Source organism: Rhizobium sp. P38BS-XIX, assembly GCF_012641435.1.
GTDB lineage: Bacteria > Pseudomonadota > Alphaproteobacteria > Rhizobiales > Rhizobiaceae > Rhizobium.
Genome location: NZ_JABAIJ010000003.1, coordinates 171,285 through 227,886, shown reverse-complemented (window position 1 = coordinate 227,886; position 56,602 = coordinate 171,285). Strand labels below are relative to the sequence as shown.

54 protein-coding genes and 2 pseudogenes (2 of these 56 only partly in view) are annotated in these 56,602 nt (G+C 59.8%); 30 read left to right on the top strand and 26 right to left on the bottom strand.

All coding sequences use genetic code 11. The features are described 5' to 3' along the window. Positions 1-704 carry the 3' portion of a D-mannonate dehydratase ManD gene (gene manD, locus HGP17_RS13105; RefSeq protein ID WP_168809541.1) on the top strand. It extends 499 nt beyond the left edge of the window, so 704 of the gene's 1,203 nt are visible here — the last part of the coding sequence; its start codon lies beyond the left edge, outside the window; the stop codon is at positions 702-704. A 42-nt stretch (positions 705-746) separates the two neighbouring features. On the opposite strand, the gene HGP17_RS13100 is transcribed toward manD, so the two are convergent. Then, the gene (locus HGP17_RS13100; protein WP_168809540.1) at positions 747-1,790 is read right to left on the bottom strand and encodes an FUSC family protein; all 1,044 of its coding nucleotides are present in this window, start codon (positions 1,788-1,790) and stop codon (positions 747-749) included. Positions 1,791-2,059: 269 nt separating this feature from the next. After that, positions 2,060-2,350: a hypothetical protein gene (locus tag HGP17_RS13095; RefSeq protein WP_168809537.1), complete on the bottom strand. Its 291-nt coding sequence runs from the start codon at positions 2,348-2,350 to the stop codon at positions 2,060-2,062. Positions 2,351-2,667: 317 nt separating this feature from the next. Between HGP17_RS13095 and HGP17_RS13090 the strand changes: the two genes are divergently transcribed. After that, positions 2,668-2,943: a hypothetical protein gene (locus tag HGP17_RS13090; RefSeq protein ID WP_246704079.1), complete on the top strand. Its 276-nt coding sequence runs from the start codon at positions 2,668-2,670 to the stop codon at positions 2,941-2,943. A 62-nt stretch (positions 2,944-3,005) separates the two neighbouring features. Next, the gene (locus HGP17_RS13085; protein WP_168809535.1) at positions 3,006-3,485 is read left to right on the top strand and encodes a pyridoxamine 5'-phosphate oxidase family protein; all 480 of its coding nucleotides are present in this window, start codon (positions 3,006-3,008) and stop codon (positions 3,483-3,485) included. A gap of 57 nt (positions 3,486-3,542) precedes the next feature. Here the strand turns inward: HGP17_RS13085 and HGP17_RS33695 are convergent. The 4 genes and pseudogenes from HGP17_RS33695 to HGP17_RS13065 form a co-directional block, all read right to left on the bottom strand. Beyond that, positions 3,543-3,762, bottom strand: a pseudogene (locus HGP17_RS33695) (hypothetical protein). Then, entirely contained in the window at positions 3,722-4,825 is a 1,104-nt protein-coding gene (sfnG, locus tag HGP17_RS13075; protein WP_168809533.1) for a dimethylsulfone monooxygenase SfnG, read from the bottom strand. Before sfnG ends, HGP17_RS33695 begins: the two are co-directional and overlap by 41 nt. A 228-nt stretch (positions 4,826-5,053) precedes the next feature. Beyond that, complete coding sequence (locus HGP17_RS13070; RefSeq protein ID WP_168809531.1) at positions 5,054-5,221, bottom strand: hypothetical protein; 168 nt, start codon at positions 5,219-5,221, stop codon at positions 5,054-5,056. A gap of 108 nt (positions 5,222-5,329) precedes the next feature. Beyond that, a complete protein-coding gene (locus HGP17_RS13065; RefSeq protein WP_168809529.1) occupies positions 5,330-6,259 on the bottom strand; it encodes a phytanoyl-CoA dioxygenase family protein in 930 nt (309 codons plus the stop codon). Positions 6,260-6,356: 97 nt separating this feature from the next. On the opposite strand from HGP17_RS13065, the gene HGP17_RS13060 reads away from it, so the two are divergent. Then, positions 6,357-7,181, top strand: a complete 825-nt coding sequence (locus HGP17_RS13060) for an AraC family transcriptional regulator (protein WP_168809528.1) — start codon at positions 6,357-6,359, stop codon at positions 7,179-7,181. Between the two features lie 43 nt (positions 7,182-7,224). Here HGP17_RS13060 and HGP17_RS13055 read toward each other — a convergent pair whose 3' ends face one another. Continuing rightward, positions 7,225-8,118, bottom strand: coding sequence for a helix-turn-helix domain-containing protein (locus HGP17_RS13055; RefSeq protein ID WP_168809527.1), 894 nt, complete (start codon positions 8,116-8,118; stop codon positions 7,225-7,227). A gap of 95 nt (positions 8,119-8,213) precedes the next feature. Between HGP17_RS13055 and HGP17_RS13050 the strand changes: the two genes are divergently transcribed. Then, entirely contained in the window at positions 8,214-9,776 is a 1,563-nt protein-coding gene (locus HGP17_RS13050) for a 4-hydroxyphenylacetate 3-hydroxylase N-terminal domain-containing protein (protein WP_168809526.1), read from the top strand. 9 nt (positions 9,777-9,785) lie between these two features. Further along, positions 9,786-10,298 carry a flavin reductase gene (locus HGP17_RS13045; RefSeq protein WP_168809525.1) on the top strand — a complete coding sequence of 171 codons (513 nt, stop codon included), beginning with the start codon at positions 9,786-9,788 and terminating at the stop codon, positions 10,296-10,298. An 87-nt stretch (positions 10,299-10,385) separates the two neighbouring features. Here the strand turns inward: HGP17_RS13045 and HGP17_RS13040 are convergent, their stop codons facing one another. Together HGP17_RS13040 and HGP17_RS13035 are read right to left on the bottom strand one after the other, a co-directional pair. Beyond that, the gene (locus HGP17_RS13040; protein WP_168809524.1) at positions 10,386-11,864 is read right to left on the bottom strand and encodes an aldehyde dehydrogenase; all 1,479 of its coding nucleotides are present in this window, start codon (positions 11,862-11,864) and stop codon (positions 10,386-10,388) included. 56 nt (positions 11,865-11,920) lie between these two features. After that, a complete protein-coding gene (locus HGP17_RS13035) occupies positions 11,921-13,375 on the bottom strand; it encodes an APC family permease (protein WP_168809523.1) in 1,455 nt (484 codons plus the stop codon). 316 nt (positions 13,376-13,691) lie between these two features. On the opposite strand from HGP17_RS13035, the gene HGP17_RS13030 reads away from it, so the two are divergent. The 16 genes from HGP17_RS13030 to HGP17_RS12955 all read left to right on the top strand — a co-directional run bounded on the left by HGP17_RS13030 (position 13,692) and on the right by HGP17_RS12955 (position 29,271). Beyond that, positions 13,692-14,477: an IclR family transcriptional regulator gene (locus HGP17_RS13030; RefSeq protein WP_168809522.1), complete on the top strand. Its 786-nt coding sequence runs from the start codon at positions 13,692-13,694 to the stop codon at positions 14,475-14,477. Next, positions 14,477-15,730, top strand: coding sequence for a Tm-1-like ATP-binding domain-containing protein (locus tag HGP17_RS13025; RefSeq protein ID WP_168809521.1), 1,254 nt, complete (start codon positions 14,477-14,479; stop codon positions 15,728-15,730). Before HGP17_RS13030 ends, HGP17_RS13025 begins: the two co-directional genes overlap by 1 nt. Then, positions 15,727-16,377 (top strand): HAD-IA family hydrolase, encoded by a 651-nt coding sequence (locus tag HGP17_RS13020; protein ID WP_168809519.1) that lies wholly within the window; start codon positions 15,727-15,729, stop codon positions 16,375-16,377. The genes HGP17_RS13025 and HGP17_RS13020 overlap by 4 nt, the downstream gene beginning before the upstream one ends. A gap of 17 nt (positions 16,378-16,394) precedes the next feature. Further along, a complete protein-coding gene (locus tag HGP17_RS13015) occupies positions 16,395-17,750 on the top strand; it encodes an aspartate aminotransferase family protein (protein WP_168809517.1) in 1,356 nt (451 codons plus the stop codon). Between the two features lie 2 nt (positions 17,751-17,752). Further along, a complete protein-coding gene (locus HGP17_RS13010; protein WP_168809515.1) occupies positions 17,753-19,036 on the top strand; it encodes an aspartate aminotransferase family protein in 1,284 nt (427 codons plus the stop codon). Between the two features lie 6 nt (positions 19,037-19,042). Further along, positions 19,043-20,062, top strand: a complete 1,020-nt coding sequence (locus tag HGP17_RS13005; RefSeq protein WP_168809513.1) for a phosphotransferase — start codon at positions 19,043-19,045, stop codon at positions 20,060-20,062. Positions 20,063-20,115: 53 nt separating this feature from the next. Beyond that, positions 20,116-20,502 carry a 5-carboxymethyl-2-hydroxymuconate Delta-isomerase gene (locus HGP17_RS13000; RefSeq protein WP_168809511.1) on the top strand — a complete coding sequence of 129 codons (387 nt, stop codon included), beginning with the start codon at positions 20,116-20,118 and terminating at the stop codon, positions 20,500-20,502. A gap of 43 nt (positions 20,503-20,545) precedes the next feature. Next, positions 20,546-22,063, top strand: a complete 1,518-nt coding sequence (gene hpaE / locus HGP17_RS12995; protein ID WP_168809509.1) for a 5-carboxymethyl-2-hydroxymuconate semialdehyde dehydrogenase — start codon at positions 20,546-20,548, stop codon at positions 22,061-22,063. Between the two features lie 40 nt (positions 22,064-22,103). Continuing rightward, positions 22,104-23,084, top strand: coding sequence for a 3,4-dihydroxyphenylacetate 2,3-dioxygenase (gene hpaD / locus HGP17_RS12990; protein WP_092707806.1), 981 nt, complete (start codon positions 22,104-22,106; stop codon positions 23,082-23,084). Positions 23,085-23,153: 69 nt separating this feature from the next. After that, the gene (gene gabD, locus HGP17_RS12985) at positions 23,154-24,608 is read left to right on the top strand and encodes an NADP-dependent succinate-semialdehyde dehydrogenase (protein ID WP_168809507.1); all 1,455 of its coding nucleotides are present in this window, start codon (positions 23,154-23,156) and stop codon (positions 24,606-24,608) included. 23 nt (positions 24,609-24,631) lie between these two features. Next, on the top strand, positions 24,632-25,504 hold the full coding sequence (locus HGP17_RS12980) for a fumarylacetoacetate hydrolase family protein (RefSeq protein WP_168809505.1): 873 nt from the start codon (positions 24,632-24,634) through the stop codon (positions 25,502-25,504). Next, entirely contained in the window at positions 25,504-26,307 is an 804-nt protein-coding gene (hpaH, locus tag HGP17_RS12975) for a 2-oxo-hept-4-ene-1,7-dioate hydratase (protein ID WP_168809503.1), read from the top strand. The genes HGP17_RS12980 and hpaH overlap by 1 nt, the downstream gene beginning before the upstream one ends. 11 nt (positions 26,308-26,318) lie before the next feature. Next, complete coding sequence (gene hpaI, locus HGP17_RS12970) at positions 26,319-27,125, top strand: 4-hydroxy-2-oxoheptanedioate aldolase (protein WP_168809501.1); 807 nt, start codon at positions 26,319-26,321, stop codon at positions 27,123-27,125. A 165-nt stretch (positions 27,126-27,290) separates the two neighbouring features. Then, positions 27,291-28,079 (top strand): SDR family oxidoreductase, encoded by a 789-nt coding sequence (locus HGP17_RS12965; protein ID WP_168809499.1) that lies wholly within the window; start codon positions 27,291-27,293, stop codon positions 28,077-28,079. Positions 28,080-28,094: 15 nt separating this feature from the next. Next, on the top strand, positions 28,095-28,874 hold the full coding sequence (locus HGP17_RS12960) for a MoaF C-terminal domain-containing protein (protein WP_168809497.1): 780 nt from the start codon (positions 28,095-28,097) through the stop codon (positions 28,872-28,874). A gap of 7 nt (positions 28,875-28,881) precedes the next feature. Next, positions 28,882-29,271, top strand: coding sequence for a nuclear transport factor 2 family protein (locus HGP17_RS12955; protein ID WP_168809495.1), 390 nt, complete (start codon positions 28,882-28,884; stop codon positions 29,269-29,271). A gap of 42 nt (positions 29,272-29,313) precedes the next feature. On the opposite strand, the gene HGP17_RS12950 is transcribed toward HGP17_RS12955, so the two are convergent. The 11 genes from HGP17_RS12950 to hpaR all read right to left on the bottom strand — a co-directional run bounded on the left by HGP17_RS12950 (position 29,314) and on the right by hpaR (position 40,509). Then, entirely contained in the window at positions 29,314-30,258 is a 945-nt protein-coding gene (locus HGP17_RS12950) for a helix-turn-helix domain-containing protein (protein WP_168809493.1), read from the bottom strand. 11 nt (positions 30,259-30,269) lie between these two features. Further along, on the bottom strand, positions 30,270-30,986 hold the full coding sequence (locus HGP17_RS12945; protein WP_168809491.1) for an SDR family oxidoreductase: 717 nt from the start codon (positions 30,984-30,986) through the stop codon (positions 30,270-30,272). 15 nt (positions 30,987-31,001) lie between these two features. Further along, the gene (locus HGP17_RS12940; protein WP_168809489.1) at positions 31,002-31,718 is read right to left on the bottom strand and encodes an ABC transporter ATP-binding protein; all 717 of its coding nucleotides are present in this window, start codon (positions 31,716-31,718) and stop codon (positions 31,002-31,004) included. A gap of 1 nt (position 31,719) precedes the next feature. Then, positions 31,720-32,424: an ATP-binding cassette domain-containing protein gene (locus HGP17_RS12935; protein ID WP_168809487.1), complete on the bottom strand. Its 705-nt coding sequence runs from the start codon at positions 32,422-32,424 to the stop codon at positions 31,720-31,722. Then, the gene (locus HGP17_RS12930; protein ID WP_168809485.1) at positions 32,421-33,458 is read right to left on the bottom strand and encodes a branched-chain amino acid ABC transporter permease; all 1,038 of its coding nucleotides are present in this window, start codon (positions 33,456-33,458) and stop codon (positions 32,421-32,423) included. The genes HGP17_RS12935 and HGP17_RS12930 overlap by 4 nt, the downstream gene beginning before the upstream one ends. Continuing rightward, positions 33,455-34,321: a branched-chain amino acid ABC transporter permease gene (locus HGP17_RS12925; RefSeq protein WP_168809483.1), complete on the bottom strand. Its 867-nt coding sequence runs from the start codon at positions 34,319-34,321 to the stop codon at positions 33,455-33,457. The genes HGP17_RS12930 and HGP17_RS12925 overlap by 4 nt, the downstream gene beginning before the upstream one ends. 167 nt (positions 34,322-34,488) lie before the next feature. Further along, on the bottom strand, positions 34,489-35,742 hold the full coding sequence (locus tag HGP17_RS12920) for an ABC transporter substrate-binding protein (protein ID WP_168809481.1): 1,254 nt from the start codon (positions 35,740-35,742) through the stop codon (positions 34,489-34,491). 60 nt (positions 35,743-35,802) lie between these two features. Then, positions 35,803-37,398, bottom strand: a complete 1,596-nt coding sequence (locus HGP17_RS12915) for a GMC family oxidoreductase N-terminal domain-containing protein (protein WP_168809479.1) — start codon at positions 37,396-37,398, stop codon at positions 35,803-35,805. Positions 37,399-37,400: 2 nt separating this feature from the next. Continuing rightward, entirely contained in the window at positions 37,401-38,807 is a 1,407-nt protein-coding gene (locus HGP17_RS12910; RefSeq protein WP_168809477.1) for an aldehyde dehydrogenase family protein, read from the bottom strand. A 102-nt stretch (positions 38,808-38,909) separates the two neighbouring features. Next, complete coding sequence (locus tag HGP17_RS12905) at positions 38,910-39,896, bottom strand: helix-turn-helix domain-containing protein (protein WP_168809475.1); 987 nt, start codon at positions 39,894-39,896, stop codon at positions 38,910-38,912. A gap of 97 nt (positions 39,897-39,993) precedes the next feature. Beyond that, positions 39,994-40,509: a homoprotocatechuate degradation operon regulator HpaR gene (hpaR, locus tag HGP17_RS12900; protein WP_168809473.1), complete on the bottom strand. Its 516-nt coding sequence runs from the start codon at positions 40,507-40,509 to the stop codon at positions 39,994-39,996. Positions 40,510-40,917: 408 nt separating this feature from the next. Here hpaR and HGP17_RS12895 point away from each other — a divergent pair, with 408 nt between their 5' ends. The 3 genes from HGP17_RS12895 to HGP17_RS12885 all read left to right on the top strand — a co-directional run bounded on the left by HGP17_RS12895 (position 40,918) and on the right by HGP17_RS12885 (position 43,297). Then, positions 40,918-41,388 carry a MucR family transcriptional regulator gene (locus HGP17_RS12895; RefSeq protein WP_168809471.1) on the top strand — a complete coding sequence of 157 codons (471 nt, stop codon included), beginning with the start codon at positions 40,918-40,920 and terminating at the stop codon, positions 41,386-41,388. Positions 41,389-41,600: 212 nt separating this feature from the next. Further along, a complete protein-coding gene (locus HGP17_RS12890) occupies positions 41,601-42,071 on the top strand; it encodes a MarR family transcriptional regulator (protein WP_168809469.1) in 471 nt (156 codons plus the stop codon). Beyond that, complete coding sequence (locus tag HGP17_RS12885; RefSeq protein ID WP_168809467.1) at positions 42,068-43,297, top strand: multidrug effflux MFS transporter; 1,230 nt, start codon at positions 42,068-42,070, stop codon at positions 43,295-43,297. The genes HGP17_RS12890 and HGP17_RS12885 overlap by 4 nt, the downstream gene beginning before the upstream one ends. Before the next feature lie 53 nt (positions 43,298-43,350). Here HGP17_RS12885 and HGP17_RS12880 read toward each other — a convergent pair whose 3' ends face one another. The 5 genes and pseudogenes from HGP17_RS12880 to HGP17_RS12860 all read right to left on the bottom strand — a co-directional run bounded on the left by HGP17_RS12880 (position 43,351) and on the right by HGP17_RS12860 (position 48,879). Beyond that, positions 43,351-44,622 (bottom strand): MFS transporter, encoded by a 1,272-nt coding sequence (locus HGP17_RS12880; RefSeq protein ID WP_168809465.1) that lies wholly within the window; start codon positions 44,620-44,622, stop codon positions 43,351-43,353. Continuing rightward, positions 44,619-45,296 carry a FadR/GntR family transcriptional regulator gene (locus HGP17_RS12875; RefSeq protein ID WP_168809463.1) on the bottom strand — a complete coding sequence of 226 codons (678 nt, stop codon included), beginning with the start codon at positions 45,294-45,296 and terminating at the stop codon, positions 44,619-44,621. The genes HGP17_RS12880 and HGP17_RS12875 overlap by 4 nt, the downstream gene beginning before the upstream one ends. Positions 45,297-45,402: 106 nt before the next feature. Next, positions 45,403-46,606: pseudogene (locus HGP17_RS12870) on the bottom strand (MFS transporter). Between the two features lie 115 nt (positions 46,607-46,721). After that, complete coding sequence (locus tag HGP17_RS12865) at positions 46,722-47,945, bottom strand: MFS transporter (protein WP_246704078.1); 1,224 nt, start codon at positions 47,943-47,945, stop codon at positions 46,722-46,724. Between the two features lie 241 nt (positions 47,946-48,186). Next, on the bottom strand, positions 48,187-48,879 hold the full coding sequence (locus tag HGP17_RS12860; RefSeq protein WP_168809459.1) for a GntR family transcriptional regulator: 693 nt from the start codon (positions 48,877-48,879) through the stop codon (positions 48,187-48,189). Between the two features lie 446 nt (positions 48,880-49,325). Between HGP17_RS12860 and HGP17_RS12855 the strand changes: the two genes are divergently transcribed. The 5 genes from HGP17_RS12855 to HGP17_RS12835 all read left to right on the top strand — a co-directional run bounded on the left by HGP17_RS12855 (position 49,326) and on the right by HGP17_RS12835 (position 56,311). Continuing rightward, complete coding sequence (locus tag HGP17_RS12855) at positions 49,326-51,152, top strand: ABC transporter ATP-binding protein (RefSeq protein WP_168809457.1); 1,827 nt, start codon at positions 49,326-49,328, stop codon at positions 51,150-51,152. Between the two features lie 44 nt (positions 51,153-51,196). Beyond that, on the top strand, positions 51,197-52,732 hold the full coding sequence (locus HGP17_RS12850; protein ID WP_168809455.1) for an ABC transporter substrate-binding protein: 1,536 nt from the start codon (positions 51,197-51,199) through the stop codon (positions 52,730-52,732). 63 nt (positions 52,733-52,795) lie between these two features. After that, complete coding sequence (locus HGP17_RS12845; protein WP_168809453.1) at positions 52,796-53,719, top strand: ABC transporter permease; 924 nt, start codon at positions 52,796-52,798, stop codon at positions 53,717-53,719. Positions 53,720-53,724: 5 nt separating this feature from the next. Further along, positions 53,725-54,573, top strand: coding sequence for an ABC transporter permease (locus HGP17_RS12840; RefSeq protein WP_168809451.1), 849 nt, complete (start codon positions 53,725-53,727; stop codon positions 54,571-54,573). 7 nt (positions 54,574-54,580) lie between these two features. Next, positions 54,581-56,311 carry a M14 family metallopeptidase gene (locus HGP17_RS12835; protein WP_168809449.1) on the top strand — a complete coding sequence of 577 codons (1,731 nt, stop codon included), beginning with the start codon at positions 54,581-54,583 and terminating at the stop codon, positions 56,309-56,311. Here the strand turns inward: HGP17_RS12835 and HGP17_RS12830 are convergent. Then, a protein-coding gene (locus tag HGP17_RS12830) for a LysR family transcriptional regulator (RefSeq protein WP_168809447.1) crosses the window boundary here: on the bottom strand, positions 56,295-56,602 show its final stretch. 580 nt of this gene lie beyond the right edge of the window; 308 of the gene's 888 nt are visible here — the last part of the coding sequence; the start codon falls outside the window, past its right edge; it ends in the stop codon at positions 56,295-56,297. The two genes, HGP17_RS12835 and HGP17_RS12830, sit on opposite strands and share 17 nt — an antisense overlap.

Below are 56,602 nucleotides of genomic sequence, written 5' to 3'. Positions count from 1 at the left end.
TCGCCCAGGCCGAAGACAAGCCGCGGGAAACGCTCTGGGATACGCCGACCTATCTGCGCTTCCTGCCGAAGCTTCTCGATCATCTGCGCGATCGCTTCGGCTATGAGCTCCATCTCCTCCACGACGTCCACCACCGCCTGACGCCGCAGGAAGCAGCAGGGCTTGCGAAGGAGGTAGAGCGTCACAAGCTCTTCTGGCTCGAAGACGCCGTTCCGGCCGAAAACCAGGAATCCTTCCGCCTCATCCGCCAGCATTCGACCACGCCGCTGGCGCTCGGCGAAGTTTTCAACTCGATCCATGATTGCCGACAGCTGATACAGGAACAGCTGATCGACTATATCCGCACGACGCCACTGCATGCCGGCGGCATCACGCATGTACGGCGCATCGCCGATCTTGCCGGGCTCTATCACATTCGCACCGCCTGCCATGGCGCAGCCGACATGTCGCCCATCACAATGGGCGCGGCTCTACATTTCGATCGCTGGGTGCCGAACTTCGGCATTCAGGAATATGCCTTCCATCCGGACGAGGCGAAGAATGTCTTTCCGCACGAATGGCATCTGAAGGACGGCTATCTCTACAGCGGGGAAAAGCCCGGCCACGGCGTCGATATCGACGAGAAGGCGGCGAAAAAATACCCCTATCGACAGGCCTATCTTGACGTTGCAAGGCTTACCGACGGCACCATGTGGAGCTGGTAATATCTGAACAATCGGCCGGCCTTATCCGCCGGCCGATTGGTGTTAGCGTGCGTGGCTCTCCTGGATACGATCTGCGAGATCGAGAAAATTCTGCCGCATGCGGCGCAGGGTGAAATCGACGCCAAACAGACGGCCGGTATCGCTAAATCCGATAGACTGCGCTGCATCAGAATGCTGGAAAGCATCGAAGGCCTCCTGAAGACTGTTGTCGGCGTTCGACAGGAGCTCGGAATCGATCTGGCCGCCAGCACGAAGTACCTTGCCGCACGCTTCGGCAAAACCCGCCTGCGCGCGCAGAACCGACGCCACCTGTGGCCCCAACGCGTCAACGACCACAGACGGGAACGGGGTTTCCACAAGGTGGCTGACATAGGTCATGTCATTGCGGATACGCCAGAGAGAGCGCGGAATGGCGTCGGATATTCCCTGCCGCGCCAGCCACAAGGCGCGTTCGCGCTGCGCGTCGATCAACAGCGCCTCGGCCGCGATCAAGGATTGCCGCAGGCCTATATTGGCTTCGACGGCAGACACAGGTTCTCCCTTTTCCGCAGCCGCTGCCAGGGTGCGCAATATCTGCGCCATGACCTCAAGCGCCGATGCGAACCGATCCAGCACCACTGTTCGTGAGCGGGTCGGCAGGATGAAGAGGCTAGAAAGCACCCCGATGACGCCGCCGAGCGTAATCTCGGCAATACGATCGATGACGAAGATTTCGACCGGCACAGACTGAGAATGGGTGAGCATCACGATCGCGGCGGTGAGCCCTGCGTTGCGCAGGCGCGGGGCGCGGGCGGACACGAAGCTGGCAAAACCAACAACGCAGATGAGGGCGACGCCGATTGCGACGGGTTGGTGCGGCGTAACGAGCACCGCGAGCCCTCCGAGGACGGCGCCGGCAACGGTCGCGACCAGCCGATCGACAGCCATACCGGCGGTGGCACCCACCGACGCCTGCATGACGATCAGCACCGTGAAGACGGCCCAATAGCCCTGCTGTAGGTTGAGAAGCTGCGAGATCGCGTATGTTACCGTGCAGGCGATCATCACCCGCAGCGCCTGTATCGCCGCCCGCTTGGTCTGTGCCAATGCAGCTTTCGGGGGAGAAGGCGGACCACTTTGACGAGTTTCCCGCTCGGTCATCCCACAGCTTTCCAAATGGGACTATTGATTGACAATGCCGTTCGGATCTTGCCCCTCCGCTCTCTCCTGAAACAGCCGCTATCGACCATGCTCCGCGCTCGACAATGGCAGGTTTCCCCGAGACATGAAAGAAGGGCGGCACGCGCAGAGGCGATGCCACCCTTTGTGACCTTCAGGGCCCGGGCGTCGTGGCAGGAATTAGGGCAGCAAAGCGATTAGTGAACCGCAGTGCTGATCATTGGGTAAGGATGGGTCGCTTTGAACTGCGAGATGACTTCAGCCGCCTGCTGCAGAACCTGATCGGCGCTTTCAAGATCCTCGCGCGCCAGCTCGTCTGCATTGATGCGGATCGCCTCGGCCATATTGATTGAGAATGCCGCAAATTTCTGGTCGCCCTCGACCATCGCTTCCTGTGCCGCACCTTCCAAGGTCCGGGCCGCGTCGATAAGAATTTCCTCGCGTTCGGCAACGCTCAGGTTTTCGATATTTCTCGTCTTGTCTTCCATTTTGATCACTCACTCCGAATAGACGTGATTGCAACCGAGCTTCTGAAGCCTCGGTCTCTATGGAACTAAGAAGAGCGGCACGCGGATTCAAGGCCTTGAAAAATCGGCAGGAATACACGTCTGGACGCTTTTGACAGAAACATGGCAGGCGCCGCAGAACGCACCTTTGAACGGAGCATTCGACGAAGAGACGTGTGCGTCAGCTGGGAACATTGAGGTCGGCGAGCGGTTTCACCTCCATGTCTGCCGCTCGTCAATGCAAAGACGAACTCACAGAAAGAACTGCGGCAGCCGCTTTCGGAAATCGAACCGATAGGATGACCAAGGTGATGGACAACCGACAGCAAAGCAGCAATTCAACGCCGCATCGAGCCACGACCGCCGACACCACGAAGCGTGAAAAATCGCCTCCTCTGAGAGGCAAGATCGATGCGGAAATGGAGCATTCCACCGAACTGGCTCCGGATGACCAGCCCAATCTTAAGGCAGAAAGAGAAGCGGCACGCCAGCATGGCGATGCATTCATCGTCTCGACGGACCTGGAAGACGCCGATCAGCGAGAAGCTTCACCAGGTACACGCGAGCAAAAATAACCGGTTCGCGGCCACAGCCCCAAGCGGCCTTTGCAGCAATCATTGAAAACAAGGAGATGGTAATGACTGACCTTGACGACAATGCACGCGTCTGGGAGCTGATCGACAAGATCGGCTTCTGCATGCTCACGACACAGACCTCAGGCAGCCTTCGGGCGCGTCCCATGGCGGCGCACGCCGAACCGGTCGAAAACGCGATCTATTTTCTGACGGATGTGGCAGGACATAAAGACGATGAGATCGCGCGCTGGCCGGATGTTTGCCTCGCCTTTGCCGATACGAAATCGCAAAAATATGTTTCCATTTCGGGCACGGCTGAAGTGCAGAACGATCGGGAGCGCATTGAGGATCTCTGGTCCACGCCGGCAAAAGCCTGGTGGCACGACGCGAAAGATCCGTCCATTCGCGTCTTGAAAATTACGCCATCTTCAGCGGAATATTGGGATAGCCCCGGCACCGTCATCAGCTACATCAAAATGGCCGCTGCTGCGATCTCCAACACGAAGCCCAATATGGGAGACAACGTGAAAGTGGAGCTTTAGAGGGAAGCCCTAAACATCGCCGCGGCCGTTATCCAGTGACCGCGGCCCAGCATCTCTCTATTCTTCCCACTCTTCCTCATCCGTAGAAAGCAGATCGACCGGCGATGCAACCGTGCCCGCCGGCGAATGTCGGCCGTCGCCGATAAGTGCATCGTCGCTATTGATCCAAGCCCATGCCTCCAGCCAATTCGGAAGTCGTTGCGCCGGTGGCGACAATTGACGCCGACAGCCGGGGCCTATTCCGCCGCCACGGCGACAGTGTCCTCGGCAGACTCAAGTGCCCTCACCAGCGGAATGACGTGCTTTCCAAAATACTCGACCTCCTCCTGGAAGTGCAGGAAACCGAGCAGGATCAGATCGGCGCCCGCCCGTTTCAGACGGAGGATGCGCTCGGCCACCTGTTGCGGCGTGCCGATCAGATTGGAGCGGAAACCGTCATTATATTGAACAAGGTCCTCGAAGCTGGATTTCGCCCAATTGCCCTCGCCTTCAGGCGAAGCCTTGCCGGCATTCTTCACTTCGTGACCGAATGCCTTAACGGCATCCGGATTGGCTTTTTCGACAATTTCGTCGAGCACCGCTTTCGCCTCCGCCTCGCTATCTCGCACGATTGCAAAGGCGTTGACGCCGACGCGGACATGATGCCCGTTTTCCGTGGCCTTGGATTGAATGTCGTCTACCTGTTTGGCAATCTCCTCGGGCGTATTGCCATTGGTGAAATACCAGTCGGAGACGCGCGAGGCCATGTCTCTCGCTGCGCGGGAAGAGCCACCCTGGAAGATTTCCGGTTGCGGATCGATCGGCTTGGGTTTCAGCGAATAATCGGTGAAACGATAGAAATCACCGCGAAACGTGAAACTATCCTCGGTCCAGATGCCGCGCAGGGCACGAATGAACTCTTCTGAGCGGCGATAACGCTCGTCATGATCGAGCCAAGGTTCGCCGATGGCGTGGAATTCCCCGCGAAACCACCCGCTGACGACGTTGACGGCGACGCGGCCGTTGGTGAGATGATTGATCGTGGCAATCTGCTTGGCCGCCAACGCAGGAGCCCATGGACCGGGCAGAATAGCGGCGATCACTTTCAGCTTCGTTGTCGCCTCCAGAAGCGAATGGCTGAAGGCAACCGATTCATGCTGATATTCCGCGCCGTAGCCGGCAGTGAAGCGGATCTGGCTCAACGCATAGTCAAAGCCGCTCGCCTCAGCGATTTGTGCCAGCTTGCGATTGTAGTCGATCGTCCAGCTCGTCCTTTGCTCGATATTCGAGATGACAAGTCCGCCCGAAACGTTTGGAACCCAGTAGGCGAATTTCAACGGCTCTCTTTTCACATCGCTCATTGCAATCTCCTGACGTGATTTGCCTCAACCCTCCATAAATATACTCTATAGATTTTATGGTTTATCGAAGAAATTCATACCAAGTTTTGGCAGTTTCGGGAAAAACTGCTGCGCCGAGCAAGATCGCATGCAGTCAGGGTGCTGCGTGCGCATGGGACTAGACAGGGTCCGCAAAGGACCAACGCGCAGCTCGGAGGCTGATGTCGAGCACCGACCGCATGAAAAAGCCTAGAAAGGCCGGCCGGTAGCACCACCCGTCAGAGAAAAATACACGAAGGCGGCGACAAAGAACGCAACGATGATGACGACCGCCAGCAGACGTTTGAGCCAGGGCGGCGTGTGCCTTGGCGGCTTCGGCTTGGGGCGGCGTTCGAACTTGATGATGTTATCGGACATAACAATCGATTAGCGAAGATCGGGCGCTTTGCCAATCCGCCTCGACGGTCTCCAACGCAACATCGCGGCCGTGATGCGTGCTTTCCGACCGGCAATCTGTCGGCTGTCCTACAGCATGTCGCCGAGCGTCCAATGGTTGTTCCATCTGGCGTCGATTTCGTCTTCGACGTTCTGATATCGGATGTCCGTTGACAAACGCAGTCTTTGCCCTTGGTCCTGGTTTGTCGTCGAAGCGTGAATCATGAAAGGCGAATGGATCATGACGTCGCCTGCCTCGTAATCCGCTACCAGCCAGCGCGTGTTAAATCGCTCCGCCATGTCAGGCAGATCCTTTGAGACCCAGCCACCCTCCGTCATGTTGCGATTGAAGGCGCTGACGCGCTCCTCGGGACTGAGATCCTCGTTCTTCTCGTTGAACTCACGTTCCATCCCAACACCGATCGCATGCGAGCCTTCCAGATAGGTGAGCCCACCCATCTCAATCGGGATATCGCCGATCGGTATCCATGCGGTCACGATGCGGCTGGTGCCGCCACGCAGATAGACCAGATCATAATGCGCAGGCGTCACCGTCATCGTTCCCGGCCGCACATGGCGCATGATCTTGCGTTTGTGCAGATAGGAAATGCCCGACAGGAATTCGTCCATAAAACGCGAGATGCGCGGTTGCGCGCAAAAGCCCTCATAGGCAACGGAACGCACAAGCGACATCAAGCAACGATCGACGTCCCTGCCCTCCGGGGCCGCAGCGGATGCGATCCCGTCCCTGGGATCGGTTCCTTCCGCAATCAGCCCTGTCTTTGCCAAGTGGCCGAAGACCCAGCCACGAAAATCGATCACCTCCTTGCGTGGCAGGAACCCTTTCAGCCACACATATCCATTCTCTTCATAAAGACGTCGGATTGCTCCCACGCCAATACCCGGGTCCGTGGGTGTGAGATAGCCGAGCCGATTGGGCGCGCCGGAAAGAAGCTTCCCGTTGGCCACGAGACTAAACGCGCGTTCGTCAGAGGGCATCGCTTGCATGGAAATCGACATTTCACTCGCCTATCATTCGATCCGATTGTCAGTTGAAACTAGCTACAGATGATGTTTCACTCCATGGAGGGAAACCATACTGGACTTTTCGCTCACCATGAAAGTGACTGAAGCCGTCTATCGATCGCCGCTCGCAGCAGCCGGAGGACTGACAGTGACCGGCAGCGGCAGCCAGCGTGCCATGCATTCCGTCGAGGCGCGAAAACTGCCAAGCTATGCAGTGGTTCTCGTCGAGGATGGTCGAGGTTTTCTCGACGCCGAGACCAGCGGGCGACAGGATGTGAGAGGCCCAATGCTGTTCTGGCTTTTTCCAAACCGCAAACACTCGTACGGCCCCGATGGTGAAGGTTGGAGCGAGCGATGGGCGCTGTTCGAAGGCTCTCTTGTACGGGACTTTTTGCGGCTGCGTCTTATCAGCGAACAGCATCCACTCGTTGAGCTTCGCAATCTGGACCGTATCCAACGTCTTTTTGCCGGCATCCATGCCGATCTGCTCGAAGATACGAATCTCGCAAGAGCCTCAGCCGCCGCCTCGCTACACCAGCTCGTCGTTCTGGCGGCACAGCAGGCAAGCCATGTCCGGCCCTCCGCTCGCAGTGGCGGCGACATGGCCGGGATTATCGAGGCGCTTCGGCGCAGAGCGACGCAGACCCTCGATATGGCTGCATTTGCGGAGGAGCACGGAATGTCGCCTGCGACGCTACGAAGACGGGTGACGGCGGAAGTTGGCCTGCCGCCAAAGGGTTTTCAGCTACGCGTGCGGATAGACCGAGCCAAGGAGCTTTTGACGACCACAGACGAGAAGATCGAGATCATCGCCGCGAAAATCGGCTTCGAGGACCCTTTCTACTTTTCACGGCTGTTCCATGAACGGGAAAACTGTACGCCGCGCGAATTTCGGGCGCGATTCAGACGAGGCTGACACAGAATACGCCAGGGAAACCTACGCTCCTGCCTCGAGCTTGTCACACCCCTGCATCATCGGATGGCTCCCGCTCCAGATTCCGACGCCGCCAGGCGGCCGGGGACTCCCCCATACGCTTGCGAAAGAAGCGTGAGAAATAAGCGGGATCTTCGAAGCCCACTTCGCGCCCTATATCCTCGATCGAGCGAATGGTGAACAACAACAAGCGCTTGGCCTCAAGCAGCCGCCGGTCCAAAAGCATTTCCTTGACAGTATGTCCGAACACCTCACGCGCAGACTTATCAAGTAGATGCTGCGTCGTGGCGAGCAAATCGACGTAGCGGGCAACGGGCCAGTCATTTTTGTAGTGCCTGTCGACGGCAGCCCTTAGCGCCAGCGCAAGCGCCACCATCGGCGATGCTGATGGAAGCGCGGCACTGCCACCGAGCCGGTTCATCAGCGACAACACGACCGTGATCAGGCCCGGCATCACCTTTTCGCTCTGGCCGCCATGCTCGCGATATTCATCGCTGATCATCTTGAGCAAGAGATCAAGCCTTTGCCAGGAGGAATCTTCGCCCTTGCCCGTCAGGAAGGCCGGCGCATCGAGGCTCAGCCCAACCTGCGGCGCAAGCGCCTTGAGCGTATCGTCCGAGATCGAAACGACAATCGCATCGGATTGGTCATCGACCTCGAATCCGTGGATGATATTGCTCGGGACGAAGCCGATCGTCGGAGCGGAAAAATTCCAAGTGCGATCCTCGATGCGGTAGCGGCCGCCGCCCTTGTACCAATAGGTGATCTGTCCCATCAGCGGATGCTTGTGCGGCGCCACTTGCCCGAAATGCAAGGTTTTCCGGTCCATTACGGTTTCGACATGGAGGAAGCCGACATCCAGCGCGCGGCTCGGCACGCCATAGACAAAGAAATTCGGTATTTCGATTTTCTGCGACATGCCGGAAAAAGTACCAGCGAATTGGTCCCTTTGTCCATGGCTACGGCAATGTGCGGGACGTAGCATCGGCCATGATCTCAAGGGAGGAATAAGAGATGCGAGCTGAAGATCACCGCAGCGACAAGACCCGTCCATTCACCGGCGCCGAATATCTGGCAAGTCTCCGCGACGGCCGCGAGGTCTATATCAACGGCGAGCGCATTGCCGATGTCACCACGCATCCCTCGATGCGCAACTCCGCCCGCTCGATCGCGCGAATGTATGATGCGCTGCACGACGAAAAATCCAAGGAGCGACTGACCTCGCCGACCGATACCGGATCGGGCGGTTACACCCATAAATACTTCCGCGTGGCGAAATCTTCGGCCGAGCTTGTCGCACAGCAGGGCGCCATTGCCGATTGGGCACGCATGTCCTACGGCTGGATGGGGCGCACCGCCGATTACAAGGCGGCCCTCATGAACACGCTCGGCGCCAATGCCGACTGGTACGGTCCCTTCAAGGGCAATGCGCTTTCATGGCACAAGCGCGCCCAGGAATCCGTGCTGTTCATGAACCACGCGATCGTCAATCCACCGATCGATCGCCACAAGCCTGCCGATGCGGTCAAGGACGTCTTCGTTCACATCACCAAGGAAACCGACGCTGGCATCTATGTTTCGGGCGCCAAGGTGGTGGCGACCTCATCGGCCCTTACCCATTACAATTTCCTTGCTCAAAGCTCGGCAACCGTCACGGAAGACCCGTCGCTATCGGTCATGTTCATCGTTCCGATGAATGCGCCCGGCATCAAGATGTTCTGCCGTGTTTCCTATGAGCAAACGGCCAACTCAGTGGCGCAGCCCTTCGACTATCCGTTGTCGTCACGCTTTGATGAGAACGACGCGATCCTCGTACTCGACAATGTCTTCGTGCCCTGGGAGGACGTTTTGGTGCTGCGCGATGCGGCCAAGATCCTTTCTTTCCACCCGGCCTCCGGCTTCATGCACGGTTATTGCTTCCAGGGCTGCACGCGCTTTGCCGTGAAGCTTGATTTTCTCGCCGGGCTGCTCGCCAAGGCTCTGCGCGCGACCGGCGGTGATGCGTTCCGGGGCAATCAGGCGGCGCTCGGCGAAGTCATCGCGCTTCGCCACATGTTCTGGTCCTTCTCCAACGCAATGGCTTACAATCCGCAGCCCTGGACGAATGGCGCAGTGCTGCCGAACATGGAAGCGGCCCTCTCCTACCGCACCTTCATGTCGGAAGCCTATCCGCGCGTCATCGAGACGGTGCGCAAGGTGGTCGCCTCCGGCCTCATCTACCTGCCTTCATCAGCCAAGGATTTCCGCAATCCGGAGATCGACCGTTACCTCTCGCAATATGTGCGTGGGTCCAATGACATGGGCCATATCGAGCGTATCAAGATCATGAAGCTGCTGTGGGATGCGACCGGCACCGAGTTCGGCGGACGACATGCACTCTACGAGCTGAACTACGCCGGAGCGCCGGAGGAAGTCCGCCTGCAGGTGCTGAAGGGTGCCGAACGCGGCGGCCGTCTGAAGGAAATGGAGGCCCTCGTCGATCGCTGCATGGGCGACTACGATGAGAACGGATGGACGGGTGACACCTGGCTTCCGCCGCTCGGCGACACGTCGCCGATCCGCAATGCCGCCGAATGAGGTGTCGCCATGGAGGAGCAACTTTCGAAAACCGAGTTCCGCAACGCCATGGCCAGGGTCTGTGCCCCGGTCAACGTCATCACCACCAACGGTCCTGCGGGTCGCGGCGGCTTTACCGCCACCGCCATGTGCAGCGTCACCGACGAGCCGCCGACGCTTTTGGTCTGCATGAACAGCCGGTCCGCCCAGACGGGCCTTTTCCTCGAAAACCGCCGCTTCTGCGTCAATGTTCTGACGCAAGAACACAAGGAACTGGCCGGCTACTTCGCCGGTCAGCGTGTCGAGATGGAAGAACGCTACGCGGCAGCCGAATGGATCGATTTCCGGTCCGGCAGTCAGGCGCTTTCAGATGCCATCGTGTCCTTCGATTGCCGACTGACGGAGGCACGTCTCGTCGGGACGCATCACATCTTTATCGGTGAGGTCCTGGATATCCGTAGCCGCAAGGATGGGCACGCCCTTCTCTATTTCGATCGCAACTATGTGCATGTGCCGACCCAGGCGGGCAGTTTCGGCGGCTAGATCGCAAACGCCGGGCTAACGACCATCGGGAATAAATGCAGAGTGCCGCTGACCGTGGCACTCTGTTTCCTTATGAAAGCTGTTTTGTCAAAGCTGGATCCAGGCCGACTTCAAATCGATATATTTATCGAGCGCATGCAGCGATTTGTCGTGGCCGTTGCCGGATTGCCTGACGCCGCCCAATGGCACGCTGTTATCGGCCCCGCCGTACGTGTTGACGTGCACGACGCCGGCGCGGATGCCGCGCACCATGCGATGAGCACGCGACAGGTTCGACGTCCACACCGCGGAGGCCAGGCCATAGTCCGTGGCATTGGCAATCTGAAGCGCTTCCGCTTCCGTCTCGAAGGGTATGATCGACAGGATAGGCCCGAAGACCTCTTCACGCGCCAGCGTCATGGATGGCGTCACCTCGAAGACGGCAGGCCGCATGTAATATCCGCCGGTCTCCTCGAGAATGCGCGAGCCACCAGTGCGCAAGGATGCGCCCTCCGACACCGCTTGCGCGACATATCCGAGATCCTTCTTCAACTGGATTTCGCTGGAGATGGCGCCCGCTTCCGTCGACAGTTGCAGGGGATCGCCGACCTTCATGGTCTCTGCGATGCGCGCAACCTTCTCCGAGAAGGCTTCATGGATCGACTTCTCCACAAGCAGCCGCGAGCCTGCGACACAAACCTGTCCGGAATTGCGGAAGATACCGTAGGCCGAAACCTTGGCTGCCTGATCGAGATCGGGCGCGTCGGCAAAGACGATGTTCGGTGATTTACCGCCAAGTTCCAAATAGACACGCTTCAGATTCGAGCGCGCCGAATATTCCAGAAGCCGCCGACCGATCGGGCCGGACCCGGTGAAGGCAAGCACATCGATATCCATGTGCAATCCCAACGCCTCGCCACAGATGGCGCCGCGCCCGGTGACGACGTTGAACACACCTTCCGGCAAGCCGGCTTCGGCGCAAATTTCGGCAAGCCTGAGCAGCGTCAGCGACGCGCCTTCGGCAGGCTTCAGCACCACGGAATTGCCTGCCGCAAGCGCCGGAGCGATCTTCCAGGCACCGATCATCATCGGAAAATTCCACGGCACGATGGCTGCAACAACCCCAATCGGCTCACGATGGACGAGCGCGAGAATGTTCTCAGCCGTCGGAGCGATCTCGCCATAGACCTTGTCGATCGCTTCGGCATAGTAACGAAACGTACCGGCGGCGCTGCCGGGTTCGGCCTTCAGCGCCATCGAGATTTCCGTGCCGTTGTCCCGCACGCCAAGAACGGCCAGTTCAAGCGCGTTCTTCTCGATCAATTCTGCGATCCTCAAAAGCACCTTTTTGCGCTCTGCCGGCGCAGCCTTTGACCAGCTGCCTCTTTCGAAGGCTTGACGTGCCGCATTGACGGCGAGATCGACGTCCTCCGTGCCGGCATCGGCGATTGTCGTCAGCAACGTGCCGTCGATCGGCGAAATGACGTCCATGGCGGCACCGCTGGCCGGCTGCCGCCAGGCGCCGCCAATAAACAATGCCTGTGGGGAAACGGATAATGTCCGGAGCTGGTCGATCTTGTCCTGCATCTCATTTTCTCACGAAGAGGATGGCGGGTCTCCCCGCCATCACGATTGGAATTCACTCAGGCTTCCTGACCGGCGCCGAGGCGGGCGTAGCCTGCCGCATCCGAAGACTTCAGGCGGGCGGCCGCAATGAAGCCGATGATGCCAGCGATCAGCACCAGGCCCGGCAGAACAATCGCAAGAACACCATTGGCGCCGGCAATCGCACCGAAATTAGCCGAGATATAATAGACAAGCGCTAGAAGAATGAGGCCTGTCACGATTGGCAACACCTTGATGGCCAGGAAGTTGCGCTCGAGATTTGGATTGCGGCTGAAGAACGCCACGATCGCAAAGGCAGTAAAGGCCATCAGAAGGATAATTGCGAGAGTGGCGACATTGGTCAGCCAGGAGAAGAGTGCCAGTACCGGATCCTGACCCGTCACGGCAAAAAGCGCAACGACGAGCACGGCAATGACGGTCTGAATAATCGAGCCGACATGTGGGCTCTGGAAGATCGGATGCGTGACACCGACCGACTTCGGCAGCAAGCCTTCACGCCCGGCGACATACATGTAGCGCGCAACGCCGTTGTGGAAGGCAAGGATGCCGGCAAACAAGCTAGTGATGAAAAGAACACTCATCACGACGGTGATCCAATGGCCGACATAGCGCTCGGCAAGGCCGAAGAGGAAGGTCGTGGGATCGGAAAGGCCCTGAAGTGTCGGAACAAGCTTGTCGACACCCGCACCCGCTACCATGAGCCACGACGTCAGCATGTAGAACAGTCCGATAATGAGAACGGAAATATAGGTCGCGCGCGGAACCGTCTTTTCCGGCTCACGAGCTTCCTCGCTATAGATGGTCGTCGCTTCGAAGCCGATGAAGGCAGCAAAGCAGAACAGCAGGCCAACTGCCGGCGTTCCGCTCCAGAAAGCGGTCGGCGTGAAAGGTGCTGCGGACAGGCCGGCGTCGCCGCCCTTTGCGAAGATCGCGGCATCTATGACGAGCACGACGAGATATTCGAGAATGACGAGCACCGTCAGCACCTTGGCCGAAAGATCCACGCGGCGGTAGCCAAAGACGGCAACGAAAGCGATGCCGACGAAGCTCCACACCCACCAGGGAAAATCAAGCCCTAGCTGCTCAGCGAAGAAACCCTTGGTCGCCGCGCCGAAGAGCCCGAGAACACCCACCTGCATGGCATTGTAGGCAAGGATCGCGATCAAGGCGGCAGCGCCGCCCATGAGGCCGCCAAGTCCCTGTGCCGTATAGGCATAGAAGGCGCCGGCATTTCGGATATGCCGCGCCATGGCGACGTAACCGACCGCAAAGAGCAGCAGAATGCCTGTCACCAACAGGAAGGTGAGCGGGATGCCAGGCCCATTGCCGAGCATCATCGACAGCGGCACGCCACCGGCAACCGCCGTTAGCGGCGCTGCGGCCGACACCACCAGAAAGGTCACGGCACCTACGCCGAGACTGTTTTTGCGGAGCTGATTTTCAGCCGCGCCTTGCGAATTTTGCGTGTTCATCTGCGTTGGTTCCCCTTGATAAAATTACCCGATCATCGCCGCAATTGCATGCGGGCGACCTCCACCAAAAACCGGACTGACGAGCGGGGCTTATGCTTTTGTTGATTTTGCCGTCGTCAGCGCCTAAGGTTCATTATTTGAACCATAGCTTCAAATATAGACTTGCAAACATTGCTGGGCTCTGTCAAGTTATTTCGCATGTTAAGTATCTTGGGTCGCTGCTATCGTGCCGCGGCGCGGGGTCAGCGAACTGATTGGGCGCAAGCCACGGCTGGAATCACCAAATCAGACCCTGACCAACCCAAGAGGAGGAATGATGAGCACGATCGGAAAGGCGCTGGCATTGCTGGATACCCTGTCACGGCTGGACAAGGAGGCGGGTCTGACCGACATCGCTCGCCTGTGCGCACTGGACAAGGCGACGGCACGACGCTTTCTGGTGGAGCTGGAAAAACACGGCTTCGTGGAACAGGATCCGGATAGCCGCCGCTACCGCATCGGCTCGGCGCCGGTGCGTCTTGCGCGCATCCGCGAGGCTCGCTTTCCGTTTCTGCGGATCGCCATTCCCTTTATAAAGGCGCTCGCCGAATCGTCGACGGAAACCGTGCACCTCTCGGAATTTTCCGGCGGCCGGCTCTCAACAATTCATGTCGAAGACTCGCCGCGCGCTCACCGCATCATCGTGGATGTCGGCAGTCTTCTGCCTTTCCATGCCACGGCATCGGGCTTGGCATTCCTGGCCTTTTGTCCGCAGACGGAAATCGAGGCAGCTCTCGCGAAAAATCTCGAGAGATTTACCGACAGCACCGTCACCGATCCGCAACTGGTTCGCGCCGCGCTCGACGAAACGGCAACGCGCGGCTTTTCCATCAGCCACCAGGGTCTGGAGACCGGCGTGATCAGCACTGCCGCGCCGGTGCGCACGCCCAGCGGCCGTCCCATTGGCTGCGTCGCTATTGCCGCTCCGCTTTCGCGCACCACGAAGACGGCCATTCAGGAATTTGGCGCTCTGGCCGTCGCGACGGCCAATGCGATCTCAGAAAAATATTACGGGTCGGAAAGACCCACGGGAACCATTCCAGACATCAGGAGGAGAGATTGATGAGCCCCGCGGCTCCCCTGCCAAAGATACTCGTCATCGGCACCGGTGACACCAAGTGCGACGAACTGCAATTCATGGCATCGGTCATTACCGAAGCCGGCGGGCAGCCGGTCATGATGGATGTGAGCATTCTCGGCGATCCGCCCTATACGCCTGACTATTCCAAGCATGACATTGCCAAGGCCGCCGCAACGACGATCCAAAACATCGCCGCAAGCGGTGATGAAAACAGCGCCATGGCAGCCATGGCAAGAGGCGCTACGGCGCTGACGCACCGCCTTTATGAGGAGGGACTGGTCGACGGCGTCATCGTGCTCGGTGGCTCCATGGGAACGGACCTGGCGCTTGATGTTGCCGCCGTCCTGCCGCTCGGTGTCCCGAAATTCGTGGTTTCGACCATCGCCTATTCCCATCTCATTCCGCCGGAACGTATCGCGCCCGATCTGATGATGATCCTATGGGCCGGCGGTCTCTACGGTCTCAACAGCATCTGCCAGTCGGTTCTCTCCCAGGCCTGCGGCGCGATTGTCGGCGCGGCAAGGCACGGCACCAAGCCTGATCGCAAGCGGCCGCTCGTCGGCATGACATCGCTCGGCTCCTCCTGCCTGAAATATATGAAGTATCTGAGACCCGAGTTAGAAAAACGCGGCTATGACGTCGCCGTCTTCCATTCCACCGGCATGGGCGGGCGCGCCTATGAAGCGATCGCCGCGAAGGGGGACTTTGCCGCCGTATTCGACTTCTGCATCCAGGAGGTCAGCAACCATCATTACGGCACCGTCGTCACCTCCGGGCCGGACAGGCTTGAGAATGCCGGACGCGCCGGCACTCCGCAGATCGTGGCTCCAGGCGCAGTCGACATGGTCGATCTCCAGGCGTGGCAGGACTTGCCCGCGATCTTCGCGGATCGTCCCTATCACGCCCATAACCGGTTGATCGGATCAGTCACGACATCCCCCGAGGGCCGGCGTGAAGTCGCACGACTGATCGGGGAAAAGCTGAAACGCGCCGAAGCAAAGGTCGCTTTCCTCCTGCCAACCGAGGGCCTGCAGGAATGGGACAAGCCGGAAGAGCCGCTGCATGATCCCGAAGGGCTAGACGCCTTTATCGACGAGATGCGCCGGGCCATCCCGCCTTCCGTCACGCTGCAGGAAGTCGACGCCCATATCAACGCACCCGCCTTCTCCACCGCCGCCCTCGCAATATTCGATCGATGGGTCGCCGAAGGCGTCATTCCGGAGGGACGGCCATGACACAAGACCGCGCTCTTATCCTCGACTTCGGTGGCGTCGTCACCCGCACCCTGTTCGAAACCCATGACATCACCGAACGCACGCTCGGCCTTCCCAGGGGATCGCTGACCTGGCTCGGGCCGTTCGACACAACGACGGATCCGCTCTGGGTCGCGATGCAGAACCGCGAGATTACCGAACGCGACTACTGGCTCAAGCGCACGAACGAAGTCGGCAAGCTTGTCGGTGAAAACTGGACCGATATGCAGACCTTCGTGCGCCGGGCGCGCGGCGCCGAGCCGGAACTGGTTCTGCGACCGGAAGCCCGCAACGCCATCCTTCGCGCCAAGGAAGCCGGCCTGAAGCTGGCGATCCTGTCGAACGAGCTCGACCTCTTCTACGGCGTCGAGTTCCGCCAGCGCTTTCCGCTGATCGAGCTTTTCGACGTCATCGTCGATGCCACCTACACGAAGATCCTGAAGCCCGATCCCCGCGCCTACGAACTCGTTCTTTCCGAGCTCGACTTGCCGCGAGAAGCCTGCGTCTTCGTCGACGACCAGAAGAAGAACATCGAGGGCGCTGAAGCCGTGAGCCTGCCTCACGTGCATTTCGACGTGACCCGCCCTGCCGAAAGCTATGCCCAAGCACTTGCGATGCTGGGACTCTGAACAAAGAGGAATTTGATATGCGTGAGACCAATTTCATCATCGAAAACAACGCCCGCCACCTGTGGCATCCGATGGCGCATCCCGCTGAAATGCAGGCCAACCCGCCGCGCATCATCAACTCAGGCGAAGGTGTCGAAATCGTCGATATTCATGGGAAAAAGGTGCTGGACGCGGTCGGTGGCCTCTGGAATGTCAATCTCGGCTATTCCTGCGAACCGGTGAAGAAGGCGATCCGCGATCAGCTCGATGAGCTGCCCTATTACTCGACCTTCCGTGGCACAACGAACTCGCCGTTGATCGAATTGTCCTACGAGCTTGCCGAATGGTTCAAGCCGGATGGCCTCAGCCGTTCCTTCTTCACCTCGGGCGGCTCGGATTCAGTCGAGACCTGCCTGCGGCTGGCGCGCCAGTTCCATAAGGTCAATGGCCAGCCGGAGCGCACCAAGTTCGTGGCACTGAAGAAGGGTTATCACGGTACGCATTTCGGCGGCGCCTCGGTGAACGGCAACCAGAACTTCCGCCGCAACTACGAGCCGCTGCTGCCGGGCGTCATCCACCTCCCCGCGCCCTTCTCCTATCGCAACCCTTTCAACACCACCGATGACGCCGAGATTACGGCTGCGATCGGCAGGCTCTTCGAGGATGAAATCGCCTTCCAGGGCGCCGATACGATCGCAGCTCTGATCGTCGAGCCAGTCCTTGGTGCCGGCGGCGTTATCGTTCCGCACGAAACTTTCCTGCCGCTGATGCGCGAAATCTGCGACCGCCACGGCATTCTCTTGATTGCCGACGAGGTCATCACGGCGTTCGGCCGCACCGGCGCCTGGACCGGATCGCGTCTCTGGGGCGTGCAGCCGGACATGATGTCGACGGCCAAGGCGATCACCAACGGCTATTTCCCCTTCGGCGCTGTCATGATTTCCGACAAGGTCGCGCAGGTCTTCGAAAGCAACAAGAGCGCGGTCGGAAGCATCGGCCACGGCTACACCTATTCCGGCCATCCGGTGGGTGCCGCTGCGGCCCTTGCCACCTTGAAGGAAACCAAGCGGCTCAACGTCGCCGAAAACGCCGCCGCCCGTGGTGAAGAGCTGCTCTCCGGCTTGAAGAAGCTGCAGGACAAGCATGAGCTGATCGGCGACATCAGAGGCAAGGGCCTGATGTGCGCCCTGGAACTCGTCAGCGACCGCGCAAAGAAAAGCGGCGCCGCCAAGGACGTCATCCAGAAGGTGCAGGACGCGACCTATGATGCCGGCGTGCTCGTGCGCACCTCGGGCGCCAACGTCATCATGTCGCCGCCGTTGATCGTTACCGCCGAGAATGTCCAGACCATGCTGACCGCGCTCGATGCCGGCCTTACTGCTGCGGGAGCCTGATGATGTCCGACAACGCAGCCCTTATCGCGCGGCGCGAACGGCTTTTGGGCCAAAACATGTCGCTCTTTTACGACGACCCCGTGCATCTCGTGCGCGGGGAAGGCGTCTGGCTATGGGATGCCGACGGCCGTAAATATCTCGATTGCTACAACAATGTGCCGCATGTCGGCCATTGCCACCCCCGCGTGGTGGAAGCGATCACACGGCAGGCTTCGACGCTGAACACGCATACGCGCTATCTGCATGAAGGCATTCTCGACTATGTCGAGCGGCTGACGGCGACTTTCGACGAGAGCCTGAACGCCGCGATCCTGACCTGCACCGGCAGCGAAGCGAACGACGTGGCGCTGCGCATGGCGCAGGCGGTGACGGGCAAGACAGGCGTCATCGCCACGAACCACACCTATCATGGCAACACGACCGCCGTGTCGCAGCTCTCCACCCGCATGCCGCCCGTCGGTGGCTTTGGCGGCCATGTTCGCCACGTGCCGGCACCGGACAGTTATCGTCCGCTTGGCGGTGAAGGCGGAGACGCCTTTGGCACAGCCTTTGCGGCAGAGGTCGAGAAGGCGATCGCCTCGCTTCAGAACACGCCACATGGCTTCTCGGCCATCATCATCGATCCGTTTTTTGGCAATGAAGGCTTTCCGGATCTGCCGCCGGGCTTTCTCGACAAGACGGTCGCCGCCGTACGCAAGGCTGGCGGTCTCGTGATTACCGACGAAGTACAGCCCGGTTTCGGCCGCACCGGCACGCATACGTGGGGTCACCAGCACGCCAGCATCGTTCCCGACATCGTCACGCTGGGCAAGCCGATGGCAAACGGTCACCCGGTCGGCGGCGTGATTGCCAATCTCGACACGATAAACGCATTCCGCAAGGCGTTCCGCTATTTCAACACCTTCGGCGGAAATCCAGTCTCCTGCGCGGCCGCCATGGCCGTGCTCGATGTCATCGAGGATGAAAATCTTATCGAGAATGCCCGCAACGTCGGCGAATACACGCGTAACGCCTTCCAGCGACTGGCCGAGAAACACTCGATCATCGGCGACGTTCGCGGCAGCGGCCTCTTCATGGGCACCGAGTTCGTGATGGACAAGCAGACGAAGGAGCCGGCAACCGCTGAAGCAACCCGCATCGTCAACGAAATGCGCGAACGCGGCGTGCTGATGGGCAAGATCGGCATTCACCAATGCGCCACGAAGATCCGCCCGCCCATGCCGTTCACGCGGGAAAATGCTGACTACATGTTGTCGATCTTCGACGACGTCCTGTCTGGCCTGTGAGGCGATATGGCTGATCAGTTGCCGCAGACCATCCGCGACGCGTTGCAAAAGCGCGCGCTGGAAGCCCTCGACCATTGGCCTGTTCGGGCTCACGAGCCTGTCCTGATGAAATATCGGGAAAACGCCGTCTTTCGCATCACGCTGGGGGACGGCCAGTTCGCCGCGCTCCGGTTGCATCGCCCTGGCTATCACGACGAGACGAGCCTGCGTTCGGAGCTGCATTTCATGGCAGCGCTCAAGCTCGGTGGCCTGGATGTGCCGAGCCCGGTGCCGACGATCCGCAAGCAGAGCCTAGTCCGCCTGCCGGCGACCAGGCATTTTCCCGAGCAACATGCGGACGTGGTGAGCTGGATCGATGGGGCTCCGCTGGGTCAAAGTGGCATGCCGCTGCCGCATTCGGCTGAGAGGCAGGCCGACATCTTCTTTCGCATCGGCCAGGACATGGCCACCATGCACGAGCTTGCCGATGCCTGGCAACCACCCGAGCGCTTTCGCCGTCCGGCATGGGATGCCGAAGGTCTCGTCGGCGAAAAGCCGCTATGGGGCCGCTTCTGGGATTGCAAAGGTCTTTCCTCCGAGAGCGTCATGGCGCTATCGGCGCTGCGCGCCGAGCTTCGTCAAGCGCTTGCGAACGCAGGCAACCAAGGCCTCGATTATGGTTTGATCCATGCTGATCTCGTGCGGGAAAACATTTTCCTGACGGGTGCGGACGGTAATGTCGCCTTCATCGATTTCGACGATGCGGGCCATGGCTTTCGACTGTTCGATCTCGCAACGACCTTGCTCAAGAATCGCAACGAGCCCACCTATCACGCGATCGAGGCTGCACTGATAGCAGGCTATCGCAGCAGGCGGATGCTGGCCGACGCGGCACTTGCGAGCCTGCCGCTTTTCATGGTGCTGCGGAGTCTCACCTATATCGGATGGCTGGCCGAACGCCCGGAAATACCGGGCGCTGCAGAACGCCTGTCGCGTTACGTCGACGAAAGTCTGGAGATGGCAAGAAAGCTCAACGCGGCCGCTTGACATCCTTTCCACTATTGTTAACGTGTTAAGTAAATAAAGTTCGGGAGGACTTGATGCCACATCTCGCCATCGAATATTCGGCCAACCTGGATGGCCGCGCGGACATTGGCGCGCTCTGCGAACGGCTGCTGAAAACGATTCTGGACACCGAGCTTTTCGAGGTCGGCGCCGTGCGGGTACGCGCCTTTCGCGCCGATCACTACGCCATCGCCGACAAGCTGCCCGAAAACGCCTTCGTCGATCTGAACTTCCGCATCGGCAAGGGTCGCACGGACGAAGAGAAGAAGCGCACAGGCGAGGCAATCTTTGCCGCTGCCATCGACGTTCTCGGCCCCCTCTTCGAGACCCCGCATTTCGCGCTGTCGTTGGAGATCCGCGAGATCGACGCGCAACTGAGCTGGAAGAAGAACGCCATTCATCCGCGTCTGCGCGGCAAGTGACCACGCCCGCCTTAGGGACGAGATAACATCAAGGAAATAGACGATGTCCAAATTGCAGGAAAACATCGCAAAGGCCGAAAGCTTTCTGGCCCGATTCAAGGAGCGCGGTGTTCTCAACCGCATCAACGGCGAGGATGTCCGTGCCGATGACGATTCGACCTTCGAGACCATTTCGCCGGTCGATCTGAAGCCGCTTGCCACCGTCGCTCGCGGCAAGGCTGCCGATATCGATCGTGCCGCCAAGGCCGCAAAGGCCGCCTTTGCCGAATGGGCTGCCATGCCGGGTGACGCCCGCAAGAAGCTTCTGCACAAAATTGCCGATGCGATTGTGGCCCGCGCCGAAGAGATCGCTTTCGTCGAATGCATGGACACCGGGCAGTCGCTGAAGTTTATGGCCAAGGCCGCCCTGCGTGGCGCCGAGAATTTCCGCTTCTTCGCCGATCGTGCGCCGGAAGCCCGTGACGGCAAGGCGATCCGCGCCGAAGGCCAGGTGAACCTGACGACACGCGTGCCGATCGGCCCGGTCGGAATCATCACGCCCTGGAACACGCCTTTCATGCTGTCCACCTGGAAGATTGCGCCAGCGCTTGCCGCCGGATGCACCATCGTCCACAAGCCGGCCGAATTCTCGCCGCTGACGGCCCGCCTTCTGATTGACATCGCCGAGGAAGCCGGCCTGCCGAAGGGCGTGTGGAACCTCGTCAACGGCTTCGGCGAAGACGCCGGCAAGGCTCTGACGGAACACCCATTGATCAAGGCGATCGGCTTCGTCGGCGAAAGCCGCACCGGCTCGATGATCATGAAGCAGGGCGCCGACACGCTGAAGCGCGTGCATTTCGAGCTCGGCGGCAAGAACCCGGTTATCGTCTTTGCCGATGCCGATCTTGAGCGCGCCGCCGATGCGGCCGTCTTCATGATCTACTCTTTGAACGGCGAGCGCTGCACCTCGTCTTCGCGCCTGCTGGTCGAGGAAAGCGTCTACGACAAGTTCACCGCGATCGTCGCCGAGAAGGCCAAGCGCATCAAGGTCGGCCATCCGCTGGACCCGGAAACCGTCGTAGGCCCGCTCGTTCATCCCGTGCACGAAAAGAAGGTACTGGAATATATCCAGATCGGCCGGGCGGAAGGTGCCACGCTTGCTGCCGGCGGCGAGAAGGTCAACGGCCCCGGTGGCGGTTGCTATGTCTCGCCAACCCTGTTCACCGGCGCCAACAACCGGATGCGCATCGCCCAGGAAGAAATCTTCGGGCCGGTGCTGACGGCCATCCCCTTCAAGGACGAAGCGGATGCATTGGCGCTTGCCAACGACGTCCAGTACGGCCTGACCGGCTATCTCTGGACCTCCGACGTCACGCGCTCCTTCCGTTTCACCGATCATCTCGAAGCCGGCATGATCTGGGTGAATTCGGAAAACGTCCGCCATCTGCCGACCCCCTTCGGCGGGGTCAAGAGCTCCGGCATCGGCCGCGACGGCGGCGACTGGTCTTTTGATTTCTACATGGAAACCAAGAACATCGCCTTCGCGACCAAGCCGCACGCCATCCAGAAACTCGGCGGCTGAGCCGCTAACATCCCATAACTACGCATACGAGGAGGAACAAATGCCCCTGCCGAAACCCAATCTCTATCCGCCCTTCAACATCGTGCGCCTCAGCCACATCGAGTTCGGCGTCACCGATCTTGCCAAGTCCCGCGCGTTCTATGTCGACACGCTTGGCCTGCAGGTAACGGACGAGACGGCCGATACGATCTACCTGCGTGCGATGGAGGAGCGTGGCCATCACTGCATTGTGCTGAAAAAGTCCGACAAGGCCGAAGCCCGTGATCTCGGCTTCAAGGTGTTCAGCGACGAAGACCTCGACAAGGCGGCGCATTTTTTCAAGGGTAAGGACCTGCCGGTGGAATGGGTCGAGCGGCCCTACCAGGCGCGGACGTTCCGCACCCGCGACCCGCACGGCATCCCGCTCGAATTCTATTCGAAGATGGACCGTCTGCCGCCGATCCACCAGAAATACGCGCTCTACAAGGGCGTGAAGCCGCTGCGCATCGACCACTTCAACTGCTTCTCGACCAATGTCGACGAGAGCGTTGCCTTCTATAACGAGCTTGGCTTCCGTGTAACGGAGTATACGGCGGACGAAGAGACCGGCCGCCTTTGGGCCGCGTGGACGCACCGCAAGGGCGGCGTCCACGACATCGCCTTCACCAATGGCCGCGGCCCGCGCCTGCATCACACCGCCTTCTGGGTGCCGACGCCGCTCAACATCATCGACCTGCTCGACCTGATGGCGACGACCGGCTGGGTTGCCAATATCGAGCGCGGTCCGGGACGTCACGGCATCTCCAACGCCTTCTTCCTCTATATCCTCGATCCCGATGGCCATCGCATCGAGATCTATTGCTCGGACTACCAGACCGTCGATCCCGATCTTGAGCCGATCAAGTGGGATCTGAAAGATCCGCAGCGTCAGACGCTTTGGGGTGCGCCGGCTCCCAAATCCTGGTTCGAACATGGTAGCCTGTTTGCCGGTGCGGAAGTGGCCGAGCCTGACCTGAAGGCTCAGCCGATTATCGCTCCTTAAGCGTTACCCTTGAGAGCGGGTGAAAAACGCCCGCTCCTCATCAACGTTCGCAAGCGCGAGGAGGCAATCATGAATTTGAAAGACGCAACATTGTTCCGTCAGGCGGCATTGGTCGGAGGCGAGTGGATCGAGGCCGATCCATCCAATGCGATCAAGGTCGACAATCCGGCGAATGGCGAGATCATCGGCCTGGTTCCCAATCTGGGTGCTGCCGAGACCAAGAAGGCAATTGCTGCAGCCGAAGTTGCTCAGAAGGAATGGGCCGCCCGCACCGCCAAGGAACGCTCCGGCATCCTGAAGCGCTGGTTCGAGCTGATGATGGAAAACCAGGACGACCTTGGGCGCATCCTGACGGCCGAACAGGGCAAGCCACTGCCGGAAGCCAAGGGCGAGATCGCCTATGGCGCCAGCTTCGTCGAATGGTTTGCCGAAGAGGGTCGTCGTGTTTATGGCGACATCATTCCCGGCCACCAGAAGGACAAGCGCATTCTGGTCATGAAGCAGCCGATCGGCGTCGTGGCGGCGATTACGCCCTGGAATTTCCCCAATGCCATGATCACCCGCAAGGCCGGTCCTGCCTTTGCCGCCGGCTGCGCCATGGTGCTGAAACCTGCCTCGCAGACACCGTTTTCGGCAATCGCAATCGCGATCCTAGCCGAACGCGCCGGCCTGCCAAAGGGGCTCTTCAGTGTGCTGACGGGCTCGGCCCGCGCCATTGGCGGCGAGATGACCTCGAGCCCGATCGTCCGCAAGCTCACCTTCACCGGCTCGACCGAAGTCGGCGCCGAGCTCTACAAGCAGAGTGCACCGACCATCAAGAAACTCGGCCTCGAACTGGGCGGCAACGCACCCTTCATCGTCTTCGATGATGCCGATCTCGATGCGGCTGTCGAAGGCGCGCTGATCGCCAAGTTCCGCAACAACGGCCAGACCTGCGTCTGCGCCAATCGTCTCTATGTGCAGGATGGCGTCTATGATGCTTTTGCGGAAAAGCTTTCCAAGGCGGTTGGGTCGTTGAAAACAGGCGACGGTTTCGACGAAGGCATCAATCTCGGCCCGCTGATCGACGAGGCAGCGCTTGCCAAGGTCGAGGAACACGTCGCCGATGCCCTTTCCAAGGGCGGCCGCGTCGTTGCCGGTGGTCATCGCCATCAACTCGGTGGGCGCTTCTATGAGGCAACCGTGCTTGCCGATGTCACCCCTGCCATGGCAGTGGCGAAGGAAGAGACCTTCGGGCCGGTGGCTCCCCTCTTCCGCTTCAAGGACGAGGCCGATGTTATCACCCAGGCTAACGACACCGAATTCGGCCTCGCCTCTTATTTCTATGCCAAGGACCTCGCCCGCGTCTTCCGCGTCGCCGAAGCCCTGGAATACGGCATGGTCGGGGTCAATACGGGCCTGATCTCGACGGCCGAAGCGCCTTTCGGCGGCGTCAAGCTTTCCGGCCTCGGCCGCGAGGGATCGCGCTACGGCATCGAGGAGTTCACCGAAATCAAATATGTCTGCCTCGGCGGCGTCGTCTGAGGTCAAGAGAAGGCCATGAAAGCATGACCCATCCAAGATTCCTGTCTTTTTCGAGAAACGGCCGTCATGGCTACGGGCTTGCGGTCGACGGCGGTGTCGTTGACCTTTCGACCCGCCATGGCGCGACATGGGCGACGCTACGCGAAGTGATCGGGGCCGGTCGCCTCGTTCAACTCGCCGAGGAAGCCAAATCATTGAAGCCGGATTTCGCACTCGACGACATCCGCTTCGAGATTCCCATTCCGTCCCCGGAGAAGATCATTTGCGTCGGGGTCAATTTCCCCGACCGCAACGAGGAGTATAAGGATGGGCAGGCTGCCCCCTCCAACCCCTCGCTCTTCATCCGCTTTCCGCGGTCGTTCACCGGACATGCCCAGCCGCTAATCCGGCCGCCGGAAAGCCCGCAGCTCGACTACGAAGGCGAGATCGTCATCGTGATCGGCAAGGGCGGCCGCCGGATTGCCGAAGCCGATGCCTTCAACCACATCGCGGCCCTCTCGCTTTGCAACGAAGGCACGATCCGTGACTGGGTACGGCACGCGAAGTTCAACGTCACCCAGGGCAAGAACTTCGACAATACAGGCTCGATCGGCCCCTGGCTGATCCCCTTCACCGATGCGGCTCAGCTCGACGACATCGAGCTGAAAACTCGCGTCAACGGCGAAGTGCGCCAGAGCGACCGCACCAGCCGGATGATCTTCTCCTTCCGCAAGATCATCAACTACATCTCCACCTTCATCACGCTCGTTCCCGGTGACGTCATCGTCACGGGGACGCCGACCGGCGCCGGCGCCCGCTTCGACCCGCCGATCTGGCTGAAGCCGGGCGATGTCGTCGAAGTCGAGGCCGATGGTCTCGGCATCCTCAAAAACACGATCGCAGACGAGGTGCGCTGATGCTGTCGCAAGATGAAATCCAGGCCGCGGCAGAGAGCCTCGATCAGGCGGAGCGGACGCGCGTCCAGACCGGGCTCCTCTCGCTGAAGCACCCGCAGATGACCATGGACGATTCCTATGCGGTCCAGAGTGCATGGGTGCAGAAGAAGATAGCTCAGGGACGCAAGCCGATCGGCTGGAAGATCGGACTGACGTCAAAGGCAATGCAATATGCCCTCAACATCAACATCCCGGACTCCGGCGTGCTCTTCGACGACATGATCTTCGAGGACGGCGCGACCGTGCCGGCTGATCGCTTCATCCAGCCGCGCATCGAGGCTGAGATCGCCTTTGTTATGAAGGCGCCACTCAAGGGGCCAAACGTCTGGATCTTCGATGTGCTGAATGCCACCGACTATGTGACTCCTGCCCTCGAGATTCTCGACACGCGCATCCTCCGGGTCGATCCCGACACAAAGAAGGCGCGTAGCATCGTCGACACCATCTCCGACAATGCCGCCAATGCCGGCATCGTCACCGGCGGCCGCGCCGTGCGGCCCGACCAGATCGACATGCGCTGGATGGGTGCGATCGTCAGCCGCAACGCCGAAGTCGAGGAAACCGGCCTTGGCGCCGGCGTTCTTAACCAGCCGGCTCGCGGCATCGCCTGGCTTGCCAATCGCCTGTCACAATATGGCGACGGTATCGAAGCCGGCCAGATCGTGCTTGCAGGGTCTTTCATCCGCCCGATCGAGGCGCGGCACGGCGATACGATCACTGCCGATTTCGGTCCCTACGGATCGGTCAGCCTGTTCTTTGCATGAAGGAGTAAGACATGCCTGCGCCCAAGAACCTCTTTAAACAGGCACTGAAGGAAGGGCGGGCGCAGATCGGCCTCTGGCAGGCCCTCGCCAATGCCTACACGGTCGAGATATCAGCAGGCGCCGGTTACGATTGGCTGCTGCTCGACGCCGAGCATGCGCCGAACGACGTGCCGCTGCTCGTCTCGCAACTGCAGGCGATGAAGGGCACGGCGAGCCACGCAATCATCCGTCCGCCGATCGGCGAGACCTGGATCATCAAGCAGATGCTCGATATCGGCGCTCAGACCCTGCTCATCCCGATGGTCGAAAGCAAGGAGATGGCCGAGACCATGGTCAAGGCTGTGCGCTATCCGCCGCACGGCGTGCGCGGCGTCGGCGCGGCCCTCGCCCGCGCTTCAGCGTTCAACCGCATCCCGGATTACCTTGCAAAGGCCAATGATGAGATCTGCCTGCTTCTACAGGTGGAAAGCCGTGCAGGGCTCGCGGCACTCGACGATATCGCTTCGACCGAAGGCGTCGACGGCGTCTTCATCGGCCCGGCCGATCTCGCCGCCGATATGGGCTATCTCGGTAAGCCGGGTGCCCGTGAAGTTCAGGCCGAGGTCGAGAAGGCTCTGGCGAAAATCCAGTCGCACGGCCAGGCCGCGGGCATCCTGATCGGCGATCTCTCGCTGGCAAAACGCTACCTCGAGCTTGGTGCGACGTTCGTCGCGATCGGCAACGACGTCACCCTGCTTGCCAACGCCACGACAAAGCTCCTCGACGACTTCAAGAAAGCCGACGCCGCCAAGCCGCCGGCGGACGCCAAGGTCTATTGATCGCTGACGCCGCCTCCCCGGCGTCGCATGACCTTGCGCCTCATCGCGCAAATTATCGGCCTTGAGGATACGTTGTGCACGCTCAGTCAAAACGGACTGCACAGCTGGACGCGACGCCTCTGCATGCATCGGCCATGATGATCCGGAAAGCCAAGAGGAGGAAACATGCGTTTCAAGAACAAGACCGCCCTGATAACCGGCGGCGGTACGGGCATCGGCGCGGCAGTTGCGCGCCGCATCCGGCAGGAGGGCGGCAATGTCGCGCTTGTCGGCCGTCGCCCTGAGCCGCTTCGCGCCGTTGCAGATGAAATCGGCGCAACCATCGTCGCGGCCGATGCCGCCGATGGTGCGGCGATGAAGACTGCCGTCGAGAAGGTCGTAGAGACCTATGGCGGCCTTGATATCCTGATTGCCAATGCCGGCGGCCATGGCATCGGGCCGACGGTAAGCATGTCGGACGAGACATGGGATCTCGCCGTCCGCCTCAACCTCAATACCGCTTTCGTTAGCGCCCGAGAATCCCTGCCCCATCTCATCAAGAACCAGGGCAATATCGTCGTCCTCGCCTCGATCGCCGGGCTGTTTGCAGGGCCGGATGCGGCCGGCTACGTCACCATGAAGCACGGCTGTATCGGGCTCGCGAAATCGCTGGCGCGCGACTATGGCCGCAAGGGCGTTCGCACCAACACCGTCTGCCCGGGTTGGGTGACGACCGCCATGGCCGACGAGCAGATGGAGTTCATCGTCGAGAAATACAAGCTGAACAGCATCGAGGAAGCCTATGCGCTCGTCACCAAGGACGTGCCGCTCGGCCAGCCGGCAACCGCCGAAGACGTCGCCAATGCCGTCTGCTTCCTCGCTTCGGGCGAAGCTTCGATGATCAACGGCGCAGTCCTGACCGTCGACGGCGGTGCCGGCACCGTCGACCTGCCGACGCTGGCTTTTGTAGAATAGAGGGAGGAGATACCGATGAACCAGAATCCCAAGGACTGGAAAACCTACGACGAATTCGCCTATGGCATCGACACCAACCGACTGCCCGCGACGGAGGCCTTGACCGGCTCGTCTCACAAGATCTCGTTCGACGACGGCCGCACGCTGGAGCTTGCTTTCGCCAAGGGCGAGGTCAAATGGTCAGATGGTCAGGGCAGCGGCACCGATCTCTCGGAGGTGATCGAAGTCGCGCCGAAGACCTATTTCGTCGAGATCATCTTTGCCGGCCGTCCCAAGGAAGCCGAGACGCTGATCCTCAATGTCGAAACGCGCCGCGTCCTTTCCATCTATTCGACCGTTCGCGATCTCAAGGAATCCGTTGGCGAACCGCAGGTCGCTCAGATCTTCTGCGCCGGTGTCATCGATGGTGGTACGGCGAGCGGGCCGGTGCCACATGAAAGCCGCGATCTGATCGGGCTTAGGGCGCACTTCACCTACAGCCCCAATCACGTCTACGAGCACACCTATCTCTCGTCGCAGCGCTATGCCTGGCAATGCCTCGTCGGCGTGCAGCGCGGCCACGGCGATGTCGATCTCACCACGACCTATAAGTTCGACGACAACCTCTACATCTTCACTTTCCGCGAATTCAAGATCGCGGTGGCATCGACCTTCTTCTATAATTTCAATGATATGCGTTCGACAGGCAAGTTCCTCGGCATCACCGGTGACGGCCGTATCCAGAACAGCCCGGCCGGCGCCTTCATCCGCAAGGCGTCGATGACCTATTACCTGCCCGGCCAGGAACCTGTGTGAGGACACAATGCGTAGAGCATTCGATATCGTAAAGGCGCATTACGACGCCAACGACCGCCGCGACATGGATGGCATGCTCGCCGACATCGCGCCCGATTGCCGCTGGACGGAGATGGATGGCTTTCCCTGCGCCGGCACCTATGTCGGACCGCAGGAGATCTTCAAGAACGTCTTCCAGGCATTGGGACAGGCGTTTGATGGCTACACCTTCAAGCTCGAACGCCTGCTCGACGCAGGTGACGAAGTCGTTGGCATCGGAGACTACAGCGGCACAAACAAGCAGACCGGAAAGCCATTCAAGGCCCGCGTCGTGCATGTGTGGGGCGTCGCGGGAGACAAGATCCGGCGTTTCGAGCAGTTCACGGATACACTTAGAGTGGCCGAATCCATGCGATGAGCAATTGAGGCGGCTTGGCGCCGGCCGGGCCGCCTTGCCCGCCTAGGACATCCCGGCCTTGCGCCATTGCGACGGCGAAACACCATAGCGGTGGCGAAACGCACGCGAGAAATGGGCGCTTGAGGAAAAGCCGAGCGCAAAGGCGATCTCGGATATCTCTCCGGCATAACCGCCAGCTGCCTGCAATTGTACCGCTGCCTTCTGCACACGCCGATCCCAGATATACTCCGAGGGTGTCAGGCACTCGTCTTCGAATGCGCGATAGACATATCGCACCGAGCAGCCCATGCGGCGCGCGATCATGCTAACAGTCAGATCCGGTCTTTCGAGATTGATATCGATGAAGTCTTTGATCCGTCGTAGCAACACATCAAGCGGGTTGGTAAGCGGCCTTGCTTGCAACAGATCGGCACCGATCATAGTGCGCACCAGCTCGATCATGGTTTGGCCGACACTTGAGCGCCCGGCCTCATCAAGATGATCGATCTCATGGATGGTCGAATCCATCAGCGACAGAAGTATCCGGCACATGCCATCCTTATCGGCATGTGCCGTGAAGGGTTGGGACAACCGTTCCACGGCCGTCGTGGGCAGGCTATGACGCGGCAATTGCAGCAGCAGTTGGCGCACTTCCGTGCTGTTCGTCAGCATGTAGGGACGGCTGGGATCGTAGATGACGACTGCATTTCGCGATACGGGTGCATGCAATCCGCCCTGTATGAGCGAAGCGATGCCTTCCGTTTGCACGATCAGCTTGATCGCATCCGGATCCTCCGGCGCCGCCGTCACATGATCGCCGAAGACGACGTGCCGGTCCGCCTCCAGCCGCGTCAGCCGGCAGCTGCCCAGCATGGCAGACGTCATGCGGCTCCTGTCTTCGTCCGCCGTACCGAAATCGAGCCGGACATTGCCGAAGATGTTGCGCGCCAGCCGTGCAAACGCCCGCCCGCTGGCACTATCGACATGTCGGTGAAGCGCTGCGGCCATGATTGCTGCCCTCAATTGGTGAGATAGCCGCCATCGACCGGCAGGCAAGCGCCGGTGATATAGCGTGCCGCGTCGGACGACAGGAAGACGATCGCATCGGCGACTTCCTCGGAACCGCCCCACCGGCCGGCCGGGATACGTTTGAGGATCGGCGTCGACACCCGTTCGTCAGCAAACAGCCCCCGACTCAAGGGTGTGACGATCCAGCCGGGCGCAACAGCGTTCACACGGATGTCGGCCTGTGCATATTCCTGTGCGAGCGATTTGGTCAGCTGCACGATCGCGCCCTTGCTCGCCGCATAGGCCGGCCGATCGGCAGCGCCGAATGTTGAATACATCGAGGCGATGTTGACCATTGCCGACCCCGCCCGCATGCGCCGGCGCGCCAGGCGACAACAATCCATGACCGATGTGAGATTGATCGCCATCACCTCATCAAATGCAGTCTTCTCCCATTCGCTTCGATCGCGACTGACACCAGTGCAATTCACCAGGACATCGATCGCCTCGACCGACGAGAAGAAGGCTTCCATTGCACCGGGCTTCACTACATCAAGCTCGCGATTTTCGATCCGCCGGCTCGGCGGCGCCATCGCGGCACCAAGCCCAAAACTGACGACGCGGGCACCGAGATCTGCAAAGCGTTGCGCGGTCGCAGCCCCTATGCCCGATGTTCCGCCGGCAATGACGACGGATCGTCCAGCGAAAAGATCAGCAGAGAATGTCATGAGAGCTCCTTTGCTTCAGCTTGCCAGATAGGCGCCGTGCAGAATGTCCGGCTGCGCCTTGAGCGTCGCGGCCGAGCCTGAAAAGACCAGACGCCCACGCTCCAGCACGAGCGCCTGATCGGCGAGGTCGAGCGCGAGATTGGCAAACTGCTCGATCAACAAGACGCCGATGCCGCGCGCGGCGGCAATCTTCAGCGCCTCGGCCAGACGCTTGACGACGGCCGGCGCCAGGCCAAGCGACAGTTCGTCGACGATCATGAAGCGCGGCTTGGCGACGAAGGCCTGCGCCATCGCGACCATCTGCTTCTGACCGCCAGAAAGATTCGATGCCGATTGCCGCCGCCGCTCGGCAAGCTCGGGAAAGATCTCATAAGCATGTGCTAGGCCTTCTCGCCGCGCCGCTGCCGATCCCTCGAGCGATGCGACGAGAATATTATCCTCGACGGAAAGCTGCCCAAGCACGCGATGCCCTTCCGGTACGAGCGCAAGACCGGCGCGGCGAATGCGATCCGGCGAAAAACCTTCGAGCGCCGCACCACCGAGAAGCACAGAGCCACCGCGCGGAAGGACGCCGGCCATTGCCATGACTGTGCTCGACTTGCCCGCCCCGTTGGCGCCGAGCAACGTTGTGATGTTCCCAGCCGCGACCGAAAAGGAAACGTCATGAATGACACGCTTACCGCCGCGCTGGACAACGAGATTTTCGACACGAATTTCGGATGTGGTGTCCATGTCAGAACTCCCCCAGATAGGCACGCCGCACATTGGGATCGGCCAGCACGCTCTGCGTCGGCCCGAGCGCCAGAAGCTTGCCGTAGTCGAGCACCATGGTTTCGCTGCACATGGAACGGATAAGATCGACGTCATGGTCGATAATCAGAACCTGCGCCCGGAACTCCGCCGGGATGCGCAACACCAGCTCGCGAAAGGCCTTGCCTTCCTCTTCGGTCAGCCCCGCCGCCGGTTCATCCAGCAGAATGAGCTTCGGTTCGCCGACGACGCATTTCGCCAGCTCGACAAGACGGCGCTGGAAGAGATTGAGGGATTGGCCGAGCCTCTCGGCAACATCGGTCAAGCCAGCAAAAGCAAGAGCCTGGTTGACCGCACGGGCATGATGCCCGGCACCGACGACATGATCGGTGATGGCGGCGATGTTGCCTGCGACCGTCAGGTCCTCCACCACCTGCTCCGTCTGGAACGAGCGGCGCAGACCGGCACGCACCCGCTGCAACGGTGTCATCGGCAACAACGGTCGCTCACCGAGCGCAACCGATCCCTGGATCGGCTTCACGAAACCGGAGAGCACGTTGAGCAATGTGGTCTTGCCCGCGCCGTTCGGGCCGATGAGGCCGGCGACGGGCGCTGTCAGCACCGCGCTGAGCTCATTGATCGGTCGCATGCCGCCGAACTGAACGATGAGGTTGTCGATCTTGATCATCGCGCACTCCCCCGGGAAAGAGCCGCATTGAGCCTGATGATGATAGCCGATATCTGGCCGGCGATGCCGGCTGGCGCGGTCGCCAAGGCATGGAACAGGGCGACGCCAAAAATCCCGATCGTGATATAGCCATCGATGCCGAGATCGGTGAGCAAGGCCGGCACGGCGCGCAGCAACAGGCCGGCGATGATGGCACCGTACCAGTTGAAGGCACCGCCGACGATCGCAAGCGCGAAGAGGTTTAGGCTTTCGAAAGCCCCGAAGGCACGCCCGTCGAGCTGGCCGACATTGCCCGCCAGCAATCCGCCGGCAAGACCGGCGAGAAAGCCGCTCAGCGCAAATGCCCAGGCCTTGTAGATCAGCACATTGACGCCGCTTGCAACAGCAACCGTCTCGCCCTTGCGGATCAGCGCCCAGGCGCGCCCGGGGCGAGCGAGCTTATGCCATTGCGCAATCAGCAGACCGATTGCCGCGACAGCACAGACATAGAGGAAATACGAAACTTCGCCATCGGCGATAACAGGCCTTGCGAGCATCGCGCGGCCGGAACCATCGGCCCGCCCGAGGAAGCCGGGACCGCCGTCCGGAAAACCCCAGGCGCTGATGACGATCTGGAAGGCGCCTGCGAGCATCAGCGTCACGAGCGCGAGATAGAGACCGCGCAAGCGCAATGCCGGCATGCCGAATGCCAACCCGACCACCGAGGCAACAACGCCGCCGGCAAGCAGGCTCAACTCGAACGGCGGATGGAAGGCGTGGCCGACGCGGAGCGTTACCCAGCCGCCGACGCCGACAAGCGCGAACTGGCAAAGGGAAACGAGACCGAGCTGGCCGTACAGAATGGCAAGCCCGGCAACGGATAGCGACAAGGCAACCACCGAGGTCGCGGCAGAGAGCCAGAAGGAATTGGCAAGAAGGGCAACGACGGCCGAAAAGATCAGCATCGTGACGGGAACATGAAGAAGCTGCTTGGGCAGACGCACCATCGATAGGCTTTCGGCTGTTGGGGCGATTGTTTGTTCCTGAACGGTCATCGGTCCTTCAACGCGGCGCGCGCCGTGCCTCCCAGTATGGTCACCGCGACGAGCGCGATGACGAAGGGTGCCGCCGCGCGATAGGGCGATATCCACGCAATCGGCGTCAGCACGGCTTCGGCAATGCCGATCAGGATGCCGGCAACGGCGGTTTGCCACAGCGACTGCAACTGGCCGAGGATCGCGGCAGCAATTGCCGGGATCACCAGCAAGGTGAGAAAGGTGCCTTGCAAGCGAACGAGATCGGCCAGCAACAGGCCGGCAAAGCCGGAAAAGATGCCGGTCATGATCCAGGCAGCGGTCTCCGTGTAGAGGATACGTACCCCGAGAACGGCGCTGAGATCGCGATCATTCGCAAGGGCGCGCATGTCCAAACCGAGGCGCGTCCGGGTCAAAAGCAACGTGATGGCAACGACCATGACGACAGAGAGGATGATGGCGATGATGCGCGTGAACGTAAGGCGCACGGCAAAGAGGGAAATGAACATCTGATCGGTCGGAAACTGTAGGCGTCGCGGCAGCTCGCCCCAGATGACGCCCATGATCGCGATCAGGATCAGTGCTGGCGCCAGGGTGCCGACGGCGCGCACGACGATATCGCGATGCGACAGCATGGGCGCGAAGATCCGACCATAGAGAAAGCTGATCACCGTCGAGACGGCAACGGCGGCGAGGATGGCAACGGCGAGCGGCATCTTCCACTCCAGCAATTGCCAGGCGCAATGCGCGCCGATGGCGCCAAAGGCTCCAAATGCGAAATTGAGAACGCCGGTCGCCCGAAACAGGACGACGAGACCGACGCCCGAGAGCGCATAGACGGCACCGATCCCAAGTCCGGAAATGACGAAAGGTAGAAGGTTCATGGAACGATCCTCTACGGCGCAGCGCGTTTTCCGACGCGCGAAGGACGCCATAACATTCTAGATCAACGCATCGAGCTTTCCGAAAAGCGACCCCGATTTTCAGGCCGATGCGTAAGGTCGCTCGGCTCCGCAACTCCTGCTGCGAAGCCGATGGCAAGCGTCAGGCGTCAATTGATGCCAGCGGACTTTTCGAAGGCACGGACGTCTTTCAGCTCGGGATCAGGCGACGGCGTGCAATCGGAAACGACCTTCCATTTGCCGCCCTCGCTGACCGCCATGCGCGTCGTGGAGTTGGCGTTGTGACGCGATTGGCTATCGCCGAAATACCAGGGAGCGCAGAAGATATCGCTCTTGAAGCCCTTGATCCCTCGCACGGCGGCAGAGACCGTTTCGCGGTTGATATTGGAAGGATCGAGCGTCATCAGCGCTTTCTCGGCAATGCGGGCCGAGAGGTAGCCGGCCTGGGCGAATGTGTCGCGCGGGTCGGACTTCTGGCCGTACTGGTCCATGACGGCGAGCCAGTTCTGATTGTCCGGCGTCTTGGCATTCAGATCGTTGAATTCCATATTGACGTAGAACTTGTCGTCCCAGCCTGAGCCGATAGTGGACGGAACCGAGAGATCATAGGCAGAGGCGGCGCTCAGGAAGGTGATCGTCTGGTTGAGGCCCTGCTCTTCGGCGGCAGTCAAAAGCGGCACAGCCACGCCCTTTGAAAGGCCGAGCACGATGACATCCGGCTTGCTCGCAGCTGCCTGCAGGATGATGGACGTAGCATCGGCAGAGCCGGGGTCCATCAGGATCGTTTGGGCGGCGAAGCCCTTTTCCTTGGCAAGCAACATCACGCCATCGCAAGACCACGTGCCGACATTCGGGATATTCGGGCCGATGCAGACGACGGACTTGGCATTCAGCTTGTCGAGCGCATAGCCCATGGCGCCAAGCATCGAGACACGAGGCCCGGCATTAGTCGGGGCATAATTCTCGGCGAAGTAGCACTCACGCGGCACTCCGACGCCGGCGACAACAAGAATACCCGACTTCTTGTAGAAATCGGCGTTTGCGCCGCATTCGACATAACTGGAATTGCCGACCATCAGCACGGCCTTCTCATCGTTGACGAGCTTCGCGGCCAGCTGCGCCGCGATTTCCGGGTTCCACTGGTCGTCCTCGACCAGATATTTGACCGGCCGACCCTTGATGCCGCCATTGGCGTTCAGGCAGTCGAAGTAGGCCTTCGCCGCCTTGGTGGAATTGGAAAAGTCATCCGGTCCGGTCTTGCCAGTGATGGCGCCGATGACGATCGGCTCGCCGGTTGCCGGCTTGCCGCTATTGTCGCCGCAGGATGCGGCCGCATGGGCTGTGAATGCAGAGGCGAGCATTAGAAAAAGGCTGATTGCCAGCCCTCTCAGATTGATAGGCATTGTTTCCTCCCGGTGTGTTGTCCCGTTCCCCACGGGCTCTTTGCTTTCCTGATTTCCGGCTCAGCCGGAAATCGCCTTTCCAGTCATGAAGGCCGCAGCCTTTGCCGCAATCATCATCGTCGGGGCATTGGTGTTGCCGGATACCAGGGTCGGCATGATGGAGGCGTCGCAGACGCGCAGCCCCTCGATCCCGCGCACCTTCAGATCCGGTCCGACGACTGCCATGCGGTCATCCGCGCGGCCCATGCGCGCCGTTCCCGCCGGGTGAAACACCGTCTTGCAGGATTGACGGATATAATCGCGCAGTACTTCGGGATCCTTCTCGACGCCGGGCTTCGGCAACACGCGGCGCTTGACCAGCTTGGAAAGCGCCGGCGCATCGAGAATGCGGATCGCCGTTTCCACACCGCGGACCAGAGTTTCGATATCGGCGGGGTCGGAAAGCAGATTGGCATTGAAATCCATCTGCTCGGACGGATTTTTGCTCTTCAGCTTTATCCAGCCGCGCGAGCGTGGCCGCAGATAGCAAGGGCCGATGCTCAAGCCGTGACCTGGTTCCGGATCGCGATCGACAAAGCCGATCAGAACGGGCAGAACGTGGAACTGCACATCCGGCTGCCCTGTGCCAGCCGTATCGATAAAACCGCCGCACTCGACGACATTGGACGTCAGCAGGCCGCGATGCGAGGTCAGATAGCGCAACATGTGACCGGCGGCCCGCAGACCCTTGTCGTGGCCTAGAATTGAGATCGGCTCGCGCGTCTCACCCTGCACCGGCACTTCGAGATGGTCCTGATAATTGGCGCCGACGCCAGGCAGATCGGCGACGACCTTGATGCCGAGCGAGGTGAGATGCTCACCGTCGCCAATCCCTGACAATTGCAGGATCTTCGGCGTGGCAATGGCGCCGGCGGTGAGCGCAATCTCGCGGGACGCCTTGAAGACCGTGCCGTCGAGCAGCTCGACACCGACAGCCTTGTGCCCTTCGAACAGGATGCGGGCAACCTTGCGCTCCGTCAGCACGGTCAGGTTCGACCGCTTCTCCGCCTCGCGCAAGAAGGCCTGGGCTGAGCTCCAGCGACGACCGCCATAGGTGGTGCTCTGATAGAAGCCGACACCTGCCTGATCCGCCCCGTTGAAATCGTCATTATGGGGAATGCCGATTTCGGTTGCCGCCTTGATGAAGGCTTCGCTCAAGGGATGGCGATGACGCGGGTCGGAAACGCGCAGGCCACCTTTACTGCCATGATATTCGCCATTCAGCCGCTCATTGTTCTCAAGCGAGCGGAAAGCCGGTAGCACATCCTCGTAAGACCAGCCCTGGCAGCCCATCTGCGACCAGGTATCGTAGTCGTTGCGATGGCCGCGAATATAGATCATCGCGTTCACGGAGCTGCCGCCGCCGAGCACATTGCCCTGCGGAATGATGCTCGGCCGCCCGTTTAAACCCTTGTCGGGGTCCGAGGCATAGGGATGAATGTCGATGCCCTTGCCCAGCACCTTGAAAAAGGTCGCTGGTATGTGAATCCAGGGATCAGAGTCCCGGCGCCCGGATTCGATCAGCAGCACCTTATGCGCCGGGTTTTCCGAAAGCCGGTTTGCCAGTACGCAACCCGAGGAGCCGCCACCGACGATGATGTAGTCGTAACTCGTCATGATCAGCTCAGCACCGTCTGGATCGTGGTGAATTCTTTCAGGCCTTCAGTGCCAAATTCGACGCCGATGCCGGACTGCTTCACGCCGCCGAAAGGCGCATTCGGCTGGATGGTGCCGTGCTTGTTGATCCAGACAGAGCCACATTCGAGCTGCAAGGCATAGCGCTTCGCCTTCTCGGCATCGGAGGACCAAACGGACCCGCCGAGACCGGCCGGATTTTGATTGGCACGGGCGATCACTTCGTCGATATCGCTGTAGCGGATGATCGGCAGAGCCGGGCCGAACTGCTCCTCATCGACCAGGCGCACGCCGTGATCGACATCAGCGACAAGCGTAATCGGATAAAAATAGCCCGGGCGATCCATCGGCACTCCACCCGTCAGGATTCGTCCTCCATGAGCACGCGCATCGTCAACGAGTTCGCGCACCTTGTTGAACTGCATCTCGTTTTGCACCGGACCGAGAATGCTCGCCTCGTCCAGGCCGTCGCCGACGGCGATCCTGGAGGCATAGTCCGCAAGGCCATTGCAGACCTCGTCATAGAGGCTGTCATGGACATAGAGGCGCTTCAACGCCGCGCAGGTCTGGCCATTGTTGATGAAGGCACCCCAAAAGAGGCCCTCGATGATGGCCTTAGGATCGGCATCCGGCAGCACAATGCCGGCATCATTGCCGCCAAGCTCCAGCGTCAGGCGTTTCAGCGTCGCAACTGCGGACGCCATGACTTTCCTGCCGGTTTCGGTCGAACCGGTGAAGGTCATCTTTGCAATGCCCGGATGCGCGGAGAGCGCCGCACCGATGCTGTTTTCGCCAGTGACGACGTTGACGACACCCGGCGGCAAGACCTCGTTGATGATCTCAACGAGACGAATGGTCGAAAGCGGCGTCAGGGGCGACGGCTTGATGACGACTGTGTTGCCGGCGCGGACAGCCGGAACGATATGCCAGCAGGCGATCATCACGGGCCAGTTCCAGGGCGTGATCGAACCGACGACGCCCATCGGCTTGCGATACAGCTCGACGCGGCCTTCATTGTCGTCCTGCAGGACCTCGATCGGCAGGTCGAGTTCGGCGGTATGCCGCGTCCAAGCGAGGGCGCCGCCGATCTCGAAGCGCGAGCCAAGACCGTTCAGCGGCTTGCCCTGTTCGCGTGTGAGAAGCTGGGCCAGCTCCTCGGCATGCTCATTGATCTTTTCCGCGACGGCGCGGCAGGCTGCGGCACGCTTTTCGCTGGAGGTCCGCGACCAACTCTTGAAGGCTCTCGTTGCCGCTGCCACGGCCTGGTCCAAATCTGCTTCCGAGCCAAGCGGCATATAGCCGACAATTTCGCCGTTCGATGGATTTGCGACCGCCGCATGATGGGACGTGGCAACAGGCTCGCCGCCGATAAGCAGAGTATACTGCTTCACGATATTCTCCTCCCGTGACTTTCGAGAGGACTATGACTTCCGCCGCAAAACCCGTCTTGGGGAGAAACGCGCTCCGTCTTGGACTGGAACGCAGATCGCGTTTTAGTCCAGTTTCTGCGCGTTTTCGGCTGCGCGAAGCAGCTCGCTTGGCGCGCAATCGAACAACTCCTTGAAGCTGCGGTTGAAATAGGAAATGTCGTTGAATCCGGCCGAATAAGCCACTTCGGCTATTGTCGTCGGGTTGCGCTGTTCCTTCAGCTGTTCGATCTTGTCACGCGCAAAGCGCAGCCGCTTGTCACGAATAACTGTCGTGCAGGTCATGCCCATACCCTGGAAGTCCTGCTGCAGGGTACGGATCGACACACCGAGCCGTGTTGCCAGCCATTTGGCGCTGAGGTCGCTATCGGTGAGATGCCGATCGATCAGAATGTCGACCATCTGCATGCGCTTACTGGCGCTATCATGCAGCGAGTTCAGGCTCGCGACCTGCAGGCCGGTCGAAAGGAAGGCCTGGCGCGTCGTATCGAACATAAGCTGTCGAAGAAACGGAGACGCTGCCTCGCTCTCGGGCGTTGTCATCATCTTGGTGATGAGCGCCCGCAGCATCATCGCCATCGGATCCGTCGCAACCAGCTTGCGGGCGACATCGAAGTCAATGCGGCTGTCGGAATACATCAGCTGTCGCGGTAAATGCAGCGACAAATGATTGGAGAAATGCCCACGAAAATAGAACGTCGTCGGTCGTGTGGAATCCACCAGAATGCATTCGCCGACATCGAGAATGTTCTGCTGGCCGGAATGTTCGACGCCGCAGACACCTTCCAGCTGCAGGATCAGGAACAGATGCTCATTGGCATCGCGGCGAATATCGTCCCAGTCGCGATGGACATAATCGAGATCGTTTGAGACATGGGCAAACTCCATGCCGCAGACATCGATACGGCTTGCTGTGCCGATGACGCTATCGCCGCGCTGCATCAGATGGGGATTGAAATTTCCGCAAATGCCTTGAAGGTCGTCTACCCATTGATCGTAGGGTGTCGGTGACCATGTTCGATCGACGAGACTGCAGTTCTGCAACAGGTCCAACTCTGCCTCCCAACAGTGTCAGTCGCCTCGAAGATTGCTACAGATCACGCCACCCGTCAATTAAATACTTAACACATTAACAAAAATCGTGGCCGATCTATTCCTCTTCGATCGCGCCATTTTCCAGCTTCAGGGACGCCAGTTCTTCCAGCATGTCGAGAAGCTGTTCGACACGCTCCACGCCGAAGCGAGCATCGATATCAGCATAGACCTTCAGGCTTTCCGGCATAACGTCTTCAACGATCGCCTTGCCCGCCGGAGTAATCTGCAGCAGCACTCTTCGACCATCCGCATCATCCTTATGCTTGGTAATGAAGCCCCGCTCTTCGAGCGAGCGGATCATGCGCGTGAGGCTCGGCGCCAGAATGGACGCCTTGTCGGCCAGTTCCGTTGCGTCGAGCTGACCAGCCTCACAGAGAATGCGAATGACACGCCACTGCTGCTCTGTCACGTCATGCGCCGCCAGGATCGGCCGGAAATGGCTCATAACCGCTTCACGCGCCCGCAACAATCCTATCGCCAAAGAGCGCCGGCGATCACGCGGTGTCTGCTTGGATTGCGTTGCCTCGCGCTCGGCAGATTGCCCGGCGCCACCATCTGTCTTGTTTTGCATATGTGCATATTCACTTCGGTTAGGATGCTCACTGATTAACATGAGAATCATTCAAAGCAAGGCGATCGCCGGATCTCAGCCGGGCACGACTGCAAATAGCCTTCAACGATGATCCTGCAATAAGCATTTCATGGATCGAAACGCGCCTTGAGCAAGATGCATTGACGGGCGCCCGATTGCACCGCTAGCCTAACACCTTGGCAAGGACGCATCTATCGATGCTAGCCGAAAATTCTACGCTGACGCCATTTCATTACTTTAAAAATATAAAAATCTTCTATAAGCTTTCTTTCCACACTTTCTCCCTCAAGATTTTTATTTACAAAAAACGGGAATCTTCCTCAATTTTTATTGCGCGTAAAAAATGTATTGCTTATACACAGTCAAAGTATTCAGGAGGCCACAAAATTGGAAGAAGAAAATAGTGTCGACCCGGAAAGATTCATTGAATTAACAAGCAAGATTGTCTCCGCCTACGTCATAAACAACGCCACGGCAATGGAAGACCTTGCCAAGCTCATTAGTGAAACGCATGCAGCGCTGGCAGCAATTTTTCAGCCTGAGGCGCCAGCTTCGGAAAAGATCCTGAAGCCCGCAGTCTCTGTTAAGAAATCAATCACTGAAGATTATTTGATCTGCCTCGAGGACGGCGGGAAGTATAAATCGTTAAAGCGCCACCTCAATACCAAATACGGCCTCAGCCCCGACGAATATCGAAAAAAGTGGGGATTGCCCGCGGATTATCCGATGGTTGCCGCATCCTATGCAGCCAAACGTTCCACTTTGGCCAAAAATGCTCTGCTGGGGCATAGCAAGCGCACACACGAACCGGAAGAGCCGATCGAGCCTGTCCGCAGACGGCGAAGGGCCGCGGGTTAAACCCCGCCTGATGCCCTCTTCATTCGAAGATGCCTGACATCGGTGTAAAGAGCCCAGGCCAACATCTCGATGACGGCGGGCGGGCGGCGCAGGCGATTGTTACGCCTTTGCATCATCCGCCACCGGTTCATCAGATAACGCAGCTTGGCTCTTGCATTTAGTTTGCATGCTATCTAATTTGTTTGCATGCAAACAAAATGGCAGGTGTTTTGATGACGGATCAGGCCGATTCCATATTTGCAAGCAAGCGGCTCGGAACCTTGATCGGGCTTGCCGCGCGGCAATGGCGGCGCGCTGTCGATTTGCGTCTTCAGGAATTCAATCTGACTGAAGCGACATGGCTGCCGCTGCTGCGTCTTGCCCAGGCGGAGGGACCGATGCGACAGAAGGATCTGGCGGCCATTCTGACGCTGGATACATCCTCCATGGTGCGCATTCTCGTCAATCTCGAGACGGCCGGGCTGATTGCGCAACGCGCTGACGATGGAGACCGCCGAGCCAAGGCAATCGAGATCACCAACGCCGGGCGCGCACTCGTGCGGCAGGTCGAAACGATTTCCCAGGACGTGGAAAACGAGGTCCTGAGCGGCATCCACGGCGATGATATTGCCGCGATGCGCCGTGTTCTTGAGCAGGTTTGCCGGCGGCTGACAATGTCGAGCGATCAGAGCCGCCAACCATGAGCGTGGGCGCGCAAAAGCAAACATCGCAGGCGACGACAACCGGGATCGTATCCGCCGCCCACACGCCATTGTGGATTCTGGCGCTGATCACGCTCAGCGGGACGCTCGCGATGCACATCTTTGTCCCTGCGCTGCCTCTCGCCGCCGCAGCGCTTGGCGCGACGCCCCACGCGACGCAACTTACCCTCAGTGCCTACATCATCGGATTGGCGCTGGGGCAACTGGTCTATGGCCCAGTTTCCGATCGCTATGGCCGCCGTCCGGTGCTGATTGCCGGTCTGCTGCTCTATACTGCCGCAAGTCTCGGCGCGCTCCTCTCGCCTACCATCGATCTGCTGATCATCGCCAGACTCCTCCAGGCAATTGGCGGCTGCTCCGGTCTTGTGCTTGGCCGCGCCATTGTACGCGATGGCGCTTCGGGCCCGGAGGCGGCACGTAAACTATCGCTGATGAATCTGATGACGATGGCTGGACCTGGCCTGTCGCCGCTGATTGGCGGCGCGCTGGCCGAGACAACAGGCTGGCGCTCCATCTTCGTTGCCCTCACTCTTCTCGGCGTCGCCAACCTCACGCTGGTTGTCTACCTGCTTCGAGAAACGCCGGGGCGTCAGGGGCATGATGCCAGGCAAGTCGTCCGCTATTACTTGCAGCTTCTGCGCTCACGCGCTTTTCTCGGCTATACGATCGGCGGCGGTTGCGCCACGACCTCGGTTTACGCCTATATCGGCGCAGCGCCATTTATCTTCGCCGATCAGCTACATCGTCCGATCTCCGAAGTCGGCGCCTATCTCGCCATCAACATCGCTGGAATATGGTTCGGCAGCCTGGCAGCCAGCCGTATCGTCGGCCGCATGGCCATGACACGAGTTATGATCATTGGGAACTTGATCAGCTGCATCGCGGCATTTGTTTTCCTGACGGGCGCGTTGACCGGCATGCTCGATGTCATTCTTGCCGTGACGTCCATGCTGTTCTTCAGCTTCGGTGCCGGCATTGCCTCGCCGGCTGCATTGGCCGAAACCCTGAGCGTCAACCCCCAGGCTGCCGGCTCCGCATCCGGCCTCTACGGCGCGGCACAGATGGCCATCGGCGCGGTATGCACGGCCCTTGGCGGTTTGGGCGACAATCCGGCACTTGCAGCCGGAAGCGTTCTTCTAGGCACCGGCATCATGTCTCAACTCTCATTCTGGATCGCCAACCGCAGCCGAACGGCCTTGGCATCTTGATCGGCCAGAACATCGAGTGAACCTGCGGCGACTTTTCAGTCGCCGCGCAGCATTCAGGGATTTTCAATCGTCTTCGCGTTCACGGTCATCGCGCGCCCGGCAAACCAGCCATTGATGGAGGCGCCGAGACCGAGCAGCACAAACAGCACGGCGCACCAGCCGAAACTTCCCGTCCAGCCGTGGATTATGCCGACAACAAGCGGTCCGATCGCAGCAAGCAGGTAGCCGACAAACTGCGCCATGCCGGATAGATGGGCAGCCACATGTGCATCCGGCGATCTCAGGACGATCACGGTCAGCGCCACCGCAATCAAGCCACCCTGACCGATACCCTGAAGCACAGCCCAGAACCACACAGTCCAAAGCGGTGCGAAGAGCAGTCCCAACAGCGCGATGACTGCGACTACGCAAAGGATGACGTTGATTGCACGCTGATCCCTGCCTTTCACCGCGATATGGGGAGCCACGAGGCAAGCTGCGGCCTGAACCATGACGGAGACCGAGACGATGCCGCCGGCCGTAACGCCATCAAGGCCGCGCTCACGCAGGATCGGCACCAGCCAACCGAAAACGCAATAGGCGAGCGCGGATTGCAGGCCCATGAATAGCGTCACTTGCCAGGCGATCTTATCAGTCCACAACCCGACCACACGAAAACCGCTGCGACGGATCTGGCTGCGCGCGCCAAGAACTTGCGGCAGCCACAGAATAGCGACGAGAAAGGCCGGCAGCGCCCAGGCGGCAAGGGCTGCGCCAAGCGACCCGCCAAGGGCTTGCTCTATGGGAAGCGTCAGTCCGGCAGCGCTGGCCGCTCCTGCGCATAGCGCCATCGTATAGCAACCCGTCATGAGCGCGGCTTTATCCGGGAAATCGCGCTTGACGACACCCGGCAGTAGCACGTTGCCAACAGCAATTGCCGCCCCTGCCAACCCAGTGCCGAAAAACAGCATCGAAATTGAGGAAAAGCCACGCAGCGCAGTTCCGACGGCAAGCAGAAGGATCACGCCGAGCAATACGCGTTCGGTTCCTACCCGCTGGGCAAGCCTCGGTGCAAGCGGCGAAAACAGCCCCATGCAAACCACAGGCAATGTCGTCAGGATGCTGGTGCCGAGCGCGGACAACTCCAACCCGGTTTTGATCTCCGGCAGCAGTGCCGAAGCGCTTGAGAAGACGGGCCGCAGATTGAATGCGATCAACACCAGGCTCGCGCCCAGAATGAACCTGCCGATCGCCGATTTCCCTTCGTGAGGCTGCGGCGGCGGAATTTCATCGGCTTCGGCATCGACCAGCTCGACGGCGGCGGTGTTTTGAGAGGATAGGGTCATGACATCAGTAACCGATCAAGAGTGGCAATAACGGGAGCCATGAAGCGGCGCACGGCAGCGCCGGCCGCTTCGGGATCACCGGATTCAATGGCGTCGACGATCGCGACATGTGCCGACATGTCCGGCTCCGGAATCTCTGCCCCGAGCGTCGCTTCGATCGTGTCAGCAATCGAGAGAGAAAAGAAATCGTAGAGCTGCACCATCGCGCTGTTCTGCGAGGCCGCGATCACGGTCTTGTGGAAGGCAAGATCGCGTTCGATGAATGCGCCCTTGTCCCCACCACCATAATTTCCGCGAACCGTCAGCAACGCGCGCAGGTTTGAAATCACATCGGGCGTATGACGCAGAGCCGCCAATCGCGCGGCCTCTACCTCCAACGCCAGCCGTGCCTCGAACTGATCTCTAAGGCCAGCCCGACGTGCCATATCGAGTGGACGGCCCAGATCGGTCGTCGAGCGGACATAGGTCCCGGATCCCTGTCGTGTTTCAAGGTAACCCTGAGAAACAAGCACTCTCACCGCTTCGCGGATCGTGCCGCGGCTGACCGATAGCATTTCCGAAAGAGAGGCTTCGTTCGGCAGCTTTTCGCCGACAGCCCAACGCCTGGCGGTAATCTCGCTGCGGATGGCCTCCACGGCGGTATCGGCAAGCGTCGTCTTGACAAGAGCACGCATGATTTTCACAGTCATAAAGTCATCAGATGACTTTATGACTAATGCACTAGAGATCTGCCGTCAATAGCATCCTCGCTGTCGGAAATATTCGTGGGGACTATCGGCTTTATCGGCGCCGTTTGCTGCCATCGAAATAGAACAGCATTGCAAGGCCCAGCAATCCAGCAAAGGCGCTGATAATTGCCGTCCCGGAATAGCTGCTCGTCGCCGTTCCCAGCGCAAAAAGAAGGGCGGCTGAGGCCGGCACTCAGAAAGATATTGACGGAGATCAGAGCGCTGCCAAGACCAGGACGCTCGGCGATCAGGTCCTGCAGATAGGTGATCGGGATGCTGATGAGGGCGGCAGCCCCGACGCCGCTGATCAAAGTCAGTGCATAGAGCTGCCATGGAGCCGATGCGAACCCGAGCAACAGCAGATAGACGACATAAATAACCGTGCCGATCGCAAGCGCCGTCACGTGGCTCATGATCCGCTGCGCCCGTCCCCACACGATGATGAAGATGACCTCCAGAAAAGCAACGATACCGACGAGAACGCCGATATCCGAGACTTTGCCATGGGCAGCACCGGTGACAATAAGAGGCAGGATGGCGTCGTTGACGTGAAGCGTGCAGCTGATCAGCGCCACGGCGATCACCCGCGCAAAAACGGGCGGCGATATGACTTCACCCAAGGCTGTAAGGTAGGACAGATGATGCGCCGCCGCCGCATCCGTGCCGCTTTGGCGCGGCAGGAACACGGCAATCAGCCCGAAACAGGCCGCACAGGCAAGGCCGGCAAAGAGATAGGCCGGCAGCATGCTCGGTGAATTCGCCAACAATGCGCCGGTAATGCCGGGCACCAGGACCCAAGACAGCGAGATCATCGCACGAACGCCTGAATTGACGGTGGCGACGTCGTTGCGCTCCATTCCGCGCGTCGCGACCCGAACATTGGCAAAAAGCAACGAGTTCAAGGATCCGTAGACCGGCAGGAAAAACAACGCGTCAAGGACAAACGTTGTCTGCGCAGGGATGACATAGACAGCCCCGTAGCCAAAGATGCCGAAGACGGCGACAGTGAGCATCATCACGCGATATTCGCCAAGCCTATCCGCCAGATTTCCGAGCAGAATGCTGACGACGACGTTGACGGCTGCGGCACAAAAAATCAGCGCGGAATATAATCCATTGCCGAGGCCCAGCTCACGGATACCGACGATTGACTGATAGGGCGCCGTTGCAGCTCCGGCAAAACCGAACGCGAAAATCGCAAGCATGCTGACCCGGATCGTCGGGTCGCGGAAAACATCTGGAAGAAGGCGGGTCATTGGCGGGTCTAGGAGCTGGCAAATCACCCGAAATCCGGGCGAAGGGCTTGTAGCAGGTTTGCCGTGAGCCGGAACCTGCCGAAGTGAAATAATGCCCGCTTTGTGCGTGAAATCCCTATTGGATAACGCGTGAACGCGCCATGATCGCCAGCCCGACCGCCGCGGCCAGCGAAAATAGCGCCGGAAGATAAAAGACGTTCGGAAGACCGAGATAGGCTACGCCCATGCCTCCAACGCCACCGCCAAGCGCACTTGCCAATGCCGATGAGCTCATGAAGATCGCCGAAGCGGTCGCGACCGCATTCGGGAGCAGCCTTTGCGCAACGATCAGACCGAGCACCATGTAAAGCCCCCAAACCCCGCCCATCAGGATCTGACCGGCAAACATGCCGGCCGCCGTCGGCCAGGTTGCAAAGCACAGATTGGCCATCACGCCGCAGATCGCGGCTACGCACATCATCCAGAGGATGCCGATCCGCCGTGCCAGAAGAACGCTGAACGGCATCAGAATGAGTTCGATGAACGGCTGCGTGCCGATCACCGACCCTTGAATAGAGGGGTCGAGCTTCAGCTGATCCTGCATGTAGAGCAGCAGGAAACCATATTTGATCGGCTCGCCGGCATAGACGAGCACGTAAAGGCCGGTGAAGGCCAGAAGCGGCAACATCTCCGACCACCCGACATGACTGACGGCATCGGTCTTTTTATCCACCCGTCTGCCCGGCGCTGCCAATGCCTGCTGTGTCCAAAGGGGAATGATCTGCGCGAAGAAGCAGATTGCCGTTCCCCACAACATGGCACGAAGGCCGATTTCCACGGCGAACCATGCGCCCAGAAACGGACCGATGACCCAGCCGGCCGTCAAGGCCATGCGGATGATGGCAACCACGCTGTCATTCGCACCGGCACCCTTCGCCTTGAGGTCGTCGTGAATGGCGGTAAAAAGCTGCGATGTCGCAGACCCGGAGAATCCCAGAACGATGTCGCCGATCACGAACGGCATCCACGCCCTTGTCGATAGAGCGATCCCGGCCCAACCAAGGGCGCCGGCGATAGCGCAGAGCCGAAAGAGGCTGAGGCGGCGTCCGGTTTTGTCGGAATAACTGCCGACGAGATAGCCGGCAACAGGCGCAGTGAGGCCGGTTAAATAATAAAGCCCCGCCACCGGCAGCGATGCTCCGAGTTCCCTAACGAGGAAGAGCACGATCTGCGGCAACGAGGCGGACGTCGCAAGACCGGAGAGAAACAGCGCAAACGTCGCGCCGCGATAGAGAGGGGACGCCCAGACCTGCTGGATCGCCGTTGCCTTGCTGGAGCTCGCTAGGGATTGCGCGTCCATAACCCCATCATCCGCCATAACCGATGGTCGAAACAAGTTTTCCGATCGGTCGGTGCGGGACCGCTCCGATCGATTGCAGCAAACGTTGGCTTTGCCGCCCGATCGACCTCGAGCCTACATTCGCGATGCCGCACATCCTTCCGTCAAAGCGAACCGAGACGCAAATCGTTGCATCGAATCTCGGCCCGTCCGGCAGACATTGTCCACATCATTCATCGTATCAATGATGAGATCTTGAGCTTCAGCCGGGCATTGCCCGCGAATAGGCGGCCAGGATGAAGCGTTCGGCCTGGAACAGGTATTTCTCCAGCGCATCGGCCGCACTGGCGGGTGCTCCCTCCTCCAGATGCGCAAGAATGGTCGCGTTCTGGCCGACATAGGGGGCATGCAGGTACTCGGGATCGCGGATCAGCCCAAAGACGAGACGCAGCTCCAGTGAGATTTGCGCATAGAAAGCGGAAAGGCGTGGGCTGTCGGCAAGTTCGACGATTGCCGCGTGAAAGGCGATATCGGCGCTGCCGACCTCCAACCATTCGCCGCGGTGCCGGTGCTGAACTGCAGCCTCGATGGCAGCGCGCATCTTGTCGACGCTAGGATGGCGGTGATGTGCGTTGGCGAGGGCCGAACATTCGATCAGACGGCGAATATGGAAGATATCCATGATCGTCGAAATGCTCGGGGTGGAAACAAAGACGCCGCGATTGGCTTCGTGACGCAGCACGCCTTCCTTTGTCAGCAGCCGGAAAACTTCACGGAGCGTGTTGCGCGAGACCTGCAGCTCCTCGCAAAGGGCCGCTTCGGATAGATGGCTACCCGGCGAAAGCGTGCCGTTGATCACGCGCTCGCGGATGCGAGCAGCGGTCAGTTCCGCAACCGTCTGCCCCGTCTCCGCGACAGGCGTCGGCTCGATGCTCGCAAGACTTGTCTGCTTCATTTGCTCTCCCAGCGCCCGCGCTCAATCGCGTCCGATGCCTGCCCATAGTAACCAAGCGCAGAAATACGAGCCGCAATTCCGTACCCTCTCCTTGGTTTATCGAAAGATCTCGACGGCAAACTCCGTTGGACGATTTTATGCGGGTTTGTTCCTTTTTTTGATTGGCAAGACGAAAATTGTTGAACAATATAGACCGGATTGTTGTTTGATGCTATCTCATGCCACAACAAATATAATGGGAACGCGGATACAGAAGTTCATGGGACGCCTGTTTTTTAGAAAAACATCGCCAGCCGCCGTCGAGCTGCAACAGGTGTCGGCATGAGCATGCGATCATCCTGCCCCGATGGCGATATTGGCAACCGCGTTTGCGCCTTCGATGCAAATTGCGACACTGCAATTGTCCGGACAAGCATGAACGACCTGCACAATACCGAGGTAAGCGCATGACGACTGCTGCAGGCGAACACAAACCGCTTCTGTCTGTCGCGGATCTTAGCGTGCGGTTCGGCGAAAATCGTGTGGTCGAGGGACTTTCCTTTTCGGTCGAACCGGGGCGGACGCTCGCAGTTGTCGGCGAATCCGGTTCCGGCAAATCCGTGACCTCGCTTTCGATCATGCGCCTCGCCGATATGATGGGCGCGCGCTTTGAGGGTGGCAGCATCCTCTTCAACGGCAAAGACCTGCTGAAACTATCGCAGAAGGACATGCGCGCAGTTCGCGGCAAGGAGATCGCCATGATCTTCCAGGAGCCGATGACTTCGCTCAACCCAGTCTTCACCGTTGGCGACCAGATCTGCGAAGTCCTTCTTCTTCACGAGAAGGTCGGCAAATCCGCCGCCATGGCCGAAGCCCGGCGCTTGCTGGAAATGGTACGCCTGCCGGACGCGGCAGCACTTCTGAACCGCTATCCGCATCAGCTGTCCGGCGGCATGCGCCAGCGCGTCATGATCGCCATGGCGCTGGCCTGCCGACCGAAGCTCCTGATTGCCGACGAGCCGACAACCGCCCTCGACGTCACGATCCAGGCCCAGATCCTCAACATCATGCGGGATCTGCAAAAGGATCTCGGCATGGGCATGATCTTCATCACCCACGACATGGGCGTCGTCGCCGAAATGGCCGACGACGTTGTGGTCATGTGGAAGGGCAAAAAGGTCGAAGAAGGCCCCGTTCGCGAGATATTCGCCAATCCCAGGCACCCCTATACGAAGGCGCTTCTGGCAGCCGTGCCGAAGCTCGGCAGCATGACCGGCCAGGATTTTCCGAAACGCATGCCGCTAACTGTTCTCGACGGGGGCGAGCCGAAAATCGTCGGCGAGGAGCGCATTCAGAACACCGCCCGCTACGATCAGCAACCGCTATTGTCCGTGCGCGATCTCTTCGTACGCTTCGATATCAAAAAGAATATATTCGGACAGGTCACGCATCGCTGCAGTGCCGTCCAGAAGGTCGCTTTCGACATTCACCCCGGCGAGACGCTGGCCCTCGTCGGCGAATCCGGCTCCGGCAAATCGACGATCGGCCGCACGATCCAGCAATTGCAGAAGGCTTTGTCGGGCGAAATTACCTTCAACGGCAAGAGCTTCGCCGCCATGTCGCAGCTCGAGCGCTTCCGCCTGCGGCGCGACGTGCAGTATATTTTCCAGGATCCCTTCGCTTCGCTCGACCCGCGCAAGACTGTGGGATTCTCGATTGCGGAACCGATCAACACCCATGGCATCATCTCCGGATCCAAAGAGGTTCGCCGCAGGGTGGACGAGCTTCTCGAACGCGTCGGCCTGACGTCGGCCCATGCCGATCGCTATCCGCATGAGTTTTCCGGTGGCCAGCGCCAGCGCGTCTGCATCGCCCGCGCCCTTGCCTCCGATCCGAAGCTCATCATTGCCGACGAGGCGCTTTCCGCTCTCGACGTCTCAATCCAGGCTCAGATCATCAACCTTCTGATGGACCTGCAGGCCGAACGCGGCCTCGCCTATCTGTTCATCAGCCACGATATGGCCGTAGTCGAAAAGATCAGCCATCGCGTTGCCGTGCTCTATCTCGGCCAGATCATGGAAATCGGCAGTCGCCGCCAGGTCTTCGAAACGCCGACGCACGCTTATACGCAGCGCCTGCTTTCGGCCGTTCCGATCGCCGATCCGACGCAGGAGCGCAGAACGGCTCTCATCGAGGGCGAGATTCCCAATCCCGTGCGCCGCGTCGGCGACGAGCCCCCGGTTCTCGCTCATGAGGAAATCAATTCAGGCCACTTCATCGCCAGGAGCGCCTGATCGCTTACCAACCATCGCATCGATCTGAAGAGGAAACAGGGTCAATGAGAAAAATGAAATGGGGACTGAAAACGGCTCTGGCAGCGCTTGTCCTGTCGGGTGTCGCGATCAACGCCGAGCCCGCCTTTGCAGCCGGCAAGCTCACCGTGTCATCACCGCAGGATCCGGGCAGCTGGGATCCGATCGACACGTTCCTGGTGGCATGGGCCGCCGTTTCGACCAATATCTTTGATGGCCTCACCTATCGCGGCCCGGATCTCAAGCTGGTGCCGGGTCTTGCCGAATCCTGGGAAGAGCTCGATCAGGGCAAGCGCATCCGCTTCAAACTGCGTCATAACGTGAAGTTTCATGACGGCGAGCCGTTCAATGCCGAGGCGGTGAAGTTCACCTTCGATCGCCTGCTCGGAGATCAGGGCGCCAAGGGACCGCAGCGTTCGAACTACACATCGATCGAAAGCGTTGACATCATCGACGATTACACGGTCGACATGAAGCTCAAGACGCCAGATCCGGTGCTTTTGACGAAGCTTGCAGGCTACGGCGCGATGATCGTTCCGCCGAAGTACATCAAGGAAAAGGGCGAGGACTACTTCAATCTCAATCCGGTCGGCACAGGCGCATTCAAGTTCGTTTCCTATACGCCCAAGGTGAACATCAAGCTCGCAGCCAACCCGGATTATTGGGGCGGTGCTCCAAAACTCTCCGAACTGGAGTTTCGCTTCATCAGCGAGCCGGCGACGGCCGTTGCCGAGCTTCAAGCCGGTCGTGTCGATCTTGTTATCCCGCCGACCATTCCGATCGGCATGCTCCCGGTTATCCAGGGCGACTCCAAGCTCGAGATCGCCAGTGTTCCCGGCCCGACGGTCGACGCGCTGCGCTTCAACACGCGTGACGGCATTACCGCCGATCCACGGGTTCGTAAGGCCATCATCATGGCCGTCGACCGCGATACGATCGTCAAGTCGATCCTGGCCGGTCAAGGCAGCGAGATCGTCAGCTTCCAGAATTCGCTTTCCTTCGGCTTCGATGCCGATCTGAAGCCGCTTCCGTATGATCCGGCAGGCGCGAAGAAGCTGCTCGCCGATGCCGGCGTGAAGCCCGGCGCGGCGCTCCAGATCGACATTCGCGGCAACGACGCGACGATGAACGAAGTGGCGCAGGTCGTTGCAAGCTACCTGCAGATGGTCGGCCTCACCGCAACCATCAAGCCCTACGAGACCAACGTTCTGTTGAACGACATCATCCCGCAGGGCAAGACCGGCGCGATGTTCCAGCAGAAGTGGGGCGGCTGGACCTTCGATTACGACAACACCGCCTATTCGATGTATCACTCCGGCGAAAAGTGGAATCCGTACGAGAAGGATGCCACGCTCGACAAGCTGCTGGAATCGCAGCGTCCCCTCACCGATCGCGCCGAGCGCGAGAAGGTGTTGAAAGACATCGGCAAATATGTCGCCGACAAGGCGCTCGAACTGCCGCTTTACAACAGCAATGCGATCTACGGTGTCAGCAAGCGGGTCAAGGGCTTCGTGCCCGCACCCGATACCCGCATCAAGCTGAACGAAGTCACCGTCGAATAGTCGTCAAACAAGACGCCGCCGATCTGATCGGCGGCGTCATCCGAAAGCTCTCGGGGTAAGAACGTGGCTGGTTTTCTCATCAAGCGGTTGCTGCAGGCGATTTTCGTCGTGATCGCCATCACCCTTCTCGTGTCATTCGCCATCCGCCTCACGGGCGACCCGGCCTTGATGATGTTCCAAGGCGGCGGCAGCATGACGGAGGACGATCTTGCGCGCATTCGCGCCGCCCTCGGTACGGATCAACCCTTTATCGTGCAGTATCTGACCTTCCTCAAGGGATTGCTGACGCTGGATTTCGGGCGCAGCTTCACCGGTGGCACACCGGTATCACAGCTGATTGCCAATGCCCTGCCCGCCACACTGCTGCTCGCCTTCATCTCGATGGTCGTGTCGATCGTGTTGTCCATTCCGCTCGGAATCAAGGCTGCGACGGCACGCGGCAAGACGGCCGACCAGATCATCCGCGTCCTCTCGCTTCTCGGCCTCTCCTTCCCGAATTTCTGGCTGGCACTGATGCTGGTGCTCTTGTTTTCCATCACACTCGGCTGGTTGCCACCGAGCGGCATGGTCGGCATTTCGAGCTACGTCATGCCGGCCGTGACTATGGGTGTGATCCTGACGGCGACGAACGTGCGTTTGGTGCGCACCGCCATGCTGGAAACGCTGCAATCGCAATACATCATGGTGGCGCGGGCCAAGGGGCTCAGCGAAAGCAAGGTGCTCTACAAGCACGCCCTGCGTAATTGCGCCATTCCGCTCATCACCTATTTCGGCATCCAGTTCGGCGGCCTGCTCGGCGGCATCGTCGTCATCGAGCGCGTCTTCAACTGGCCCGGCCTCGGCACCCTCGCATTCGATGCCGTCGGCGCGCGCGACTACCCGGTCCTGCAGGGCGTGATCACCGTGCTGGCGCTGTTCATCGTCGGCGTCAACCTTCTCGTCGACATCGCCTACGGGCTCGTCGACCCCCGCATTCGCACGGAGTAACGCAAATGGCCGCCGCAATTTCTCGCCGTTCGCGCTTCCTCAGCTTCGAATTCATATTCGGTGTCCTGCTCACAGTTGTCATTTGTCTTGCCGTGCTGCTCTCCGACGTCCTCTTTCCCGGCAGTGCTGAAAAGATCGACCTGATGGCGAGGCTTGCGCGCCCTTTCTCCAGCCTCGCCCATCCGTTCGGGACAGACCCGCTCGGACGTGATGTCCTTGCCCGCGTTGTTGCGGGTGGCAAGATATCGCTGACTGTTGGCTTGACCTCCGTGATTGGCGGCGTGGTTTTCGGTGTACTGGTGGGGCTCGTTGCCGGCTACTACCGCGGTCTCTGGGACATGCTGCTGATGCGCTTTGCCGACATCCAGCTTGCCATGCCGTTTATTCTGTTGGCGATCACCTTCATCGCCATCGTCGGCGGCAGCCTCACCAATACGATCATCCTGCTGATCGTCTCTCAATGGGTGCAATATGCGCGCCTGGTGCGCGGCTCGGTGCTCAGCCTGCGCGAACGTGAATTCATCCTCTCGGCCCGCGCCATCGGCGTCAAGGACTGGCGCATCATCTTCCAGCATCTGCTGCCGAACCTCATCGGCCCGGTGATCGTGCTGATGACACTCAACATCGCCAACAACATTCTTCTTGAAAGCAGCCTGACCTTCCTCGGCATGGGCGTCGACCCGACAATCCCGAGCTGGGGCGGCATGCTGGCCGATGGCCGCACCTATCTGCAAACCGCTTGGTGGGTGAGCCTTTTCCCGGGCCTCGGGATCCTTTTGACCGTGCTCGGTCTCAATCTTCTGGGCGACTGGCTGCGCGACAGCCTCGACCCGACTGGCAGAACGACAAGGTAAGACAATCATGACCGTGATTTTCGAGAAAAGTTTTGAGCCAACGCTGTCGCGTCTGGTCGCAGATGCCAAGCCCGGCCAGAATTTCGAGGCATGGACCTTCGATGACCGGCAAAGCCGTGAACGGGCGGAGCGCGCGCTTCGGGAAAAGGGTGTCCACGCCCGCGTTCGCAGCGCCTACAAGCCGCTGGTCAACGCCTTCATCGAAGACATAGACCTTCAGGACGTTGACTCGATCGAAATCCGCTATCCAGTGCATGCCAATGCGCCAGACAATCGCTTTCGGCTGGAAGCCTATCCGCTGGCCGCAATGGTCGGCGATCGCAACATCGTATTTGTCGCGCGAGCCGATAACGATTTTCACTATGACGTTGTGCTGAAGGGCAAAGTTGGCGAAGAGCGCCAACTGAAGGTGCTTGTGCCCAATCACGTCCATGTCGATGCAGCGGGCGAGACGAGCGTTTCACCGACTGGGTGGCTGATCCGCGATAATCAGGCGGCTGGCGAAAGATTGCTCACGGACTACGAACAGCTGTTCGAAGAGACGATCTCTGCGGTTAAGCATTTCGACTGGGGTACAAGCGAGCCTTATTTCGAGGAGCTGAATATCCGCGTCACCCTACCGGTCACAGACGAGGCTTTGCCGGTCGGTGACGAGGTCATGAGCCTCAGGGAAGCGCTGCATGAGGATTTCTACTTCTCGCTGCTCGAATTTTTCCAGAAGAAATCCGGCTGGCCGCTCGGCGACCGTGGCTTGAAGCCGGGGCAGATCGTTCCGCAGATCCTGCAGTCTGCCGACGATATCTCCGTGAGGGTGGAAACGCAGCCCCTGACCTCGCGCTTCTGGGACGGACCGGAGCAGCAGCTCGACACGGCAACGGAACCGCTGGCCGTTTTGCAGATCAAGACCGAGCTTGGTCTCATCGGCGGCGAGGTCTTTGAAGCTGTCACCCGCTCCGGCCGGTCAGTTGTCGCACGCTACATCAAGGGCAGCGATGCGGCCGTTATGATCAGCGGCGGGCAACATGCCAATGAGACGACGGGCGGTGCGGGCGCGCTGCGGGCCGCAAAAAGGCTCGCCAAGGTCGCAGGCGCCCATTTCACCATTTCGCCTCTGGAAAATCCCGATGGCTACGCGCTTCACCAGCGCCTACGCCGGGATAGCCCGCGTCATATGTATCACGCCGCCCGCTACACCGCACTCGGCGACGATCTCGAGTACCGTACCGAAGAGAATGCGGGCGCATATCTCTTTGAAAAGAAAATCCGTTTCCAGGCGGAAAAGCTGAGCGGCGCGCAGCTTCATGTGAACCTGCATGGCTACCCGGCGCACGAATGGACACGCCCGCTCTCCGGTTACGTTCCCCGCAATTTCGCGATGTGGACGCTGCCGAAGGGTTTTTTCCTCATCGCCCGCTACCACGCTGGATGGGCAATGCAGGCAGAGCAACTTCTCGACAAGGTCACGAGACATCTCGGCGCCATTCCGGGATTGCTCGATTACAACGATCGCCAGATCGCTCTCTACGAAACCCATGCCGGTGAAACAGGCTTCCGTATCATCAACGGCTTTCCCTGCCTGGCTGATATCGACGATCGCCACACGGTGCCGATGACCTTGATCACCGAATATCCGGACGAGACGATTTACGGCAAGGAATTCGTCGCCGGTCACACCGCGCAAATGGAAACCGTGCTCTCCGCCTACGGTGCCTGGCAGGAGATCATGGCTTCGAGCTAGGCGGGATGGATTTCGAGCGCATCATATCAAGGAGCGCGGTCATCGCGCTCGATCGATAGCCGTCCTTGCGGCGAACGAACACCGTATCCACCAGCGCGCGATCCGGTGAGAGCTCGTGGACCGCAATCCTACCCTCTTGCCAGGCGGCAGCCACAATACCTTTTGGAAGAAGGGCAATGCCGACACCGGCGGCCACACAGCTGATGATCGCGTCAAGCGAGCCGAACTCCAGCGGTTTTGCCGTGACGATCCCCATCTCTGCCAGGAGTGTCTCCAACCGTTGGCGATATG

What these genes read in the sequence shown, in the direction of transcription:
- HGP17_RS13045 (WP_168809525.1), top strand. Translation starts at nt 9,786, where the DNA reads ATGGAGGAGCAACTTTCGAAAACCGAGTTCCGCAACGCCATGGCCAGG.
- HGP17_RS13065 (WP_168809529.1), bottom strand. Translation starts at nt 6,259, where the DNA reads ATGTCGATTTCCATGCAAGCGATGCCCTCTGACGAACGCGCGTTTAGT.
- hpaI (WP_168809501.1), top strand. Translation starts at nt 26,319, where the DNA reads ATGCCTGCGCCCAAGAACCTCTTTAAACAGGCACTGAAGGAAGGGCGG.
- HGP17_RS12875 (WP_168809463.1), bottom strand. Translation starts at nt 45,296, where the DNA reads ATGCGTGCTCTTGTCAAGACGACGCTTGCCGATACCGCCGTGGAGGCC.
- HGP17_RS13055 (WP_168809527.1), bottom strand. Translation starts at nt 8,118, where the DNA reads ATGTCGCAGAAAATCGAAATACCGAATTTCTTTGTCTATGGCGTGCCG.
- HGP17_RS13060 (WP_168809528.1), top strand. Translation starts at nt 6,357, where the DNA reads ATGAAAGTGACTGAAGCCGTCTATCGATCGCCGCTCGCAGCAGCCGGA.
- HGP17_RS12860 (WP_168809459.1), bottom strand. Translation starts at nt 48,879, where the DNA reads ATGAAGCAGACAAGTCTTGCGAGCATCGAGCCGACGCCTGTCGCGGAG.
- gabD (WP_168809507.1), top strand. Translation starts at nt 23,154, where the DNA reads ATGAATTTGAAAGACGCAACATTGTTCCGTCAGGCGGCATTGGTCGGA.
- hpaR (WP_168809473.1), bottom strand. Translation starts at nt 40,509, where the DNA reads ATGCAAAACAAGACAGATGGTGGCGCCGGGCAATCTGCCGAGCGCGAG.
- HGP17_RS12965 (WP_168809499.1), top strand. Translation starts at nt 27,291, where the DNA reads ATGCGTTTCAAGAACAAGACCGCCCTGATAACCGGCGGCGGTACGGGC.
- HGP17_RS12930 (WP_168809485.1), bottom strand. Translation starts at nt 33,458, where the DNA reads ATGACCGTTCAGGAACAAACAATCGCCCCAACAGCCGAAAGCCTATCG.
- HGP17_RS13050 (WP_168809526.1), top strand. Translation starts at nt 8,214, where the DNA reads ATGCGAGCTGAAGATCACCGCAGCGACAAGACCCGTCCATTCACCGGC.
- HGP17_RS12920 (WP_168809481.1), bottom strand. Translation starts at nt 35,742, where the DNA reads ATGCCTATCAATCTGAGAGGGCTGGCAATCAGCCTTTTTCTAATGCTC.
- HGP17_RS13025 (WP_168809521.1), top strand. Translation starts at nt 14,477, where the DNA reads ATGAGCCCCGCGGCTCCCCTGCCAAAGATACTCGTCATCGGCACCGGT.
- HGP17_RS12850 (WP_168809455.1), top strand. Translation starts at nt 51,197, where the DNA reads ATGAGAAAAATGAAATGGGGACTGAAAACGGCTCTGGCAGCGCTTGTC.
- HGP17_RS12855 (WP_168809457.1), top strand. Translation starts at nt 49,326, where the DNA reads ATGACGACTGCTGCAGGCGAACACAAACCGCTTCTGTCTGTCGCGGAT.
- hpaH (WP_168809503.1), top strand. Translation starts at nt 25,504, where the DNA reads ATGCTGTCGCAAGATGAAATCCAGGCCGCGGCAGAGAGCCTCGATCAG.
- hpaE (WP_168809509.1), top strand. Translation starts at nt 20,546, where the DNA reads ATGTCCAAATTGCAGGAAAACATCGCAAAGGCCGAAAGCTTTCTGGCC.
- HGP17_RS12980 (WP_168809505.1), top strand. Translation starts at nt 24,632, where the DNA reads ATGACCCATCCAAGATTCCTGTCTTTTTCGAGAAACGGCCGTCATGGC.
- HGP17_RS12835 (WP_168809449.1), top strand. Translation starts at nt 54,581, where the DNA reads ATGACCGTGATTTTCGAGAAAAGTTTTGAGCCAACGCTGTCGCGTCTG.
- HGP17_RS13040 (WP_168809524.1), bottom strand. Translation starts at nt 11,864, where the DNA reads ATGCAGGACAAGATCGACCAGCTCCGGACATTATCCGTTTCCCCACAG.
- HGP17_RS12890 (WP_168809469.1), top strand. Translation starts at nt 41,601, where the DNA reads ATGACGGATCAGGCCGATTCCATATTTGCAAGCAAGCGGCTCGGAACC.
- HGP17_RS12915 (WP_168809479.1), bottom strand. Translation starts at nt 37,398, where the DNA reads ATGACGAGTTACGACTACATCATCGTCGGTGGCGGCTCCTCGGGTTGC.
- hpaD (WP_092707806.1), top strand. Translation starts at nt 22,104, where the DNA reads ATGCCCCTGCCGAAACCCAATCTCTATCCGCCCTTCAACATCGTGCGC.
- HGP17_RS12950 (WP_168809493.1), bottom strand. Translation starts at nt 30,258, where the DNA reads ATGGCCGCAGCGCTTCACCGACATGTCGATAGTGCCAGCGGGCGGGCG.
- HGP17_RS12955 (WP_168809495.1), top strand. Translation starts at nt 28,882, where the DNA reads ATGCGTAGAGCATTCGATATCGTAAAGGCGCATTACGACGCCAACGAC.
- HGP17_RS12885 (WP_168809467.1), top strand. Translation starts at nt 42,068, where the DNA reads ATGAGCGTGGGCGCGCAAAAGCAAACATCGCAGGCGACGACAACCGGG.
- HGP17_RS13070 (WP_168809531.1), bottom strand. Translation starts at nt 5,221, where the DNA reads ATGTCCGATAACATCATCAAGTTCGAACGCCGCCCCAAGCCGAAGCCG.
- HGP17_RS12940 (WP_168809489.1), bottom strand. Translation starts at nt 31,718, where the DNA reads ATGGACACCACATCCGAAATTCGTGTCGAAAATCTCGTTGTCCAGCGC.
- HGP17_RS12935 (WP_168809487.1), bottom strand. Translation starts at nt 32,424, where the DNA reads ATGATCAAGATCGACAACCTCATCGTTCAGTTCGGCGGCATGCGACCG.
- HGP17_RS13095 (WP_168809537.1), bottom strand. Translation starts at nt 2,350, where the DNA reads ATGGAAGACAAGACGAGAAATATCGAAAACCTGAGCGTTGCCGAACGC.
- HGP17_RS13030 (WP_168809522.1), top strand. Translation starts at nt 13,692, where the DNA reads ATGAGCACGATCGGAAAGGCGCTGGCATTGCTGGATACCCTGTCACGG.
- HGP17_RS13000 (WP_168809511.1), top strand. Translation starts at nt 20,116, where the DNA reads ATGCCACATCTCGCCATCGAATATTCGGCCAACCTGGATGGCCGCGCG.
- HGP17_RS12840 (WP_168809451.1), top strand. Translation starts at nt 53,725, where the DNA reads ATGGCCGCCGCAATTTCTCGCCGTTCGCGCTTCCTCAGCTTCGAATTC.
- HGP17_RS12880 (WP_168809465.1), bottom strand. Translation starts at nt 44,622, where the DNA reads ATGACCCTATCCTCTCAAAACACCGCCGCCGTCGAGCTGGTCGATGCC.
- HGP17_RS12925 (WP_168809483.1), bottom strand. Translation starts at nt 34,321, where the DNA reads ATGAACCTTCTACCTTTCGTCATTTCCGGACTTGGGATCGGTGCCGTC.
- HGP17_RS13015 (WP_168809517.1), top strand. Translation starts at nt 16,395, where the DNA reads ATGCGTGAGACCAATTTCATCATCGAAAACAACGCCCGCCACCTGTGG.
- HGP17_RS13010 (WP_168809515.1), top strand. Translation starts at nt 17,753, where the DNA reads ATGTCCGACAACGCAGCCCTTATCGCGCGGCGCGAACGGCTTTTGGGC.
- HGP17_RS13090 (WP_246704079.1), top strand. Translation starts at nt 2,668, where the DNA reads ATGACCAAGGTGATGGACAACCGACAGCAAAGCAGCAATTCAACGCCG.
- HGP17_RS13085 (WP_168809535.1), top strand. Translation starts at nt 3,006, where the DNA reads ATGACTGACCTTGACGACAATGCACGCGTCTGGGAGCTGATCGACAAG.
- HGP17_RS13035 (WP_168809523.1), bottom strand. Translation starts at nt 13,375, where the DNA reads ATGAACACGCAAAATTCGCAAGGCGCGGCTGAAAATCAGCTCCGCAAA.
- HGP17_RS12945 (WP_168809491.1), bottom strand. Translation starts at nt 30,986, where the DNA reads ATGACATTCTCTGCTGATCTTTTCGCTGGACGATCCGTCGTCATTGCC.
- HGP17_RS13005 (WP_168809513.1), top strand. Translation starts at nt 19,043, where the DNA reads ATGGCTGATCAGTTGCCGCAGACCATCCGCGACGCGTTGCAAAAGCGC.
- sfnG (WP_168809533.1), bottom strand. Translation starts at nt 4,825, where the DNA reads ATGAGCGATGTGAAAAGAGAGCCGTTGAAATTCGCCTACTGGGTTCCA.
- HGP17_RS12960 (WP_168809497.1), top strand. Translation starts at nt 28,095, where the DNA reads ATGAACCAGAATCCCAAGGACTGGAAAACCTACGACGAATTCGCCTAT.
- HGP17_RS12865 (WP_246704078.1), bottom strand. Translation starts at nt 47,945, where the DNA reads ATGGACGCGCAATCCCTAGCGAGCTCCAGCAAGGCAACGGCGATCCAG.
- HGP17_RS13020 (WP_168809519.1), top strand. Translation starts at nt 15,727, where the DNA reads ATGACACAAGACCGCGCTCTTATCCTCGACTTCGGTGGCGTCGTCACC.